44 protein-coding genes and 3 pseudogenes (1 of these 47 cut by a window edge) are annotated in these 57,671 nt (G+C 61.1%); 18 read left to right on the top strand and 29 right to left on the bottom strand.

Features of this window, described 5'->3' with window-relative positions:
• The 14 genes in view from ACOZK9_RS17115 to ACOZK9_RS17050 are tightly spaced (at most 33 nt apart) and all read right to left on the bottom strand, a layout consistent with a single transcriptional unit that may run on beyond the window.
• A protein-coding gene (locus ACOZK9_RS17115; protein WP_058411808.1) for a class I SAM-dependent methyltransferase crosses the window boundary here: on the bottom strand, positions 1-234 show its 5' end (the start). 501 nt of this gene lie to the left of the window's left edge; only the first 234 of its 735 coding nucleotides appear in the window; the start codon lies at positions 232-234; its stop codon lies beyond the left edge, outside the window.
• Positions 231-1,478: an NAD(P)/FAD-dependent oxidoreductase gene (locus tag ACOZK9_RS17110; protein WP_235592386.1), complete on the bottom strand. Its 1,248-nt coding sequence runs from the start codon at positions 1,476-1,478 to the stop codon at positions 231-233. The genes ACOZK9_RS17115 and ACOZK9_RS17110 overlap by 4 nt, the downstream gene beginning before the upstream one ends.
• 33 nt (positions 1,479-1,511) lie before the next feature.
• Positions 1,512-3,830 (bottom strand): MMPL family transporter, encoded by a 2,319-nt coding sequence (locus tag ACOZK9_RS17105; RefSeq protein ID WP_421556246.1) that lies wholly within the window; start codon positions 3,828-3,830, stop codon positions 1,512-1,514.
• Positions 3,814-4,464, bottom strand: a complete 651-nt coding sequence (locus ACOZK9_RS17100) for an outer membrane lipoprotein carrier protein LolA (protein WP_421556261.1) — start codon at positions 4,462-4,464, stop codon at positions 3,814-3,816. The genes ACOZK9_RS17105 and ACOZK9_RS17100 overlap by 17 nt, the downstream gene beginning before the upstream one ends.
• 29 nt (positions 4,465-4,493) lie before the next feature.
• The gene (locus ACOZK9_RS17095; protein WP_421556245.1) at positions 4,494-4,919 is read right to left on the bottom strand and encodes an acyl-CoA thioesterase; all 426 of its coding nucleotides are present in this window, start codon (positions 4,917-4,919) and stop codon (positions 4,494-4,496) included.
• On the bottom strand, positions 4,912-6,453 hold the full coding sequence (locus ACOZK9_RS17090) for an HAL/PAL/TAL family ammonia-lyase (protein WP_421556244.1): 1,542 nt from the start codon (positions 6,451-6,453) through the stop codon (positions 4,912-4,914). The genes ACOZK9_RS17095 and ACOZK9_RS17090 overlap by 8 nt, the downstream gene beginning before the upstream one ends.
• Positions 6,437-7,372: an LpxL/LpxP family acyltransferase gene (locus tag ACOZK9_RS17085; protein ID WP_058411802.1), complete on the bottom strand. Its 936-nt coding sequence runs from the start codon at positions 7,370-7,372 to the stop codon at positions 6,437-6,439. Before ACOZK9_RS17085 ends, ACOZK9_RS17090 begins: the two co-directional genes overlap by 17 nt.
• The gene (locus tag ACOZK9_RS17080) at positions 7,369-8,103 is read right to left on the bottom strand and encodes a glycosyltransferase family 2 protein (RefSeq protein ID WP_122251944.1); all 735 of its coding nucleotides are present in this window, start codon (positions 8,101-8,103) and stop codon (positions 7,369-7,371) included. The genes ACOZK9_RS17085 and ACOZK9_RS17080 overlap by 4 nt, the downstream gene beginning before the upstream one ends.
• A complete protein-coding gene (locus tag ACOZK9_RS17075; RefSeq protein ID WP_152747492.1) occupies positions 8,096-9,766 on the bottom strand; it encodes an acyl-CoA synthetase family protein in 1,671 nt (556 codons plus the stop codon). Before ACOZK9_RS17075 ends, ACOZK9_RS17080 begins: the two co-directional genes overlap by 8 nt.
• Positions 9,754-10,308, bottom strand: a complete 555-nt coding sequence (locus ACOZK9_RS17070; protein ID WP_122251942.1) for a COG4648 family protein — start codon at positions 10,306-10,308, stop codon at positions 9,754-9,756. Before ACOZK9_RS17070 ends, ACOZK9_RS17075 begins: the two co-directional genes overlap by 13 nt.
• Positions 10,305-10,559 carry an acyl carrier protein gene (locus tag ACOZK9_RS17065; protein WP_058411798.1) on the bottom strand — a complete coding sequence of 85 codons (255 nt, stop codon included), beginning with the start codon at positions 10,557-10,559 and terminating at the stop codon, positions 10,305-10,307. The genes ACOZK9_RS17070 and ACOZK9_RS17065 overlap by 4 nt, the downstream gene beginning before the upstream one ends.
• A gap of 9 nt (positions 10,560-10,568) precedes the next feature.
• On the bottom strand, positions 10,569-10,838 hold the full coding sequence (locus ACOZK9_RS17060) for a phosphopantetheine-binding protein (RefSeq protein ID WP_058411797.1): 270 nt from the start codon (positions 10,836-10,838) through the stop codon (positions 10,569-10,571).
• A complete protein-coding gene (locus ACOZK9_RS17055) occupies positions 10,816-11,628 on the bottom strand; it encodes a lysophospholipid acyltransferase family protein (RefSeq protein WP_058411796.1) in 813 nt (270 codons plus the stop codon). Before ACOZK9_RS17055 ends, ACOZK9_RS17060 begins: the two co-directional genes overlap by 23 nt.
• Positions 11,604-12,323: a beta-ketoacyl synthase chain length factor gene (locus ACOZK9_RS17050; protein ID WP_058411795.1), complete on the bottom strand. Its 720-nt coding sequence runs from the start codon at positions 12,321-12,323 to the stop codon at positions 11,604-11,606. The genes ACOZK9_RS17055 and ACOZK9_RS17050 overlap by 25 nt, the downstream gene beginning before the upstream one ends.
• Before the next feature lie 349 nt (positions 12,324-12,672).
• On the opposite strand from ACOZK9_RS17050, the gene ACOZK9_RS17045 reads away from it, so the two are divergent.
• Both ACOZK9_RS17045 and ACOZK9_RS17040 read left to right on the top strand, forming a co-directional pair.
• Positions 12,673-13,443, top strand: a complete 771-nt coding sequence (locus ACOZK9_RS17045) for a ParA family protein (RefSeq protein WP_058411794.1) — start codon at positions 12,673-12,675, stop codon at positions 13,441-13,443.
• A gap of 485 nt (positions 13,444-13,928) precedes the next feature.
• Positions 13,929-14,150, top strand: a complete 222-nt coding sequence (locus ACOZK9_RS17040; RefSeq protein ID WP_122251940.1) for a DUF6124 family protein — start codon at positions 13,929-13,931, stop codon at positions 14,148-14,150.
• 41 nt (positions 14,151-14,191) lie between these two features.
• On the opposite strand, the pseudogene ACOZK9_RS17035 reads toward ACOZK9_RS17040, so the two are convergent.
• A pseudogene (locus tag ACOZK9_RS17035) lies at positions 14,192-14,281 on the bottom strand (thioredoxin TrxC); the annotation flags it as partial.
• A 351-nt stretch (positions 14,282-14,632) separates the two neighbouring features.
• On the opposite strand from ACOZK9_RS17035, the gene ACOZK9_RS17030 reads away from it, so the two are divergent.
• A complete protein-coding gene (locus ACOZK9_RS17030) occupies positions 14,633-14,863 on the top strand; it encodes a DUF6124 family protein (RefSeq protein WP_152749153.1) in 231 nt (76 codons plus the stop codon).
• 41 nt (positions 14,864-14,904) lie between these two features.
• On the opposite strand, the gene trxC is transcribed toward ACOZK9_RS17030, so the two are convergent.
• Positions 14,905-15,339, bottom strand: a complete 435-nt coding sequence (trxC, locus tag ACOZK9_RS17025) for a thioredoxin TrxC (protein ID WP_058411792.1) — start codon at positions 15,337-15,339, stop codon at positions 14,905-14,907.
• 293 nt (positions 15,340-15,632) lie between these two features.
• Between trxC and ACOZK9_RS17020 the strand changes: the two genes are divergently transcribed.
• Complete coding sequence (locus ACOZK9_RS17020; RefSeq protein ID WP_421556243.1) at positions 15,633-16,034, top strand: helix-turn-helix domain-containing protein; 402 nt, start codon at positions 15,633-15,635, stop codon at positions 16,032-16,034.
• Here ACOZK9_RS17020 and ACOZK9_RS17015 read toward each other — a convergent pair.
• From ACOZK9_RS17015 to ACOZK9_RS16990, 6 genes and pseudogenes are all read right to left on the bottom strand, one after another.
• Entirely contained in the window at positions 16,027-16,596 is a 570-nt protein-coding gene (locus tag ACOZK9_RS17015) for a GNAT family N-acetyltransferase (RefSeq protein ID WP_082648986.1), read from the bottom strand. The genes ACOZK9_RS17020 and ACOZK9_RS17015 overlap by 8 nt on opposite strands.
• An 11-nt stretch (positions 16,597-16,607) precedes the next feature.
• Complete coding sequence (gene selO, locus ACOZK9_RS17010) at positions 16,608-18,071, bottom strand: protein adenylyltransferase SelO (protein ID WP_421556242.1); 1,464 nt, start codon at positions 18,069-18,071, stop codon at positions 16,608-16,610.
• A gap of 48 nt (positions 18,072-18,119) precedes the next feature.
• Positions 18,120-21,503 (bottom strand): mechanosensitive channel MscK, encoded by a 3,384-nt coding sequence (mscK, locus tag ACOZK9_RS17005; protein WP_058411789.1) that lies wholly within the window; start codon positions 21,501-21,503, stop codon positions 18,120-18,122.
• A 57-nt stretch (positions 21,504-21,560) separates the two neighbouring features.
• The gene (locus tag ACOZK9_RS17000) at positions 21,561-23,303 is read right to left on the bottom strand and encodes a potassium/proton antiporter (RefSeq protein ID WP_058411788.1); all 1,743 of its coding nucleotides are present in this window, start codon (positions 23,301-23,303) and stop codon (positions 21,561-21,563) included.
• Between the two features lie 232 nt (positions 23,304-23,535).
• Positions 23,536-24,399: a methyl-accepting chemotaxis protein gene (locus tag ACOZK9_RS16995; protein WP_421556260.1), complete on the bottom strand. Its 864-nt coding sequence runs from the start codon at positions 24,397-24,399 to the stop codon at positions 23,536-23,538.
• A pseudogene (locus ACOZK9_RS16990) lies at positions 24,391-25,146 on the bottom strand (MCP four helix bundle domain-containing protein); the annotation flags it as partial. The gene ACOZK9_RS16995 and the pseudogene ACOZK9_RS16990, both read right to left, overlap by 9 nt.
• Before the next feature lie 293 nt (positions 25,147-25,439).
• Between ACOZK9_RS16990 and ACOZK9_RS16985 the strand changes: the two are divergent.
• Together ACOZK9_RS16985 and ACOZK9_RS16980 are read left to right on the top strand one after the other, a co-directional pair.
• Complete coding sequence (locus tag ACOZK9_RS16985; protein ID WP_421556241.1) at positions 25,440-25,670, top strand: hypothetical protein; 231 nt, start codon at positions 25,440-25,442, stop codon at positions 25,668-25,670.
• Positions 25,667-25,960 (top strand): cell division protein ZapA, encoded by a 294-nt coding sequence (locus ACOZK9_RS16980; RefSeq protein WP_058411785.1) that lies wholly within the window; start codon positions 25,667-25,669, stop codon positions 25,958-25,960. The genes ACOZK9_RS16985 and ACOZK9_RS16980 overlap by 4 nt, the downstream gene beginning before the upstream one ends.
• 11 nt (positions 25,961-25,971) lie before the next feature.
• Here the strand turns inward: ACOZK9_RS16980 and ACOZK9_RS16975 are convergent, their stop codons facing one another.
• Positions 25,972-27,774 carry an acyl-CoA dehydrogenase gene (locus tag ACOZK9_RS16975; RefSeq protein ID WP_421556240.1) on the bottom strand — a complete coding sequence of 601 codons (1,803 nt, stop codon included), beginning with the start codon at positions 27,772-27,774 and terminating at the stop codon, positions 25,972-25,974.
• A 693-nt stretch (positions 27,775-28,467) separates the two neighbouring features.
• The gene (gene putA / locus ACOZK9_RS16970) at positions 28,468-32,421 is read right to left on the bottom strand and encodes a trifunctional transcriptional regulator/proline dehydrogenase/L-glutamate gamma-semialdehyde dehydrogenase (protein WP_421556239.1); all 3,954 of its coding nucleotides are present in this window, start codon (positions 32,419-32,421) and stop codon (positions 28,468-28,470) included.
• Positions 32,422-32,882: 461 nt separating this feature from the next.
• Between putA and putP the strand changes: the two genes are divergently transcribed.
• Entirely contained in the window at positions 32,883-34,367 is a 1,485-nt protein-coding gene (gene putP, locus ACOZK9_RS16965; protein ID WP_152748712.1) for a sodium/proline symporter PutP, read from the top strand.
• 76 nt (positions 34,368-34,443) lie between these two features.
• On the opposite strand, the pseudogene ACOZK9_RS16960 reads toward putP, so the two are convergent.
• A pseudogene (locus tag ACOZK9_RS16960) lies at positions 34,444-34,546 on the bottom strand (DUF2165 family protein); the annotation flags it as partial.
• Between the two features lie 176 nt (positions 34,547-34,722).
• Between ACOZK9_RS16960 and ACOZK9_RS16955 the strand changes: the two are divergent.
• From ACOZK9_RS16955 to ACOZK9_RS16945, 3 genes are all read left to right on the top strand, one after another.
• Positions 34,723-36,744 carry a type VI secretion system Vgr family protein gene (locus ACOZK9_RS16955; protein WP_421556238.1) on the top strand — a complete coding sequence of 674 codons (2,022 nt, stop codon included), beginning with the start codon at positions 34,723-34,725 and terminating at the stop codon, positions 36,742-36,744.
• Between the two features lie 15 nt (positions 36,745-36,759).
• A complete protein-coding gene (locus ACOZK9_RS16950) occupies positions 36,760-37,485 on the top strand; it encodes a DUF4123 domain-containing protein (protein ID WP_421556237.1) in 726 nt (241 codons plus the stop codon).
• Positions 37,486-37,579: 94 nt separating this feature from the next.
• The gene (locus ACOZK9_RS16945) at positions 37,580-38,416 is read left to right on the top strand and encodes a 23S rRNA (adenine(2030)-N(6))-methyltransferase RlmJ (RefSeq protein ID WP_421556236.1); all 837 of its coding nucleotides are present in this window, start codon (positions 37,580-37,582) and stop codon (positions 38,414-38,416) included.
• Positions 38,417-38,513: 97 nt separating this feature from the next.
• On the opposite strand, the gene msrA is transcribed toward ACOZK9_RS16945, so the two are convergent.
• The 4 genes from msrA to aceE form a co-directional block, all read right to left on the bottom strand.
• A complete protein-coding gene (gene msrA, locus ACOZK9_RS16940) occupies positions 38,514-39,161 on the bottom strand; it encodes a peptide-methionine (S)-S-oxide reductase MsrA (protein ID WP_058415601.1) in 648 nt (215 codons plus the stop codon).
• 71 nt (positions 39,162-39,232) lie between these two features.
• Positions 39,233-41,926, bottom strand: a complete 2,694-nt coding sequence (locus ACOZK9_RS16935) for a putative bifunctional diguanylate cyclase/phosphodiesterase (RefSeq protein ID WP_058415600.1) — start codon at positions 41,924-41,926, stop codon at positions 39,233-39,235.
• Positions 41,927-42,724: 798 nt separating this feature from the next.
• Complete coding sequence (aceF, locus tag ACOZK9_RS16930; RefSeq protein WP_421556235.1) at positions 42,725-44,398, bottom strand: dihydrolipoyllysine-residue acetyltransferase; 1,674 nt, start codon at positions 44,396-44,398, stop codon at positions 42,725-42,727.
• A gap of 11 nt (positions 44,399-44,409) precedes the next feature.
• Positions 44,410-47,055 (bottom strand): pyruvate dehydrogenase (acetyl-transferring), homodimeric type, encoded by a 2,646-nt coding sequence (gene aceE / locus ACOZK9_RS16925; RefSeq protein WP_058415426.1) that lies wholly within the window; start codon positions 47,053-47,055, stop codon positions 44,410-44,412.
• 382 nt (positions 47,056-47,437) lie between these two features.
• Between aceE and glnE the strand changes: the two genes are divergently transcribed.
• The 8 genes from glnE (at position 47,438) to ACOZK9_RS16885 (ending at position 57,528) form a co-directional block, all read left to right on the top strand.
• Positions 47,438-50,377 (top strand): bifunctional [glutamate--ammonia ligase]-adenylyl-L-tyrosine phosphorylase/[glutamate--ammonia-ligase] adenylyltransferase, encoded by a 2,940-nt coding sequence (glnE, locus tag ACOZK9_RS16920; RefSeq protein ID WP_421556234.1) that lies wholly within the window; start codon positions 47,438-47,440, stop codon positions 50,375-50,377.
• A 204-nt stretch (positions 50,378-50,581) separates the two neighbouring features.
• Positions 50,582-51,616 (top strand): lipopolysaccharide heptosyltransferase II, encoded by a 1,035-nt coding sequence (waaF, locus tag ACOZK9_RS16915; protein WP_058415424.1) that lies wholly within the window; start codon positions 50,582-50,584, stop codon positions 51,614-51,616.
• A gap of 1 nt (position 51,617) precedes the next feature.
• Complete coding sequence (waaC, locus tag ACOZK9_RS16910; protein WP_058415423.1) at positions 51,618-52,679, top strand: lipopolysaccharide heptosyltransferase I; 1,062 nt, start codon at positions 51,618-51,620, stop codon at positions 52,677-52,679.
• Positions 52,679-53,803 (top strand): glycosyltransferase family 4 protein, encoded by a 1,125-nt coding sequence (locus ACOZK9_RS16905; protein ID WP_421556233.1) that lies wholly within the window; start codon positions 52,679-52,681, stop codon positions 53,801-53,803. The genes waaC and ACOZK9_RS16905 overlap by 1 nt, the downstream gene beginning before the upstream one ends.
• Positions 53,800-54,606: a lipopolysaccharide core heptose(I) kinase RfaP gene (gene rfaP / locus ACOZK9_RS16900; RefSeq protein WP_058415421.1), complete on the top strand. Its 807-nt coding sequence runs from the start codon at positions 53,800-53,802 to the stop codon at positions 54,604-54,606. The genes ACOZK9_RS16905 and rfaP overlap by 4 nt, the downstream gene beginning before the upstream one ends.
• Complete coding sequence (locus tag ACOZK9_RS16895) at positions 54,606-55,340, top strand: lipopolysaccharide kinase InaA family protein (RefSeq protein ID WP_058415420.1); 735 nt, start codon at positions 54,606-54,608, stop codon at positions 55,338-55,340. The genes rfaP and ACOZK9_RS16895 overlap by 1 nt, the downstream gene beginning before the upstream one ends.
• Positions 55,337-56,089, top strand: a complete 753-nt coding sequence (locus ACOZK9_RS16890) for a lipopolysaccharide kinase InaA family protein (protein WP_058415419.1) — start codon at positions 55,337-55,339, stop codon at positions 56,087-56,089. Before ACOZK9_RS16895 ends, ACOZK9_RS16890 begins: the two co-directional genes overlap by 4 nt.
• Positions 56,089-57,528, top strand: a complete 1,440-nt coding sequence (locus ACOZK9_RS16885; protein ID WP_421556232.1) for a lipopolysaccharide kinase InaA family protein — start codon at positions 56,089-56,091, stop codon at positions 57,526-57,528. Before ACOZK9_RS16890 ends, ACOZK9_RS16885 begins: the two co-directional genes overlap by 1 nt.
• The last annotated feature ends 143 nt before the right edge of the window (positions 57,529-57,671 follow it).

The following is a 57,671-nucleotide window of genomic DNA, read 5'->3' as shown; positions in this document are numbered from 1 at the left end:
CAGGCCAATCAGGCGCTGCGGGGCGAACACTTGCTGCAACAGCTTGAACGATTTGCCCTGACCGCAACCGGCGTCGAGCAACACCGGCGCCACGGGCAACGGCTCGCTGAACAAACCCTGCAGGTCATTGATCGCCACGCGCAACACACGGTGCTGCCAGGTGTGGCTACGCAGGAACCACAGGCCGAAGCGGGTTTCTTCCACGTAGTTTTTGCTCAGGTATTGGCTGCTCACGCGGCATCCCCTGCACAAATCTCCGACAACACCCGCAAGCGCCGCTTGGGTTCGCTGACAAACGGGTTGCGCTCATCCCACGCATAGCCTGCGAGAATTGCGCTGATCATCCGGCGAATGTCGTTGGAGCTGCCAGGGTGAAAAATCACATCCTGAAACGTCCCCGCGTACCAGCCTTCGACGTAGCAGCGGAAGGTGTCGACACCGCGCTTCAACGGCTCGGCGAACTCGCGCTGCCAGTCCACCGTGTCGCCCGTGAGTTGTCGATGCAGCAGGCCTGCGGCCATGCTCGCCGAACGCATGGCGATGGTCACGCCGGAGGAAAATACCGGGTCGAGAAATTCCGCCGCATTGCCCAGCAGCGCAAAGCCTGGGCCGTGCAAGGTTTTGACGTTGGCCGAGTAGCCGCTGAGCGTGCGCGCCGGCGTATCCCACACGGCGTGTTGCAACACGCGCGCAAGGCTTGGGGTTTCGGCGATAAAACCGCGCAGGCAGGCGTCGAGGTCACCGTCGCGGCCTTCGAAATGCTGCTTGGCGGCGACCACGCCCACCGAGCAACGGCCGTTGCTGAACGGGATGGTCCAAAACCAGATGTCGCGATGGGTCGGGTGCGTGGTGATGAGGATCTTGCTGCGGTCGAAGCCTGGGTGTTCGATACGGTCTTCAACGTGGGTAAACACCGCTTGGCGCACCGGGAAATTCGACGGTGCTTCCAGGTCCAGCAAGCGCGGGAGCACGCGGCCGTAGCCGCTGGCGTCGAGCACGAACGTCGCTTTGAGGTGGTACTCGCTGCCGTTTTCGCGGCGCACGTGCAAGTAGCGGCACTTGCCTGCCATGTCGACGCCGACAACGCTTTCACCGTAGCGAATGTCCACGCCTTGCAGCGCCGCCTGATCGGCCAGCAACTTGTCGAACGCGCCGCGCTCTACCTGGTAGGTGATGGGCTTGCCGTTGCTGAACGTGTCACCAAAATCAAACGCGCTGTAACGCTCGCCCCACGCGAACGCGGCGCCGGTTTTTACCTGAAAACCCGCCGCCTGCACGGCGTCGAGCATGCCGGCTTCTTCGATAAAGTCGATGCAGTGCGACAGCAGGCTCTCGCCAATCGAGAAGCGAGGGAAATGCTCACGCTCGATGATCAATACATCATGCCCGTTGCGCTTTAGCAGCGCGGCGGCGATAGCGCCGGATGGCCCTGCACCGATCACCACCACCTGGCGACGTTCCATTTCAACTGTGGGCACGAAGGCTCCTTGCCACTTTGGCGATATTCACATTCATAAGGCGTGCTTCTGATGGCCGGCCCAAGGCGCCAGCATAAAGCTGAACGCCAGGCCCAGGCTGACCGACAGGCCGAAATTGCTCACGGCCGGTGTACTCGACACCGCCAGCAGCCCAAACGACAACCAGGTCGTCAGCGCCGCCAACAGCGTACCTAAAAGACTCACGGCAGGGCCGCCGATTTGCTCGCGCATCAAAATCGCGTAGTCGACACTGATCGCCGTGACCAACAGCAGGCCGAACAAGCTGAACAGGGTCAGCGGCTGGTCCAGCCAACCCAGGCTGGCCAAGCTGCAGAGTGCCGCGAGCAGCGGCAGGGCGACGATGCGCAAGGCACCGCCAACGCCAAACGGCAGTATCAGCAACAGCACGATCAGCACGCACGACATCAACTTCAATTCAGCCGCGCTGATCTGCGTGTCGGCGAACACCCGGTTCAAATCGCCGAGGCGATCCACCAACTGCACGCCGGGTAAATCCAGCGCCTGCACCCGCAGCAACGCCGGGCTGTTCAAGCCTTGCAGGCTGACCATCGCCGCCACGCCGCCGTCCACTTGGCCCAGCCACAGCGTGCGCCAGGGTTCGGCCAATGGGCCGACCAGCGCGGCGTCGATGTCTTCGGTGGGCAGCGCTTGCAGTTGCGCGACTTCGGCCTGCAAGGCGCTGGCGGGCACGCCGAGGTCGACCAGCGGCTGCCAGAATGGCGCCAGCCTGCTCAATGCATCGCGCAGTTGTTGTTGCTCGGCGGGCAAACCGACCAGTTGGTTCAGCGCCAAATAGCCCTGCAGCTTGTTCATGTTGACCAGTTGGTCCAGGCGCTGGCCCAGCGCAGCCTGGCGTTCCAGCAACTGTTGTTGATTGTCCGCGCGCACCAAAAAGAATTGGCTGGTGGGCTGGAAGCCGGTAATGCGCGCCACGGCTTGCGCCTCTTGCAGTAACTGCGGCGGCGCGCCGATCCATTGGCGAATGTCGTTTTTGCTGTTCAACTGCCACAGGCCACCGGCGCAAAACAGCAGCACCCACACCAGCAGCACCGCGCTTGGCACGCGTTTGATCAACCCGGCACGCAGCTGCCACAGGCATTCGGCGATGCGCAGCGGCCATTGCGCGGGGCGCAGTTCCACGCCCTTGAGCAGCGCGGGCAACAGGCACACGGCAGACAAGTAAGCGCCGAGCAGACCTGCGGCGGAGAACACCGCGATTTGCGTCAAGGCCGGAAAAGGCGTCCAGGCCAGCGCCAGGTAGCCGATGCAACTGGTCGCCAGGCTCAGGCTCAGGCCCGGCAGCGTGAGGCGCAACGCCGGCCAACTGCGCCATGGCTGCAGGCTCCAGCTTTTCGACAGGTAGTGCAGCGGGTAATCCACCGCCACGCCGATCAGGCTGGAACCCAGCACCAGGGTCATCACGTGCATATGGCCGAACAGCGCCACACACGCCACCGCGCCAAACAGCATGCCCACCAGCACCGGCACAAAGGCCAGCAGCACGCGCCAGCGACGAAACGCCAGCAACAGCAGTAACAGAATGCCCAACGTTGCGCCGCCGCCGACCCAAGTGATCTCGCGGCTGGCCTGTTGCTGCCCATTGGCCGCGTAGAGCAAACCGCTGGCGGCGAGCAATTGCGCGCCGTGTTCGCTGGCTTGCGCACGGCAGGCCTGAAGCAAGTCGGCCACTTGCACCGGCAGTTTCATGTCGAAGGCATTGCCAGTGGTGCGCGCACGCAGCATCACCCAGCTCTTGCCGTCGGCCTCGGCTATCAGTGCGCCGCTGCCGATGTCCAACTGCACCGAGCCATGCTGCGGCTGGCTGTTCTGGATGCGCCCGGTAAGGCCCAGCCAGTCGTCCTGGCTTGGCACCAGGCTGAACCCGGTAAAGGGGTCGAACAGCGCCTGCACACGCTGTTGAATAAACGCCTCGGGCTGCTCGATCAGTTGCTCGCGGTCCTTGGCTGAAAGCATCGCCAACCGCCCGCGCAGCAGTTGCTCACGCAGCGCCGGCAAGTCGGCTTGCAGGTTCCACTGGACCTTTTCAAACAACCCGCTGGCCTGCCAGCGTTCGCCCAATTGTTGCGCCACCGCCACGGCTTGCTGGCGCTCGGCATGCCCCACGAGTACCAGCATCTCGCGGTTCAACGGCTCCTGCATGCGCTGTTCGGCTTGCTGCTCCAGCGCATCCGGCGTGTTGCCTGGCACCAGTTCCATCAGGTTGGCCGACAACGGCGCGCCATGGCGCCACTGCCAACCAGCTAGGGCCAGCACGGCCACCAGCAGCATCAGGAACAGGCGCGGCAGCAGGCGCTCACTGAGCAAAGTCATGGTGCTCCGCGTCGCTTAACGGTTGGTCGGCGGTGCTGTCCTGCATGCGCAGCACGGTGCTGTCGCCCTGGGTTTCCAGCAGTTCGACTTTTTGCACCAGCGCGCCGCCGTCGATGTTGATTTGGCTGAACACTTGTTTTAGCAGCAACGAGCGCGGAATCAGCGTGAGCGTCCATTGGTTGGCTTCGCCTTGCAGCTGCAATTCGAAATCGCGCTGCAAGCCACTGCTGTCGCCCTGCAGCACAGCGAGGAACAAGCGATTTTGCTCGGCGCCGGCGCTCTTGTTCGGCAGCAATTGCCAGCCATTGGCGTCACGCCGGGCGATGCCTTGGGCGCTGATGCGGTAGTCCTGTTGCAACGGCGTTTTCAGCCGCCACAGCAAACCGTGGTCTTTGGCGAGTACGAAGGTGCCTTTGCTGACCAAGGGTTGGGGCAGGGCACGCAGGTGTTTTTCCTGGATGAAACTGCCGTGAATCACCGACGGTTTTGCCAACTGATCACTCAACTGCTGCACGTCAAAAGCATGCGCGCTGAAGCTCAGCAACAACCCGATCAAGGTGGGAGCGGGCTTGCTCGCGAAGAACCTGAGGGCGCCGCGTAGTGTCAGCGGACCAGCGTTATCGTTAACGACCATCGCGAGCAAGCCCGCTCCCACAGTGGATCTCATTTCAAAGCCCTTTCGACGGCGTTCGTGAATACTGTGGGCGATGCCATTTGCATCTCGTGGCTGGCAATTTTCACCGCTACTTGCACCGTGCTGGCGCGGGTCAAACGCTCGCCGCTGGCGAGGTCGGTAATCAGGTAATTGACCTTCAAACGATTCTCCCACTCGACCAGGCTGGCGCGCACGTTAATGGTCTGGCCGAACACCGCGCCACGCACATAACGCAGCTGCATATCGATCACCGGCCAGGCGTAGCCCGACGCCAGCATCGCCGTGTAGTTATGCCCGATCTTGTCCAGCAGCGCGCAACGCGCCACTTCAAGGTACTTCACGTAATGCCCGTGCCACACCACATTCATGCTGTCGACGTCGAAAAACGGCACGAGGATTTCAGTGTCGCAATGCAACACACCGGGGCTACGCATGCAGCCTCCAGTGTTGCTCGGCAATGCGTTTCAGGCACAGGCGCAGTTCGCCTTCCAGCGCGCGGTCTTCGATGACCGGCGCAAAGTCTTTGGCCAATTCCTCGTGCATGGCGGCCAACGCCGGTGGCAGGGCGCGCGCGTCGTCGGCCTGGGCGCGCAGCCAAACGCCCTGGTTGGCGGCGAGCAAGGTGGCGGCGGCGACCTGTTCGGTCAGCTCCAGCACGCGGATCGCATCGCGCGCGGCGATGGTGCCCATGCTCACTTTGTCCTGGTTATGGCACTCGGTGGAGCGCGAGAACACGCTGGCCGGCATGGTGTTTTTCAGCGCTTCGGCGGTCCATGCGCTGGTGCCGATCTGCACCGCCTTGAAGCCGTGGTTGATCATCGCGCGGTCAGCCGGGGCGCCCGACAGGTTGCTCGGCAGGCCGTGGTTGTAACGCACGTCTACCAACAGCGCGAGCTGCCGGTCGAGCAGGTCGGCCACGTTGGCCACCAGGGTCTTGAGGCTGTCCATGGCGAAGGCGATGTGCCCGCCGTAAAAGTGCCCGCCGTGCAGCACGCGTTCTTCCTCGGCGTCGATGATCGGGTTGTCATTCGCGCTGTTCAGCTCGATTTCGATAAACGAACGCAGCCAGTTCAGGCTGTCGGCCAGCACGCCCAGCACATGCGGCGCGCAGCGCAGCGAATAACGGTCTTGCAGGCGATGCAGCGGCGCGGTCGGTGCATCAATCGCCAGGTCTTTGCGCAGCCACGCGGCAACTTGCATCTGCCCAGGGTGCGGCTTGGCGGCGAACAGGCGTTCGTCGAAGTGTTCCGGGTTGCCTTGCAACGCCACCACGTTCAACGCGGTGATGCGCGTGGCCAGTTGCAGCAGGTAGTCGGCGCGGGCAAAGGCCAGGCACGCAAGCCCGGTCATCACGGCGGTGCCGTTCATCAATGCCAATGCTTCTTTGGGGCGCAGCACCAGCGGCTCCCAGCCCAGCTCGCGGTGCACGTCGGCGGCGTTGCGGCGTTCGCCGCCGAACAGCACGTCGCGTTCACCGGACAAGGTGGCGGCCACGTAAGACAGCGGCGTCAAATCACCGCTGGCGCCCACCGAGCCTTCTTCCGGGATCAACGGCAGCACGTCGTGTTCGAGGAACGCGTGCAGGCGCTCAAGCAGTTCCACACGCACCCCGGAAACGCCGTGGCACAGCGACTGCAAACGCGCCGCCAGCACCGCGCGCGTGGCTTGGGCGTCGAGTAACTTGCCCAGCCCGCAGCCGTGGAAGGTGTACAGATGACGCGGCAACGCCTCGACGTGCTGCAACGGCACCGCCACCACGCACGAGTCGCCGTAGCCGGTGGTTACGCCGTAGATCACGCCTTCCTTGTTCAGCAACGAGTCGAGGAACTGCGCGCCTTTGGCGATGCGCTGGCGATACGCCGCATCGCCCTGCAATTGCGTGGGCGCCTGACGGTTGGCCAGGGCCAGCACGTCTTCAATGCGCAACGCGCGTTCGCCAAAGGTTACCGGCTCAAGATGCGGGGTCATCGGTTTTCCAGAAAGGGTAAAAGTTGAACCATTGTTGGGGGGCTTGCAGGCAAAACTCGCCCAGGCGTGCGGCGTAGCGCGCGGTCCACTCGGCAATCACCTGCTCGCGGGTGCTGCGCTTCCACTCGATCAAGTCGGCAAACGGCTCGATGCTCAGGCGGTAGCGCTTATCGTGTTTGAGGCACATCAGCAGGTTCACCCGGCATTTGAGCAGGCCGGCCAGCAGCCATGGGCCTTGCGGGAAGGCGGCGGCCTGCCCGAGGAAGTCCACGCGCACCGTGCGTGCGCCGTGCAACGGCACGCGGTCGCCGGCAATCGCCAGCCACTCGCCCTCGTCCAGGCGCTGGCTGAGCAGCAGCATGGTGGCCGGGTCCAGTTCGCTGACCTGAATCAGGCGCAAATGCGTGGCGCCGGCTTCGCCCAGCAGGCGGTTGAAGTGTTCGGCGTGCTTGGTGTGCACCAGCACGTTCATGGTGACTTGCTCGCCGATTTCGGCGAGCGCGCGGCACACTTCGAGGTTGCCCAGGTGCGCGCCCACCAGCATCTGCCCGCGCCCGCCGCGCAGTTGCCCGCGCAGCTGCGCCGGGTCGTGGATTTCGATGTGTTCGATGCGCAGCTTGCCGTTCCACACGTCGAGCTTGTCGAGCAAGGACTCGGCGAAGGCCATGAACTGGCCGAAGACTTTTTTATGCGTGGGGCGCAGTTCATCGCGCCCGCTCCAGTCGGCCAGGCGCTGTTGGTACTGCCAGGCGCTTTGGCGCGCGCTGCGGCCGAAGACAAAGAAGTACAGCACGATGGCGTACAGCAACGGGCTCAACAGGCGGCGGCCGAGTACTTTGGCGGCGACCGCCGTGAATTTCATCAGCCAGAAGCTGCCACGCTCCTTGCGGTCGGCCCAATGCCTGGTGCTGTCGCTCATGCCTGCCACCGTCGCCACAGGATCATCGGCGCGCGCAGCAACATGCCGAAAAACAGCCGGGTGTGCATGGCTGAAATACGCACGTTGTCGTGGAATAAACGGAAGTGCGAGAGCCCGTCAGCGGGGTAGTGCACCTGCGTCGGCAGCCAGCGCATCGGCTGGTTGCGCCAGGCCAGGCGCACCAGAATGTCGGAGTCAAAATCCATCCGCGTGCCGATGTAGGCCGAGTCCATCAGTGCCAGCGTGGGCGCCAGCGGGTACACGCGAAAGCCGCACATCGAGTCGCGAATTTGCAACGACAAGGTGTTGATCCACACCCACACGTGGGTCAGGTAGCGCGCGTACAAGCGGCCTTTGGGCACGCTGTCGTCGTACTCGGGGTAGCCGCAGATCAGCGCGTCGGGGTGAGTGCGCGAGGCATCCAGGAAGCTCTCGACTTCGCGCAGGTCGTGCTGGCCGTCGGCGTCCACTTGCAGCGCGTGGCTGAACCCCAGTCGCGCGGCCTCGCGGAAACCGGCCATCACCGCGCCGCCCTTGCCTTGGTTGCGCGGCAAGGTCAGCAAGGTGACGTTTTGCAGGCTCGCCAGTTGCGCCAGCACCGCCGCGCAGGTTGGGCTGCTGCCGTCGTCGACCAGCAAGCAGGGCAGGCCGCTGTTTAACAGGCTGTGGATGACGGCCGGCACGGCGGCTTCATGGTTGTAGACCGGGATCAGGGCGCAGGGGTTATGCATGCGCGTCCACCAGTTGGATGCGGCCGCTGGAGCAGGCGGCGACGCCGTTGCGGTAGGCGAAATACAGTTTGCTGCGTTCCTGATCAAAGCGCAGGTGCAGTTCGATGTGGTCGCCGGGGCGCACCAGTTGCTGGAACTTGAGCACCTCCATGCCGGCAAAGGTGCCGGGCAGGTCGAGCAGTTGCTGGCCGAGGTTGAAGGCCCATTCCACCTGTACCACGCCTGGCAGCACCGGCGTTACCGGGAAGTGCCCGCTGAAATAGGCCAGGTCCGGCGGGACGGCCAGTTGCAAGGTCCATTCACCGTTGGCTTCGACTTGCTCCAGCACGTGTGGCGTTTTCGGCCGTGGGGCGATCAGCAGCGCGGCGACATCTGCCTGCGGCAGTTTGCCTTGTGCATTCAGCGGTAACTGGCGCAGCAAACGCCAGCGGCGTGGCAGCGCCAGGGCTTCGCAATGTTGGCTCAGGTGCTGGCGCAATGCCTGGGTGACGGCGCGGCGGCCTTGATTGCGCAGCGCATGCAAACCTTCGGCGCTGAGCACCACCAGTGCGCCGAGGGAGGCGCGGTTTTCCTGCACCACGCCCAAGCGGGTTTCGGCGACCCAGGCGTGGGCCATCAGCGCCTGTTCGAGCATGGGCAGCGAGATGCGTTTTTCTTCCAGTTTGACGATGCGGTCCAAGCGGCCCAGCAGTTCGAAACGGCCATCGGCATGCAGGCGTGCCGCATCGGCGGTCTGTTCGGTATGCCCGGCGGGCAAGTAAGGTGAGGCAACGCGCAGCGCACCCTCGGCATCCTGGCTCAGTTGCACGTCGGCAAATGGCTGCCACGGCTGCGCGCCCTGGCGCCAGGCGATGCCACCGGTTTCCGAACTGCCGAGAATTTCCGTCGGCCATTGCTGTAAACGCTCGTAGAGGCTGGCGGCGGCCTCAATCGGCAAGGCGCCGCCGGACGAAAACACCCGGCACACCTGGCTCAGCGCGGGCCAGTCAAGGTTATCGCCCATGCGCTTGAGCAGCGCCGGGCTGGCGACCCAGGCAAATTGCGCATGCTCGCGGCTGGCGCGCTGCAGGTCTTCGGGGAAGGCCAGCTGTTTGCGCACAAAAGTGCGCCCTGAACACAGCGGCCACAACACGCGAAACAGCAAGCCGTAGATATGTTGCGTGGCGACGCTGCCGATGATGCACGCGCCTTTGAGGTCCGCGCCCCACAGGCTTTCCAGCGCCGCAACTTCGTTGGCCAGTTGGCGCAGGGTTTTGTCGATACGCTTGGGCTCGCCACTGGAGCCGGACGTGCACAGGCTGAGTTGGCAGGTGTCCAGGTCGAGCGCGGCGGCGCTCAACGGCGCTTGATACAGCGCGTCGAGGTCGCCCTCTGCAACCAGCCAAGCGTCAACGTCAGCGCTCCAGCGTTGGCGGGTTTGCGCTTGCAGGTCGGCCGGCAGCAACACGCAGGCACCCGCACGCCAGGCGCCCAACAGGGCAATCGCCAGCAAGCCGGCGTCTTCCAGGTGCACCGCCAAACGCTGAATGCCACGCGCTTGCAGGCCTGCCGCCAGGCTCAGGGCGTGCGCCCACAGCTGGGCGTGGTTCATCGCAGGTTCGGTGGTGACCGAACGCTGTTGCAGCGGCTCAAGCAACAGGTGCTCAAGTTTTAAACCTTCCATACGCGGCCTCGAACCCTTTGTCGTACCAGCCATTCCACGGCAAACAAAAGCCCCATCAGCCCGTAGGCGATAAAGCCTGTGTACAACGTCCACCAGCTCAACGGCGCCCACAGGGTGAGGGCGGCGGCGAGCAGGCCATTACACAAAAAAAATACACTCCACACCACCGTGACCTGGCGCGTATACACCAGCGCTCTGGGCGGCAACTGCGGTTCGCTGATGCGCGCCATGCGCTCGACCATCGGCGGGCCGTATTTCAGGCTCAAGCCAAACAGCCCCAGCATGAACGCGCTGACCAGGCTTGGGTACCAGCGCAGCAAGTGCGGGCTGTCGAACCAGGCCAGCGCCAGGCAAAACACAATCGCCGCCACGGCCATCCAGCGGTTGCCGGGTTGTTGCGCGCCCATCAGCGCGCGCAACAACCACAGGCTGCCCAGCAGCAGGCCGAATTGCCACGGCGCAAAGTGTTCGGTGCCGTAATACACCGCAAAGGGGTACAGCAGCCCCGCCAGCAACAGGCCAAGGCCGATCAGCCGGCTCATGCGGCAGGTTGCACCAGGCGGTACACCGCCTCAACCACGTCGCTTACCGTGCGCACCGCTTTGAACTCTTCGGCGGCGATTTTCTTGCCGGTCTGGCGCTTGATATGGTCGATCAGGTCGACGGCATCGATGCTGTCGATTTCCAAGTCCTGGTACAGGTTGGCGTCGAGTGTGACGCGCGCAGGTTCCAGTTCAAACAGTTCCACCAAGGCGTCGCGCAGGGTGTTGAAAATATCGTCACGAGTTTGCATGGTCCGCTCTCAAGCTGCCTGTCTGGCTGTGACGAACGCCGCAAGGCTGGCCACATTGGTGAAGTGATTGCGCGTGTCCTTGGCGTCGGCGTCGATCTTGATGCCGTACGTTTTCTGAATCGCCAGGCCCAATTCCAGGGCGTCGACCGAATCCAGGCCCAGGCCTTCGCCGAACAGGGTTTGCTCGCTGCCAATGTCGTCGGCGCTGATGTCTTCCAGGCCCAGGGCCTCGATGATCAGCATTTTTATGTCGTGCTCAAGGCGGTGTTGGTCGCTCATCTTCGGCGAGCTCCTTAATAAAATAGTGGTGCAGGTAATCGTTGAGCTTGCGTGAAGCTTGAGGCGCTGGGCCGAGTGTTGCGAACGCCTGCGGTTCTATATCGGCCCCCACGCGCAAACTGAAGTGAAAGCGGCGTTTGGGGATGCGATACCAGGGTTCGGCCTTGGTCAGGGTGGTGGGGCTGACCTTGATCACCACCGGCGTGATGACCGTTGCACCGCGCAGCGCAATGGCCGCGCCACCGCGATGAAACGCCGGCATTTGCCCCGGCGAGGTGCGCGTGCCCTCCGGGAAAATGATCAGCGTCTGGCCTTCACGCAGCGCGTCGGCGGCGGCATCGAGCATGTCGGCGCTGCCGTCATTGCTGATGTAGCCCGCGTCGCGCACCGGCCCACGGGTGAACGGGTTTTGAAACAGGCTCTGCTTGATCACGCAGTTGGTTTGGCGCATCAGGCCGATCAGGAACACCACGTCGATCAGCGACGGGTGGTTGGCGATAATCATCTGGCCTGGGCGACCAAGGTTTTCGGCGCCTTCGACGCTGTAGGTCAGCACGCCTGCGCGCTGCATCAAACGGATAAAAAACCAGAACAGTGTGCTGATGGTGTGGCGGGCGCGGCGCTGGTGTTTTTGCGCACTCCCCGGCAAGCAACTGAGCAACGGCAACACCAGTAAGCGCAGGCACAGGCCGCCGACGCCGAACATGAAGAAGCTCGCGGCGGTGGCGAACAGGCGCCAGTAATAGGCGTCCCGTGGCTTGTTGTTCAGGGCTTGCGTTGCCAGTTCCATACGCGGTTCTTCCAGGCATGTTGGCAGGCGCCCTGTTCGGTCAGCAGGGTGCGTAGCAGGTTCAGGGCGTGGGGCCACTGGGTTTGAGTGGGTTGGACAGTGCCGGTGGTGAGTTCCAGCTGCCACTCGTCGCCGGGTGTCAGCAGCAGGCCGAGCGCGTAGGGGAAGGGCACGTCAACGATCCAGTTGGCATAGGCTTCGGGCGCTTGTTCTTCGGTGATCACCAGCAACACTGCCGGCGCGCCTTCGTTAAGCAGCGCGGCGGCCTCAAGCAGGCCGTGTTCCAGGCCATCGCCAGCGGCGGCAAGCGCGGTCATTTCGCTGGTTTCGTTACGCAGGATCGACCACAGGCCAATCACCGCGTTGTGCACCGACAGGCTGAACTGGGTGGGTGACAACGGCTCGTCGTTGGCCAGATCGCTCAGAATATCGAGGGTGCGCGGGGTTTCGCCGTGCCGGGAAATAAACACCAGCGGCAGGTTTTGCAGGCCTTCAGCCAACGGCCAGCCCACGCTGAAAGCCATGCGCGCCAAGCGGCTCAGGCGCCGACGCTGCATGGCCGGCAGGAACGACACGTCGGGGGCGGCAACGCTGGCGGGCAGCAACACGGGTGCTTGGCACCAGGCACGCCAGTCCTGCGCACTCTCCAGGCCAGGAGCCCAGGCGCGCCATTGGGCGATGTTGAAGTTGATCACTGAGACGTTATCCCGCCCCTGCGGGCTTCCATATGCGGCCGTTGGCCCCGAAAACCGGGACAGCGAGCAATGGCCGAATGGCGCGCATTATCCCGGTGCTGCGGGGTTCTAGCAAACTTTGGTAAAGAATTATTCACAGCTGATTACAATTTTTAGCGAACGATTTATAGATTATCCGCTACTGCATGCCTGATGGGGTTATAGGACTATTCCTTTTGATCTGTCAGAGCCGTAGCACAGTGACTGCGAATCTGGCCGCACACTGCAGCAGTGCATGCATAAACGAGGTAGCTAGCAGGCGCTTTTGCCCTCTACACTCGAACATTCATTGAAACGCGGAGGTTTTTCCATGCGGCGCGTGGTGTTCAATCAAAAAGGCGGCGTTGGCAAGTCCAGCATTGCCTGCAACCTGGCGGCGGTCAGCGCCAGTGAAGGCTACAGAACCCTGTTGGTGGACCTCGATGCACAAGCCAACTCAACCCAGTACCTCACCGGTCTTACCGGCAACGATATACCGATGGGCATTGCGGAATTCTTCAAGCAAACCCTGTCCAGCGGTCCGTTTTCGAAGAAGAACCGGGTAGATATTTACGAAACCCCGTTCGACAACCTGCACGTGATCACCGCCACGGCGGAGCTTGCCGACTTGCAGCCCAAGCTTGAGGCCAAGCACAAGATCAACAAGCTGCGAAAGCTGCTGGATGAGTTGAGCGAAGATTACGACCGGATCTACCTGGATACGCCGCCGGCATTGAATTTTTACGCGGTTTCGGCGCTGATTGCCGCTGATCGTGTGCTGATCCCCTTCGATTGCGACAGCTTCTCGCGTCAGGCGCTGTACGGCCTGCTGGCTGAGATCGAAGAATTGAAGGAAGACCACAACGAAGGCCTCGAAGTGGAAGGCATTGTGGTCAACCAGTTCCAGGCCCGCGCGAGCCTGCCGCAGCAGATGCTCGACGAGTTGATTGCCGAAGGGTTGCCGGTGCTGCCGGTGTACCTGGCCAGCTCGGTGCGCATGCGCGAGTCGCACCAGCAGAACAAGCCGCTGATTCACCTGGATCCGCGGCATAAGCTGACGCAGCAGTTTGTGGAGTTGCATAACCTGCTCGAAAACGCCTGATCCAAAGCGCAACACCCAACCAACGGTGGGAACGGGCTTGTGTGGGAGCCGGGCTTGCTCGCGATGCAGGCACCTCGGTATTTCGGTGAGACCGAGGTGATGCCATCGCAGGCAAGCCAGCTCCCACATGTTGACCGCATTCCTGCGAGCGCTTTGGCGTTATCCCACGCGAGGTGTAGGAAGGGTCTGGCAAGCAGGGGTGTGCCTTGTCTCATTGCCTACAGATAAGCCAGAATCGCCCGGCTTGTGCGTCTGGATGGGCGTCTCTAAGGTTCTCCGGTCACTGAATGTTCAGTGATCGGGTTTAGTAGCCCGTGGTGAGGCGTACAGCAACTCTTCGGTCAGGACTTTCCTGAACGTGATGGTGGCTGTACGAAGGGCGCTTTCGAGCGCGCCGGTTGCGTCTCCCCGGTCTACTAACCTGCGTACAGCTGCCACCCTCCGTTTAGTAGCGGCTGGTTGCGGCTCCCGCTCGGAGACGATCCATGGTTAACCTTTATACCGTTGCACCCAACCTCCCCACCGAAACCCTAGTGCTCAACAGTTACGAAACGTTCTCTTCCGTCCGCACGCTGTTACTCAACCTGTCCAACGACCTAACCGGCGAACACCGCGACGTGGCCCTGGCGATTCATCAATTGAGCGAACTCGGCGTCATGCTGGTAGGCCAGATAATGGACCGTGAAACCCCCGCAGCCTCAAGGTAAAACGCGCTTGAAATGTGGGAGGCAGCAAACCGCCTCCCACACTAGACACCTTGGCTACGCAGCCAGCTCATCAACTGCGCCAGCGCAAATGCCCCGCTCTGGTGCGCCACTTCGCGGCCGTTCTCCCACATGTTGACCGCATTCCTGCGGGCGCTTTGGCGTTATCCCACGCGAGGTGTAGGAAGGGTCTGGCAAACAGGGGTGTGCCTTGTCTCATTGCCTACAGATAAGCCAGAATCGCCCGGCTTGTGCGTCTGGATGGGCGTCTCTAAGGTTCTCCGGTCACTGAATGTTCAGTGATCGGGTTTAGTAGCCTGCAGAACATCTTAAAGAGTACAAGCTCCATCTTTGAAGGTGGCTGTGCGCAGGGCACTTTCGGGTGCGCCGGTCTTTTCGATGTTCCCCGGTCTACTAACCTGCGTACAGCTGCCACCCTTCGTTTAGTAGCGAAGTATTCGCAGCCCTAAGCGGGAACATCGAATATGTCCAAAGCTACCAATCTTTTCAGCATCACCCCCAACCTACCCACCGAAACCCTCGTGCTCAACAGTTACGAAACCTTTTCGTCCGTCTGCACGCTGTTACTCAACCTGTCCAACGACCTCACCGGCGAACACCGCGACGTGGCACTGGCGATTCATCAATTGAGCGAGCTCGGCGTCATGCTGGTAGGCCAGATAATGGACCGCGAAACCCCCGCAGCCTCAAGGTAAAACGCGCTTGAAATGTGGGAGGCAGCAAACCGCCTCCCACACTAGACACCTTGGCTACGCAGCCAGCTCATCAACTGCGCCAGTGGAAACGCCCCGCTCTGGCGCGCCACTTCGCGGCCGTTCTTGAATAGAATCAAACTGGGGATCGAACGAATCCCTAACTGCGCCGACAGTTGCTGATTAGCCTCGCTGTCGAGCTTGGCCAACCGGCACCTGCCCGCCAGTTGCCCAGCCGCCTGTTCAAACACCGGCGCAAACGACTTGCATGGCCCACACCACTCGGCCCACACATCCACCAGCAACGGCAGGTCGCCCTTGATCTGGCTGGCATAGTCGCCCTGTTTCAGCTCAAAAGGTTTGCTCAACAACACCGGCTGCTTGCACCGCCCGCACTTGGGCGCATCGCTCAGGCGTTCGCCGGGGATGCGGTTGAGGCCGTTGCAATGCGGGCAGGGGATGACAAGAGGTTCGGACATCGGGGGCTCCTTGGAATTGGCCATGGAGTGAACTTGGAGTCGGCGAGCGGGTTTATCAAGGTGTGGAGCAAACGACTCATCCACTCACAGTTTACCCAAGCTGATGTGAGATCGCCTATCTAGGCTGTTGGAGCTTGTCCTGTTTTGCGCCATCCGTCTGTTTGCGAATATAGCAAATTGCGATAGTTCGAATTCAGGTTTAACCTTCATAGCAAGATGCGATAAGGATGTTGCATGCGAGTGATCAGCGAGAAAAGAATCTGGTAACAACACAATTGGAAGGAGAAAATCAGATGAGCGCACTCATCCGGCTCGCTGCTGAACATTGGCATTTTGTTTCACCTTTGCTGCGCAAGCCAAAAAACGAGGCGGATTACGACCTACTGGTAATTGCTCTCGACGAACTGCTGGACCTGGTCGGTGAGGAGGAATCAAATCCGCTGATGAGCTTGGTGGACATCCTCAGCGACTGGATCGAAGCTTACGATCTTGAGCATCGCCCGATGCCTGTTGCCAGTGGTGTCGACGTGCTGCGCGCAATGATGCGCGAGCACGGTTTGAACCAGAGCGACCTGCCAGGGGTTGGCGCCCAATCGGTCGTCTCCGAGGTGTTGAGCGGCAAGCGCCAGCTGAACGTGCGGCAAATTCGCTGGCTGGCCGAGCGGTTTGGCGTGTCGGTGGAGACCTTTATTTAGCCGAGGCACCTTTGAACACATACACACAGGTGTCATCAACCACGCCGGCTTTATCGATCCGCGCATTCGAAAGCACTGCCTCACGTTCAAACCCGCAACGTTCTGCCACTCTAATGCTGCGAGTGTTTCGCGCGGCCGTGGTGAGTGCGATTCGCTTGGCGTTGAAGAACTCCACAGCGATGTTTCGCACCAAGGCGCACGCTTCGCTGGCGTAGCCTTTACCCATGCTGGCGCTGCCAATCCAGTAGCCTATTTCCAGGTAAGGAATGCGCAGGTCGTGAATAAACAGGCTGATGCAGCCGACCAGCGCGTCGGAGCTGTTTTCGATAATCAAAAACGTGTATTCGGTCTTATCGGCGCTGAAGTTATCCACAGCCGTTTGCATAGTGGTGCGGGCATCTTCCAGGCTGGCGGTGCCATTCGCCCACATCAAAAACTCAGCGTGGGGTTGGCTGAAATCGCTGATCAGGCGATGCATTGCCGGCACTCTGTCGAGTGCCGGTGCCGCAAGGTGCAGGCGCGTACCGCGTAATAGCCCTGCCGGGATGTCCGAAAGCTTCATCGAGCGTCTCCTTATGACGAACAGCTAATTTCCAAATGCTTGCCCCAATCCGGCGGCCGCTGGGCGTATTGCTCCATCCCCGGTTGCTCTTCAAACGGCTTGCTCAGCACCTCATGCAGCCGGCGTACTTCGCTGTAATCGCCTGACTCGGCGGCAGCAATCGCGTTTTGCGCCAGGTAATTGCGCAGGATATACAGCGGGTTCACCGCGTGCATGCGCGCACGGCGTTTTGCCTCGTCGCTGTCGCCGTCGCGGGCTACGCGGGCGGTGTACAACTCGGCCCAGGCATCAAAACCGGCGAGGTCGACGAAGTCATCGCGCAGCTTCGTCACGGCCAGCGCTGCCGGTGCATCGCCCAGGCGGCGGAAGAACAGCGTGTAGTCGACGCCGCTGTTCTGCATCAGTTTGAGCAAGCGCTCCAGCAGTGCCTGGTCATCGTCTTCAGCGGTGGTGAGGCCGAGCCGGCGACGCATCAAATCCAGGTAGTGCGCCTGGTACAGCGGCAGGTACAGGCCAAGCGCCTCCTTCAAAGCATCGACGCTGATAAACGGCGTCAGCGCCTGGGCCAATGCGCTGAGGTTCCACTGCCCGATGGGCACCTGATTGCTGAATGAGTAGCGCCCTTCATGATCGGAGTGGTTGCAGATGAAGTGCGCGTCAAAGTCATCCAGAAACGCAAACGGCCCGAAGTCGAAAGTGATGCCGAGGATCGACATATTGTCGGTGTTCATCACGCCGTGGCAGAAGCCATAGGCCTGCCATTTTGCGATCATTTCGGCGTTGCGCTCGACGATCTCGCGGAACATCGCCAGGTAGGGTTCTGGCTGTTCGCGGCACTCGGGGTAGTGCAGGTTCAACACGTGTTCGGCCAACTCGGCCTGCTGCTCGGGCTTTTTGGTGTAGTAGAAATATTCGAAATGGCCGAAGCGGATATGGCTGGGCGCCAAGCGCAGCACCATCGCGCCGCGTTCCTGTTTCTCGCGCCACACCGGGGTGCTGGAGCCGATCACGCAGGCCGCGCGGCTGCTGGGAATACCCAGCGCATGCAGCGCTTCAGAGGCCAAAAACTCGCGAATCGAAGAGCGCAGCACCGCGCGGCCATCGCCCATGCGCGAGTAAGGCGTCATGCCGGCGCCTTTGAGGTGCAGGTCCCAGTGTTCGCCAGCTGCGTTATAGACCTCGCCGAGCAACAACCCACGGCCATCGCCCAATTGCGGGCTGTAGCCGCCGAACTGATGCCCGGAATAGACCATCGCACGCGGCTCGGCGTCGGCCCACAGTGTGTGCCCGCTGAACAGTTCGGCGAACACCGGCGTTTCGGCCACGGCCGGGTCGAGGTCGAGCAGGGCCAGGGCGGCGCTGCTCGCCGCTACAAGGTGCGGCTCGTCGAGGGGCTCAGGCAGTACGTGGGTTGAGAACGCGTCGCCGAGGCGTGCGAAGCGGTTGTCGAAGGTCAGTTCGTCGAGGGCTTTCACCGGCCATCTCCAGCAGAATGTTTGAGCATTCTGCTGGGGATAGGGCGTTTAGTCGAGTTTGCTCGGCGGCGGTTCCGGTGCATCTTCGACTTTGCCGGCGGGCGGCTCGGGCGCGTCCTGCACAACCGCAGGGCCGACGATGGTTTTGCGCTCGTCCTCGGCCGGCACCAGTTTGTATTCCTGACCGTGCATGTTCTTGAGGTACACCTCCATCTGCCGGAACGAGATGTTGATGTGCTGTTTCTTGAACTCACGGTTGATGTAGCGGTTGACCTCATCCAGTACCGGGTTGCGGTCGCCGAGGTCACGCACGTGCATGCGCAGCTCGTGGTCGAGGGTGCTTTCGCCGAAGTTGAGGAAGTAAACGTGGGGTTCCGGGTCTTTCAACACCCGTGGGTTTTCCCTCGCGGCCTTGAGCAACAGCTCCTTCACCAGGTCGAGGTCAGAGCCGTAGTCCACGCCGAGTTTCAGGGTGACGCGGGTGATGGTGTCGGTCAGCGACCAGTTGATCAGTTGCCCGGTGATGAACGTCTTGTTCGGGACAATGATGTCTTTGCGGTCGAAGTCGGTGATGGTGGTGGCGCGGATACGGATTTTGCTCACCGTGCCCGACAGGTTGCCGATGGTGATGGTGTCACCGATGCGCACCGGGCGTTCGAACAGGATCATGATGCCGGAGATGAAGTTGGCAAAGATCTCCTGCATCCCGAAGCCCAACCCCACCGAAAGCGCCGCCACCAGCCATTGCAACTTGTCCCAGCTCACGCCGAGGGTCGACAGGGTTGAGACGAAGCCGACACCGGCAATCACATACGACAGCAAGGTGGTGGTCGCGTAGGCGCTGCCTTGGGCCAGATCCAGTTTGGACAGCACCAACACTTCCAGCAAGCCGGGCAGGTTGCGCGCCAGGGCAAAGGTGATGCCGACGATGATCGAGGCGCCGAGCAAGTCGCCGATGCTGATCGGCACCATGCTGATATTGGCGCCGGTGCCGCTGGTGTATTCGTAGAGGGTCACGTTGTCGAGGTAGGAGAACACCGTGATCAGGTCTTTCCACACCCAGTACAGCGCCGCGATAAAGCCGCCGAGCAAGGCCAGGCGGATCAGGCGCATGGACTGTTCGTTGACCTGTTCGATGTCCAGCGTCGGCTCCTCGATCACGGCTTCACCGTCACCGGCTTCCTTGGCGGCCTGGCGTTTGGCCAAGGCGCGCGCATAGGCCAGGCGCCGTGCGGCAACCCCGAGGCCGCGCACAAAGGTAGCTTCGATCACCAGCCAGAACATCAGCAGGTACAGGGTGTTGATCAAGCGGTCGCTGAGTTTGAGTGCGGTGTAGTAATAGCCAAAACACACGGCGATAAACAGCGCGACGGGCAGGGCGGTAAACATCAGGCCCACGGCTTTACGAAACAGCGAGGCCTTTTCGTGGGCCGGGCTGTGCAGCAGCAGGCGGCCCAGCAGCCAGGCCATCAACGCGTAGCAGGTAAGTACCACGCCGATACCCAGCACATCGTCGGCCAGCGCCGCCGGTTGGTGTTCGGCGATTGCCACCACGGCCACCAGGGCCAAGACCACCAGCCCGAGTTTGCGTACCCAGCCTTGCAGGAACTCGACCTGGGGTTTTTCCCAACGGAAGTGCAGTTCCGCCACGCCACCCGGCGCCAGAATGCGATAAGCGGTGTAGAACACCAGCCACGCCTGGGCGATTTGCAGCAGCGCCGCGCCGAGGTTGGCGTTTTGCCCACGGGCGTCGATCTGCAATGCGTAGCCGCACAGCGCGAGGCCCAGCGACACCGGCATCGCCAGCAAAATATTGATCAGGATGGCCTGCGGTGTATGCCACTGGCTGTCGCGCTTGAAGTGGCCGATGTCGAGGTGGACTTTGTTGAGGCGCTGGTACAACGCTTTGCGCCGCCACAACAACACGCCGATCAACAGCAGCAGCGGCAAAAACAGCAGCGGGCGCTGGGTCAGGCCGTCGTACAGTTCGCTGACGCTGGAGGCCCATGGCAGCGTGGTGACTTGCTTGCTCAGGTGTGCCGGTACGGTTTCCAGCCACTCGGTGTCCAGCGGCTTGTTGCTGGGGATCCAGAACATTTGCTCGTCGAGGGTCGCGCGCAGCGTACTGGCGGTGCTCAGCAGTTGTTTCTGGTTGAGTTGCAGGGTGATCGATTCGTTAAGCAGTGCGCTCAGTTCACGGCTCAGGCGCTCGAGCAGGTCGCTGCGGGTGATTGCCAGCTCCAGCAGAGTACGGCGCAGTTGCGGGGTGACGTCTTCCGGCGGCTGGTTGGCCAGCAAGTTATCCACATAGGCGCTCGGCGAGCTGATCAACTCGCGCTGTTGGTTAACCTCGAACTGGTACAGGCGAATGTTGGCGATGTCGTCGGCCAGGTCGCGGTCGACAGTAAGGCGCGGCAGCGCTTGTTTCTGTTTATAGAGGATCTTGGAGAGCAGCAGGCTGCCCTTAAGCACGTTGATCTGTTCGTCCAGCGCCGAGTCGCTTTGGGTCACGGTGTCCAGTTGCTGCTTGGTCTGCAGGTTTTTCTGGGTCAGGTCGTTAAGCCGGTCGGTGCTTCTGAGCAGGTAGTCGGAGAGTTTCAGGTTTGCCGCGCTTTCCGCAGCCAGAATGCTGCTGCCGCCGGACTTTTGCGCTTCGATGGACTGCTGGGTAACGGTCTGCTGAGACTGCGCCAGGCGCTTCTGGTTGATCAGGGTTTGCAGGTCTTGAATCTCTTGCTCCAGGCGCGAGGTGCGTTCCTGGATCAGATCGTGCCGGCTGTTACCGAGGTCTTGCAGTTGGCTGTTGCCGGCCAGCTCCTGGCGGCGCAGGGGGATCAGCGCATTCAGCGCGGCGAGTTCTGCATTCAGCTGGTTGCGCTGGTCGCCACTGATGGCTTTGCCGTTGTCTTTACCCGCCTTGAGGATCGAATTGATCTGCTGGATGCGCGTTTGGCTGCTGCTGATTTCGGTTTGCGCGCGCTCGGGGCGGGTTTGCGCCGCGATGGTCAGGCTGTTGGCGTCGGCCAACTCTTTTTGCAGATCGCCTTGCTGGGTGGTGCGCTGCACCAATAGTTGCTCAAGCTGCGGCACCGCGAGCGTTGCGTAGCGCTGTGCGACCGGGGTGATCTTGGTGGCTTTTAGCCGCACCAGATCACGCTGGTTTTCGGTGGCCTCGCGCGGTGCATCGGCCAACTGGTGCTTGAGGTCGGTGAGGCGTTGCTCGTAATCCTGCTTGTTGCCCAAGAAGGTCAGGGTTTGCTGCAGAATGGATTGCAACGCCTTCATGTCGGCGTCGGGCAGCTTGCGGTCAGGCAGCTTGTCCAAAGATTGCTGGATAGCCTCGGCGCTGGGCGGGTCGGCGGCGTAAACGCTGCCGACACAAAGCGTCAGGCCGAGCAGGGCAGTGGCTAAAAAAGTGCGCAAAGTCGTCATGGTTACCGGTCGAGCAAGGTAAAGAAGGTGGGGGGCGTGACGCCGTAGCCCCGCAGTTTAGAGGAAGAGCCCAGGCCCTGGACGACTTCCTTCGGGGAATTTGACGCCGACTTTTCCGATCTTGTTCCCGTCCATGACCGCGACGGTCCACAGGGTGTTGTTCCACTCTACCTGATCGCCCACCACGGGCGCGCCGCCGACTTTTTGCGTGATGAAGCGGCTCAGTGGCATGTCCGGGTCGATCCCTTCGAGCTTGAGGCCATACAGGGCGGAAACCGCGCCCAATTGCGCGTCGCCTTCGAGTACAAAGTCGCCAAAAAAACGCAGGTCGAGGCCGCGTTGCGGTGCCTGGCTGAACAGTTTGCCCAACGCCGGCAGGTTGTGTTCGTGCCCGATGACGCAGAGCAAATCATCCACTTCCAACACCGTACTACCCGACGGATGGAGCAGTTGCTGGCCACGAAACAGCGCGGCGATGCGCGTACCTTCGGGCATTTTCAGCTCCCGCAGGGCCGCGCCGATGCACCATTTTTCCGCGCCAAGGCGGTACACGAACAGCTCCCACTCGCTGGTGACGTGCACTTCCAGGGCCGCGCGGGAAATCGGCGCAGGGTCTGGCGGTACGGTTACTTTCAGCAGCTTGGCCACCCACGGCAGGCTGGTGCCTTGTACCAGCAGCGAGACCAGCACGATAAAAAAGGCCAGGTTGAAGTACAACTGCGCATGGGGCAGGCCGGCCATCAGCGGGAACACCGCCAGAATGATCGGTACCGCGCCGCGCAGCCCGACCCAGGCGATAAAGGCTTTTTCGCGACCGTGGAACGCCTTGAACGGCAGCAGGCCGATCATCACCGACAGCGGCCGCGCGAACAGAATCATCCACAGCGCCAGGCCCAATGCCGGCAGCGCGATGGGCAGCAAGTCATGCGGCGTGACCAGCAAGCCCAGCACCAGGAACATGCCGATTTGCGCCAGCCAGGCCATGCCGTCGAGCATGTGCAAAATGCCATGACGGCTGCGCACCGGCCGGTTACCGATCACCAGGCCGCACAGGTACACGGCGAGGAAGCCGCTGCCGTGCAGGGCGTTGGTCAGGGCGAACACGAACAGGCCGCCGGCGATCACCAGGATCGGATAAAGGCCGTTGGCCAGGTTGATGCGGTTGACCATCTGCAGCATCAGCCAGCCGCCGCCGAGGCCCACGACGCCGCCGATGCCGAATTCGCGCACCAAGTGCGTCAGCAGGCTCCAGTGCAAGCCGGTCTGGCCGCTGGCGAGCATGTCGATCAGGGTGACGGTGAGGAACACCGCCATCGGGTCGTTGCTGCCGGATTCGATTTCCAGGCTGGCGGTGACCCGCTCGTTCAGGCCTTTGCCGCCGAGCAGCGAGAACACCGCGGCGGCGTCCGTGGAGCCGACGATGGCGCCGATCAGCAAGCCTTGAATGATATTGAGGTTGAACAGCCAGGCGGCCGCCATGCCGGTGAGGCCGGTGGTGATCAATACGCCCACCGTGGCCAGCGACAACGCCGGCCACAGTGCCACGCGGAAACTGGCAACGCGTGTGCGCAGGCCGCCGTCGAGCAAAATCACGGCCAGGGCGAGGTTGCCCACCAGGTAGGCGGTTGGGTAATTATCAAAGATGATGCCGCCGCCATCGACGCCGGCGATCATGCCCACGGCCAGGATGATCACCAGGATCGGGATGCCCAGGCGGGACGATAAAGAACTGACCAGAATGCTCGCACTCACCAGCAACGCGCCGATCAAGAACAGGCTGTTGATGGTTGTCGCATTCAAAGGGCAGTACTCCATGAGCAGGAAAGACGGGCACAAACTGACCATGCAGTCTGCGTGCCAGCGATTCTAACCTGTTGAATTGCTGTGCTGTCAAAAAGGTTTTTCTGAATCGCACAGATCCAAATGTGCGAGCGGGCTTGCTCGCGATTGCGCTGTGTCAGTTGAAAAATACTTATCTGACACGCCGCTATCGCGAGCAAGCCCGCTCGCACATTTTTTGCCGAGGCGTCAGTTATAGGCGAAAGCGGCCGACCATCCCGTTCAAATCCACCGCCAAGCGCGACAACTCATTGCTCGCTGCACTGGTTTGGCTGGCGCCGGTCGCCGATTGCACCGACAGATCCCGAATATTCACCAGGTTGCGGTCCACTTCCCGCGCCACTTGCGCTTGTTCTTCGGCTGCGCTGGCGATCATCAAGTTGCGCTCGTTGATCTCCGTAATCGCCGTGTTAATGGTATCCAGCGATAAACCTGCACCTTTGGCGATGCTCAGCGTCGACTCAGCGCGCTCGGTGCTGTTACGCATCGAGTCCACGGCGTGTTCGGTGCCGGATTGAATGCTGCCGATCATCCGCTCGATTTCGCTGGTCGATTGCTGGGTGCGATGGGCCAACGCCCGCACTTCATCTGCAACCACGGCGAAACCACGGCCCGCTTCGCCCGCGCGCGCTGCCTCAATCGCTGCGTTGAGCGCCAGCAGGTTGGTCTGGTCGGCCAGGCCGCGAATCACGTCGAGCACTTTGCCAATATCACGCGACTCATTCGCCAGGTCGCTGATCAAGGTGGCGGTGGCTTGCACTTCGCCGCTCATACGTTCGATCGCGCTGACGGTTTCTTGCACCAGGTCGCGGCCGTCACCGGCAGAAGTGGTGGCTTCGCGCGAGGCTTGGGAGGTGCTGACGGCATTGCGCGCGACTTCTTCGACGGCGCTGGTCATCTGGTTGACGGCGGTGGCGGCTTGTTCGATTTCATTGTTTTGCTGCGTCAGGCCACGCGCGCTTTCGTCGGTGACGGCGTTCAGTTCTTCGGCGGCAGAGGCCAACTGAGTGGCGGAGCCTGCGATGCGTTGCAGGGTGTCGCGCAGCTTGTCCTGCATTTTGGCCATGGCGGCGAGCAGGCGGCCGGCCTCGTCGTTGCCGTCGACCTTGATCGGGCGCGTCAGGTTGCCTTCGGCCACCGCTTCAGCCGCTTCCAGCGCCTGCGCGATTGGCAGGGTGATGCTGCGGGTCAGCAGCCACGCGAACAGTATCGTCAATGCCGTGGCGATGATCAGCAGGCCGACCACCATCGAAAACGCCGACGTGTATTGGTCTTCGGCGTCGCGGTTGGTGGCCAGGACCATCTTGTTATTGAGGTCCAACAAGCGCGTCAGCACGCTGTTGACTTGCTCGGAGTTGCTCAGCAACTCGGTATTCAGCAGGCCGCGCAGCGCATCCACTTGGCCTGCGCGAGACAGGCTTTTCATGCGCTCTTCGATCTGATGGTATTGGGCAAGCAGCCGAACGTATTCGTCGTAGGCGGCGCGCTCCTCGTTGCCTTCGATCAGTTTTTCGTAGACGCCTTGGGCGGCGCGAATTTGCTGGTTGCGCAGCTCAAAAGACTCGAGGGTCTTTTGCTGCACTTCCGGCTCGCGGTTAGTCAGCAACCGGTACGACAACACCCGCAGGCGCAGCGTCAGTTGGGTGAACTCATCGAGGGCGCGAATGCTCGGCACACTGCTCAGGGTGATGTCTTGGGTCGCACTGCGCATCTTGCCCAGTTGACTCAGGGCGAACACACCGAGAAACAACATGAGTGCACCAATAAAAGCGAAGCCGAGAAAGGCTCTTGGAGCAATATTCATATGACGAAGTGACATGCTGGAATCCTGGGGGAGAAGCGCGATCCATGCGGCCATCAGACGGGGTGTGAATGGCCTATCGGCAATGCGACTAAAGTCTTAAGGGGGCGCGCGCTTTTGTCGCATCTGACCGGGGGTTGGGTGGATTCAGGAACCAGATGGGGTAATTGCAGTCACTAAGGCTCGAAAGCGCGGCCCGGCGGCTAAAAATCGGGCTGCGCGCCGGGGATAACCCTGGCATCCGAGGTGAATTTTCTTTATCGTCACCGCCCTTTAAAAATGCCCGAGAAATCAAAATGTTAGAAGCATCCCTCAGCCAGTTGGAACAACTGGTCAGCGACTTGGTACAACAGAATCAGGACCTGTTGGGCAGCAATGAATCGCTCAAGGCCGAACTGGCCCGCGCCAAGGACGACAACGACAGCCTGCAACTGAACTTGATGGAGCAGGAAGAAAAAAACGGCTCCACGGCCGCGCGCATCCAGGCATTGGTTGAGCGTGTGAGCGCAGGTCCTGTCGGCGCATGAACGAAGGAATAAAGGTCGTTTCGATTCTCGGAGAGGATTACTCGATCAAGGCGCCGCAAGGGGAAGATCAAACCCTGATGCACGCTGTGACCATGCTCAAGGCCTCCTTGGCCACCACCAAGAAAAAGTACCCGACGCTGATCGGTGACAAATTATTGGTACTGGCCGCGCTGAACCTGTGTGCCGAGCAGATCGAAATGCAAAAGCATCACCAGCAGGAACTCGACCGTTACCAAGAGCAAGTCAGCGCCACGGTCGATGTGATCTCCAAGGCTATCGGCCAGCCGTGAGCGTCTAGGGGTTAGAACCACTCATCCTGCATCCCCAGGCACGTGTCATCGCGTGCCTCCAGAATCGCCAGTTCATGATGGCAGCTCGGCACTTCCCAGGTCAGGAAGTACCGGGCGGCCTGGAGCTTGCCTTTATAGAAGGCGACATCGGCCGCATTGCCCTTGGCCAAGCCTTCTTCGGCGCGAATCGCCTGCTCCAGCCAGCGCCAGCCAATCACCGTGTGCCCGAACACCTTCAAGTACAGCGCCGAATTCGCCAGGCTACTGTTGACCTTGCCTTGCGCAAGATCAGTCAGCAGGCCAAGCGTTACGCTTTGCAGGCGCGCCACCAACTGTTCCAGCGGCGCTCGCAGCGCCGTCAGCTGCGCGTATTGCTGGGCGCGTGCGCCGGTTTCGGCGATCAGGCGGATCAGTTGCTTCAAGCCGGCACCGCCGTTCTGCGCCAGCTTGCGCCCCAGCAAATCCAGCGACTGAATGCCGTGCGTGCCTTCATGGATCGGGTTCAGGCGGTTGTCGCGGTAGTACTGTTCCACCGGGTATTCACGGGTGTAGCCGTGGCCGCCAAGAATCTGGATCGCCAGTTCGTTGGCCTTGAGGCAGAACTCCGACGGCCAGGATTTGACGATGGGCGTGAGCAGGTCGAGCAATTCGTGGGCGTGCGTGCGCTCGGCGTCGGTTTCCAGCGTGGTGGTGTCATCGAACAACCGCGCGGCGTACAGGCCGAGGTCAAAGGCGCCTTCCACGTAAGCCTTTTGGGTCAGCAGCATGCGCTTTATATCGGCGTGCTGGATGATCGAAACCGGTGCAGTGGCCGGGTCTTTGCTGTCGGGCAGGCGACCTTGCGGGCGTTCGCGGGCGTACGCCAGGGAATACAGGTAGCCAGCGTAACCGAGCATCACTGCGCCCATGCCGACGCCAATGCGCGCCTCGTTCATCATCTGAAACATGCAGCTCAGGCCCTGGTGCGGTTTACCCACCAGGTAGCCGACACAGTTGCCGTTATCGCCGAAGTTAAGCGCGGTGGATGTGGTGCCGCGCCAACCCATCTTGTGGAACAGGCCGGCCAGCAGCACATCGTTGCGCGCGCCCAGGCTGCCATCGTCGTTGACCAGGAATTTGGGCACGATAAACAGCGAAATGCCCTTAACCCCGGCCGGTGCGTCCGGCAACTTGGCCAGCACCATGTGCACGATGTTCTCTGACAGCGAATGGTCGCCGCCGGAGATGAAGATCTTGTTGCCCTTGAGGCGATAAGTACCGTCAGATGCAGGCTCTGCGCGCGTACGAATATCCGACAAGGATGAACCGGCGTGCGGCTCGGTCAGGGCCATGGTGCCGAAGAATCGGCCGTCGATCATCGGTTGCAGGAAGCGCTGTTTCTGCGCCTCGGTGCCGAAGCTTTCGATCAGGTTGGCGGCGCCCATGGTCAGGAACGGGTAGGACGTTGACGCCGCGTTGGCCGACTGGAAGTGCGCAAAGCAGGCTTGGGAGAGCAAGGTCGGCAACTGCATGCCGCCAGCCTCGAAACTGCGTGCGGCGTTGAGGAAGCCGGCCGCGAGGAACGCGTCGACCGCTGGCTTGACCTCGGGAATCAGAATCGCCTTGCCGTCTTCAAAGCGCGGTTCGTTTTCGTCGTTTTTGCGGTTGTGCGGCGCAAAGTACTTCTCGGCAATGCTGCGGGCAGTGCTGATGGCGGCGTCGAAGGTTTCGCGGTTGTGCTCGGCAAACCGCTCGCGCTGGGTCAGGCCCTCGGCATCGAGGACTTCGTACAGCTCGAAAGCCAGATTGCGGGAACTGAGCAGCGTCTCGGACATGGCGGTTTACCTTTAAAGGGAATCGCCTGAGTCTAAGTGTGCGAATAGATGCTGGATAGCAAGATTGATCTGGGTGATGCAGAGGCAAAACATGGGCGAGGAATTGACATGCCATCAACTGTGGGAGGCTCCACTGCATCTTTGATATAGCGCTGTCGCGCAGCAAGCCAGCGTGCGGCCATCGTGGTTTAACGGGGCGCTTCTCAGATCAAGATCACAAAGATCAAGAGCAAGAGCACGGCGGCCTGAAAGCCGACCTGAGTGGTTGAAGCAGATCAAGGGCGGGTTTTGCATACACGGCAGATCTGCTTTTTTTGCTTTCTGTGGGAGGGGGCTTGCTCCCGATAGCAGTTATACAGTTGATACATGAGTTGACTGACCCACCGCCATCGGGAGCAAGCCCCCTCCCACAGTTTGACCACATTCGGCTTGGGAGATTGGGTCGGCTTTCAGGCCGCCTGCTTTTGATTGTGATCTTGATCTGAGAAGCGCCCCGTCGCGGCGGCCCGCTCCGTAATATCGGAGTGAGCAACCGTGTCGAAATTCAAGCCATAACCTCAATAACGGATATGCACTCAAAGCCAAAGCCAAAGCCACAAACCTGGATAAATTTCAACAGCAAAAACAATAGGTTATTTGTAGTTTGATAGGAGGGAGCAAGCCCCCTCCCACAGTTTTATTGCATTTAGTCAGTTAGCCGATGGTCATCAGGCTGGCATTACCGCCCGCTGCAGCGGTGTTAACGCTCAATGCACGCTCGATCACCAAGCGCTCCAGCGCAATCGCAGTCTCGCCTTGCGACAAGCCCTGCACGCCCACGATGGCCCCGCCACGCTGGGCCACTTGCTGGCACACCGCGCGCAGTTGGTCGGAGTCGCCGTGGTGCAAGACCGCGTCGAACAGCACATCGTCTTTGGTCCAGTCAGCCACGCGCTTGATCTTCGCCTGAATGTCTTTGGGCAGGCGTGGCAATACGGCTTTGGTCAGCTCGGTTTCCGGCCATACCGCCGAACCGCCTACCGCCAGTACCGCCGCCAGTTGCGTCAGCAGGTCGCCTTCAACGTCTGCGAGGCACAACACATGCTCGCGCGGCAGGATGGCGTAGCTGTTGCGCTCGCCGGTCGGGCCAGCCAGTTGGCGGGTGATACCGCTTTGCGATTGCGCGGCGAACTGGCTGCACAGGGCGCTTAGTTCGCTGAACTTATGGCTGTCGGCCCAGGCTCTAAGGGCGCTCAACGGTTGGCTCATGGCATCACGCAAACGCACGTCCGGTGCGGCCAACTTGTCGGCACGTACGAAGGACTGTTCGATTGCATCTGTAGGGCGCGTCGACAGCAGACGGTAAAGGTATAACGGGCCACCGGCTTTCGGGCCAGTGCCCGACAGGCCTTCGCCTCCGAATGGCTGCACGCCGACCACGGCGCCGACAATGTTGCGGTTAACGTAGACGTTACCGGCATTGACGTTGTCGATCACCTTGGCGATGGTCTCGTCGATACGCGTGTGCACGCCCAGGGTCAGGCCGTAGCCGGACGCATTGATCTGCGCGATCAACTGGTCGATCTCTTTGCGTTTGTAGCGCACCACGTGCAGCACTGGGCCGAAGATCTCCCGTTGCAGTTCGTCGAAGCTTTCCAGTTCGATCAAGGTAGGCGTTACAAAGGTGCCGCGCTTGATCTCGTCGCTGTCGGCAATCGCCACCTGGTACACCGTGCGGCCTTTGTCGCGCATGGCCTGAATGTGTTTCTCGATGCCGGCCTTGGCGTCGGCGTCGATCACCGGGCCGATGTCTACCGACAGGCGCTCCGGGTTGCCCAGACGGCATTCGGCCATGGCGCCCTTGAGCATTTCGATTACACGGTCAGCCGAATCTTCCTGCAGGCACAGCACGCGCAGTGCCGAGCAACGTTGACCGGCGCTGTCGAAGGCCGACGACACCACGTCGATGACCACTTGTTCGGTCAGCGCCGAAGAGTCGACGATCATCGCGTTTTGGCCACCGGTTTCGGCGATCAGCGGAATTGGACGGCCCTGAGCATCCAGACGACCGGCGACGCTGCGTTGCAGCAGGCGCGCCACCTCGGTGGAACCGGTGAACATCACGCCTTTGACGCGATCATCGCCGACCAGTCGCGCACCGACAGTTTCGCCCTGGCCTGGCAGCAATTGCAGCACGCCTTCGGGAATACCCGCTTCGAGCAGGATGCGCACGGCTTGCGCGGCCACCAGCGGGGTCTGTTCGGCAGGCTTGGCCAATACCGGGTTACCGGCGGCAAGTGCCGCGGCGACTTGGCCACTGAAAATCGCCAGCGGGAAGTTCCACGGGCTGATACACACCACCGGGCCCAGCGGGCGGTGGGCGTCGTTGGTGAAATCGTTGCGCGCCTGTACGGCGTAATAACGCAGGAAGTCCACCGCTTCACGCACTTCGGCGATGGCGTTGGCGAAGGTCTTGCCGGCTTCGCGCGCCAGCAGGCCCATCAACGGTTGAATCTCGCTTTCCATCAAGTCGGCGGCACGTTCCAGGATCGCGGCGCGCTCGGCGGGCGGGGTGGCCTGCCAGATCGGGCCGGCGTTAATCGCGCACTGTAAAGCGTTGTCGACGTCTTCGACGCTGGCTTCCTGTACATGGCCAACCACATCACGCAGGTCGGACGGGTTCAGCACCGGGGCAGCCGGCTGGGTGCTGGAGGCGCAGCCAAGCATCGGCGCGGCTTTCCAGTCGGTGTGCGCGGTGGCCAGCAAGGCGCACGACAGCGACGCCAAGCGGTGTTCGTTGGCCATGTCGATACCGGCCGAGTTGGCGCGGTCGCTGCCGTACAGATCGCGCGGCAACGGGATGCGCGGGTGCGGCAGACCGAAGCCGCCTTCGAGCGTGGCCATTTGCTCGATGCTGGCCACCGGGTCGGCCACCAGCTCTTGAATCGAGATGGACTGGTCGGCAATCCGGTTGACGAACGAGGTGTTGGCGCCGTTTTCCAGCAGGCGACGCACCAGGTAGGCCAGCAGTGTTTTGTGAGTGCCGACCGGCGCATACACGCGGCACGGACGGTTCAGCTTGCCTTCGGCAACTTTGCCCACTACTTGCTCGTAGAGGGGTTCGCCCATGCCGTGCAGGCACTGGAACTCGTACTGGCCGGGGTAATAATTCTGGCCGGCGATGTGGTAAATAGCCGACAGCGTGTGGGCGTTGTGCGTGGCAAATTGCGGGTAGATGGCTTCCGGCACCGACAGCAGTTTGCGTGCACAGGCGATGTAGGACACATCGGTGTACACCTTGCGGGTGTACACGGGGTAGCCTTCCAGCCCTTCGACTTGGGCGCGCTTGATTTCGCTGTCCCAGTACGCGCCCTTAACCAGGCGGATCATCAGGCGGTGGCGGCTGCGGCGCGCGAGGTCGATGAGGTAGTCGATCACATACGGGCAACGTTTCAGGTACGCCTGGATCACGAAACCGATGCCGTTCCAGCCCGCCAGTTGCGGCTCAAAGCACAGGCGTTCGAGCAGGTCCAGCGACAGCTCCAGGCGGTCGGCTTCTTCGGCGTCAATGTTCAGGCCAATGTCGTATTGCTTGGCCAGCAGGGTCAGCGACAGCAAGCGCGGGTACAGCTCTTCCATCACGCGCTCGTACTGGGCGCGGCTGTAACGCGGGTGCAGTGCCGAGAGCTTGATGGAAATGCCCGGGCCTTCATAAATCCCGCGGCCGTGGGAGGCTTTGCCGATGGAATGAATGGCTTGCTCGTACGAGGCCAGGTACTTCTGGGCATCGTGTTCGGTGAGTGCGGCTTCACCGAGCATGTCGTAGGAGTAGCGGAAGCCCTTGGCTTCGAACTTGCTCGCATTGGCCAGGGCTTCAGCGATGGTTTCGCCGGTCACGAACTGCTCGCCCATCAGGCGCATGGCCATGTCGACGCCCTTGCGGATCATCGGCTCGCCGCTTTTGCCAATGATGCGGCTCAGCGACGAGGTTAAACCGGCCTCGTTGTGCGTGGCCACCAGTTTGCCGGTCAGCAGCAAGCCCCACGTGGCGGCGTTGACGAACAGCGACGGGCTGTTGCCCAAGTGCGGCTGCCAGTTGCCGGTGCTGATCTTGTCGCGGATCAACGCGTCGCGGGTGCCCTTGTCCGGGATGCGCAGCAGCGCTTCGGCCAGGCACATCAGCGCAACGCCTTCCTGCGACGACAGGGAAAACTCTTGCAGCAGGCCTTGAACAATACCGGCACGGCCGCCGGCGCTCTTTTGGTTGCGCAGTTTTTCGGCAATCGAGGCGGCCAGCTTGTTAGTGGCTTCAGCCATGGGCTGCGGCAGGCGCGCCTGCTCGATCAGCATCGGCACCACTTCCGGCTCCGGGCGGCGGTAAGCGGCGGTGATCGAGGCGCGCAGTACCGATTGCGGCAGAATGCTCTCGGCAAATTCGAGGAAGCATTGGTGGGCGTGGTCGGGCTGTGTGTCGCTGGCCTCTTCCGCGTCCTTGCTGCCCGAGCCATTGAGCTCGGTCAGGGTTGCACCACCCTCGAGTTTCTCCAGGTAATTGAAAATCGCCTGTTTGATCAGCCAGTGCGGCGTGCGATCAATCGAGGTCGCGGCCGCCTTCAGGCGTTCGCGGGTTGGGTCGTCAAGTTTGACCCCAAGGGTGGTCGTTGCCATCTTTTTATCCTCATGGGTGCCACTACCGAGTGGCATCTGCTGGCGGCAAGATTAGCTTTGCGCATGCAGAGGTGCAACTGGGTGCAACCCTTTTTATTCATGAAATTTTCGACGGTAAACAGGAAAAATTCCGGCCTTGGATAAAATCCGCCGCCCTTTGGTGCGTTTGCTTCTGAGCGTGGTTGTTCTTGCTCCGAAAAGGAGCAAAAATGCGTCGTTTGGTACAAAACACACTTAGGTGCAACTTATTCTCAAGAAACTGGTTGCACCTTATTTGCTTTGTTGAATAGCATTCGCGGCAAAGGTGCAACCGCTTGAGCAGTTCGGTTCATCGGCTGGCGGCTTTCCTGGGGAAACGCCAGTCATAAATGCACGGCACGCCGCTTCGTCTACCCGGTTAACAATGGGTGGCCGTCGGGTAGACCGCTGCTACATAAAAACAAAGCCAGGGCGTCACTCTTATGAGCGTTAGTAATCCCACCCTGATCACGTTTGTGATCTACATCGCAGCAATGGTGCTGATCGGCTTCATGGCCTATCGCTCCACCAACAACCTTTCTGATTACATCCTCGGCGGTCGCAGCCTCGGCAGCGTAGTCACCGCCTTGTCGGCCGGTGCCTCGGACATGAGCGGCTGGTTGTTGATGGGCCTGCCCGGCGCGATCTACATGTCTGGCCTGTCGGAAAGCTGGATCGCCATCGGCCTGATCGTCGGTGCCTACCTGAACTGGTTGTTCGTGGCCGGCCGTCTGCGTGTACAGACCGAACACAACGGCGACGCCCTGACGCTGCCGGATTACTTCTCCAGCCGTTTCGAAGACAAAAGCGGGCTGCTGCGGATCATCTCTGCGGTGGTGATTCTGGTGTTCTTCACTATTTATTGTGCGTCCGGCATCGTCGCCGGCGCGCGTCTGTTTGAAAGCACGTTCGGCATGTCCTACGAGACTGCGCTGTGGGCCGGCGCGGCAGCGACGATTGCCTACACCTTTGTGGGCGGTTTCCTGGCGGTCAGCTGGACCGACACCGTACAAGCCACGCTGATGATTTTCGCGCTGATTCTGACGCCGATCATTGTGCTGCTGGCCACCGGTGGCATCGACACTGCCTTCCTGGCCATCGAGGCGAAGAACCCCGACAACTTCAACATGCTGAAAAACACCAGCTTCATCGGCATCATCTCGCTGATGGGCTGGGGCCTGGGTTACTTCGGCCAGCCGCATATTCTGGCGCGCTTCATGGCCGCCGATTCGGTGAAGTCGATTGCCAAGGCTCGGCGCATTTCCATGACCTGGATGATCCTGTGCCTGGCTGGCACGGTGGCCGTGGGGTTCTTCGGTATCGCTTATTTCTCCGCGCACCCGGAAGTCGCAGGGCCTGTGAACGAGAACCACGAGCGTGTGTTCATTGAACTGGCCAAGCTGCTGTTCAATCCCTGGATCGCGGGTGTGTTGTTGTCAGCCATCCTGGCTGCCGTGATGAGCACCCTGAGCTGCCAATTGCTGGTGTGCTCCAGCGCCCTGACCGAAGACTTTTACAAGAGCTTCCTGCGCAAAAACGCCTCGCAGCTTGAGCTGGTCTGGGTTGGCCGCCTGATGGTGTTGCTGGTCGCGCTGATCGCCATCGCCATGGCCGCCAACCCGGACAACCGCGTGCTCGGCCTGGTCAGCTACGCCTGGGCCGGTTTCGGTGCCGCGTTTGGTCCTGTGGTGTTGATCTCGGTGATCTGGAAAGGCATGACGCGCGACGGCGCACTGGCCGGTATCCTGATCGGCGCCATCACTGTGATCGTGTGGAAACACTTCGAACTGCTCGGCTTGTACGAAATCATCCCGGGCTTCATCTTCGCCAGCCTGGCGATCTTCTTCGTGAGCAAGCTGGGCGCACCGACTGCGGGTATGGTCGAGCGCTTTGATGCGGCGGAAAAAGACTACAACCTCAACAAGTAATTCGCCGGGCACCGAGTGCCCGCTGAGCAAAAAAGGCCCGCGTCCTACGGATGGCGGGCCTTTTTTTGTGGCCTGTTCAGTCGGTATCCGGCTGATTAAAAAATCAGCACGCCCAGAGTCGCCATGTAGAACTTGAATGCGGTTTCCTGGCCATTCCACTGATGGGATTGCCACATCAGACGGCGAGGCGAGTAGAGGAGCCTTAACGCTAGCACGCGCACGACTGCCGCTCGACTCGGCTGAAACAAGAATTCGGCCATCAAGATGTGGGACTTTACTGATTTGCCAGCTGTGCGCCCAGATCGGCAGGCAGCGGGTGCAGAATCGGCCGCCCAGCCTCGCAGAGAAACACCGGATGTTCGCTCCTGCCAATCGAAGTGCTTTTACCCTGACCCTTGATGGGCAACCCAGTGAACTCAGGGTATTTGAGTTTACTGGCACCGAAGCCATCAGCCAGCCTTACTGTTTTGACCTTGAGTTGGTCTGCGAACAGCCCGATATCGACCTTGAAAACTTGCTGCATCGCCAGGTGTACCTGGGTTTCGATGATCAGGGCCATGGTGTTCATGGTTTGGTTGACCGAGTGGCACAAGGTGATTCCGGGCGACGTCTTACGCGCTATCAGATCAGCCTTGTGCCGCATCTGGCGTATCTGCGGCACAGCAGTCATCAACGTATTTTTCAACATCAGACGGTGCCGCAAATTGTTGCGCGCGTGTTGGTGGGGCAGGGTATCCAGAGCGACCGGTTCGAATTTCGCTTGAGCGGTAATTATGAGCAGCGCGAGTACTGCGTGCAGTTTGCGGAAACCGATTTGGCCTTCATTCACAGGCTGTGCGCCGAGCAGGGCATTCACTATCACTTTCAGCATTCGACCGAGGGGCACTTGCTGGTATTTGGCGATGACCAAACGGTGTTTGCCCAGCCCGACCAAGCCACGCCTTATACCCCGGGCTCCGGGATGGTGGCCGACACGCCGGCGATCAAGCGTTTTAGCGTGCAATTGGACACCCGCCCCACGGCGGTGAGTTTGCGCGATTACGATTTCCGTAAGCCGCGCCTGGTGCTCGAGAGTGAAGTCGCTGGCGAGCAGCTTCCAGCGCTGCAAGAACAACATTCGCCGGGCCATTTTTCTGACCGCGTGCATGGCAAGTTCCTCGCTCAGCGTCGGCTGGAGCGGCATCGCAGCGACTATCGACTGGCTCAAGGCGCGGGGGATGAGCCTGCGTTGGTCTGTGGCCGATTCCTCACGTTGACCGGGCATCCTCGCGCAGAATGGAACGACCTGTGGTTGGTGGCGCACCTCACTCACGAAGGCAAGCAGCCGCAAGTGCTTGAGGAGGCTGTAACCGAGGCTGCAGGCGGCGAGTTTAGCCAGGGTTATCGCAATAAATTTGTCGCCGCGCCGTGGGATGTGATCTTTCGCCCACCCTTGCCCGAACAGTCGCGCCCAACCCTTGCGGGCTATCAAAACGCGGTGGTGACCGGGCCTGCCGACAGCGAAATACACTGCGACGAATACGGCCGAGTCAAAGTGCAAATGGCTTGGGACCGCGCAGGTGAACATAACGAGCACTCCAGTTGCTGGTTACGCGTCGCCAGTGCCTGGGCTCATGACCGCTACGGTTCGGTACTGATTCCGCGAGTCGGCATGGAAGTGCTGGTGGGATTCGTCAATGGCGACCTCGACATGCCGCTCGTGATGGGCTGCCTGCCCAACGCGGCGACACCCTTGCCGCTGGATCTGCCGGCGGACAAGACCCGCAGCATTTTGCGCAGTCACAGCAGCCCGGGTGGTGGTGGCTACAACGAACTGCGGATTGAAGACCGCAAGGGTGCCGAAGAAATCTACCTGCGTGCCCAGCGCGATTGGACCCAGCACGTGTTGCATGACCAGCAGGTGCAGGTGGATAACCTGCGCCGGGTGACGGTGGGCGGCGAGTCGCACCATGAGCTGCAAGGCGAAGAACAGCGCATCACCCACGGCAACCGCCTCACAGAACTCAAGCAGGATGATCACTTGGTGGTCGGCGGCTCGCAACAGATGCGCGCCGGTCGCACGATTCAGATCGGTGCAGGGCAAAGCGTCGTGATTGATGCGGGCGCGACCGTAACGATTCAGGCCGGTGGGCAGTCGATCACGCTGTCGGCGGGTGGAATCTTCAGCAGCGTGCCCATCCAACTGGGCGGTGCGCCAGCGCCCGCCGCAGCGCCGTTGATGCCGGGTGTGAAAGAAAAACTGTTGGCGGTCATTCCCGCACCGTTAAGCCGGGTGCAAGTGGCCAGCCTGAAGCGCGCTGCGCCGTTCTGCGAAGAGTGTGAGCGCTGCAAGAACGGGCAGTGCGATGTCAGCGGCACGTCTGCCAATCCAACCTAAAAGGAATTTGTCCCGATGCAGTCCACCTTGTTTCCCGGCGCCTGGCTCGCACGCTACCCGTTGCAGCCCAATGAGCAGATGTTTGTGCTGCTGAGCAGTGCCAGCGATGCCCAGCCGTTGGCCGTTTGGCAAGCCATGGCCGCTGGAACGCCGCCGCAGCCAATCTGGGCAGGCACGCCCTATGCCGCGTGGAATGAAGTAATGCCCTACGTCGGCGTCATCGAGCCCGGCAGTGCTTTTCTCGACTGGATAGCCACCACCGAGTCGACGGATTGGGGCTGGCTTGCAGTCGCCTCCAGCCCGCAGGCAGCGGTGATTGCGCACCTGCAGGGGTTGACCAAGGTGTATATGCCCGATGACCAAGCGGTGTTTTTGCGTTTTTGGGATGGCGCTCAGTGGCTGCCGATGTTGCAAACGTTGGGTGATGAGGCGGGCAGGGTGTTGCCGGTGTTCCAGCGGTATTTGATCAATGGCCAGCCGCTGACGGTTGCGACTGGCCCGGTAACCGCTGCCAAAGCCAGCCCGTGGTGGCGGGTGCCTACCGCGTTATTAGCGCCTATGGCCGAGCGATCCCCGCAGGTGCTGGTCGGCAACCTGCTGCAATGGCTCGAAGAACAGCGCCCTGACCTTTACACGGCCTTCGCGGCGACGACCTTGCGGCATAAGGTCGGCTACTTCGCACGCGGCGCGGATACCCGCCCTGCCGCACTGGCCGACTACCTGGCCGGCGAGTTGAGTTGAGCTCGGCACCCGCGGCCATCAGCATTGCCCGACACGCAGCCCTGCACCTTTGCTCCGGTAGAAGGTAAACTTCGCCCCCTGCGCAGGAGCAACCATGAATTATCGTCACGCCTTTCACGCCGGCAACCATGCCGATGTCTTCAAACACCTGACTTTGACCCGCCTCATCGCCCTGATGTCGCGCAAGGAGCAGCCGTTCGCCTACCTCGACACTCACGCAGGCATTGGTCTGTATGACCTGCAGGGTGATCAGGCGAACCTCACCGGTGAATACCTCGAAGGCATCGCGCGCCTCTGGGGCGAGAACGACCTGCCGCCGCTGACCGCCGACTACCTGCGCGTGCTGCATGAGATGAACCCGGATGGCCAGTTGCGCTACTACCCCGGTTCGCCGGAACTGGCGCGCCGCCTCACGCGGCCGCAGGACCGTGTATTGCTCAATGAAAAACACCCGGAAGACGGTGTGCTGCTCAAGGACAATATGAAGGGCGACCGTCGCGTCAAAGTGCACTTGGGCGAGGGCTGGCACGTGCCGCGTGCCTTGCTGCCGGTGCCGGAAAAGCGCGCATTGATGCTGATTGATCCACCGTTTGAAAAGCTCGACGAGATGCAGCGTTGCGCGGCGTCGCTCAAGGAAGCCGTCAGCCGTATGCGCCAGACCGTGGCGGCTATCTGGTACCCGGTGAAAGACCAGCGCCTGCTGCGCCGTTTCTACCAGGACCTGGCCGGCACCGGTGCACCGAAGTTACTGCGCGTGGAATTGCTGGTGCATCCATTGGACACGCCCAACACCCTGACCGGTTCGGGCCTGGCGATTGCCAACCCGCCGTGGGGTTTGGAGGAGGAGTTGCGTGAGTTGCTGCCATGGCTGTCCAAAAAACTTGGCCAGACCCAAGGCGGGTGGCAGATGGATTGGCTCATCGCGGAATAGAAGCAGCGGCAAGTTTTAAGCGACAAGCGGCAAGCTAAAAGCCCGGCGCAACACGTGCTGCTTGTAGCTTGTAGCTTGCCGCTTAAACCTCCGATGTTCAGATCGGGCAGGTCACGCCTGTGCCGCCAATCCCGCAGTACCCCTGCGGATTTTTCGCCAGGTATTGCTGGTGGTAGGCCTCGGCGAAGAACACCGTAGGCGCCTCGGCGATTTCCGTGGTGATCTCGCCCAAGCCGGCCTTGCTCAATTGGGCTTGGTAAGTCTCGGCGCTGGCCTGCGCCGCCGCCAGTTGCTCAGGCGTGGTGGCGTAGATCACAGAACGGTATTGGGTGCCGATGTCGTTGCCCTGGCGCATGCCCTGAGTCGGGTTGTGCAGTTCCCAGAACATCTTCAACAAGTCTTCGTATTTCACTTTGGCCTGGTCATACACCACCAGCACCACTTCGCTGTGGCCGGTCAGGCCCGAGCACACTTCTTCGTACGTCGGGTTCGGGGTAAAACCGCCGGCGTAGCCGACCACGGTGCTGACCACGCCGTCGCGCTCCCAGAATTTGCGCTCTGCACCCCAGAAACACCCGAGGCCGAAAATCGCAAACCCGACGTCGTCGAGAAACGGGCCCAGCAGCGGGTTGCCGTTGACGAAATGCGTTTCCGGCAGCGTCATTGGGGTTTCACGGCCAGGCAAAGCTTGTTCTTGAGTAGGCAACACGTTTTTGTTCACCAGAATTTCCGAGCGCAAGACCATGATCAGTCCTCTCAGTCAGATTGAGTAATGTAAGAAGTCGGGCACTAGTGTGCCCCAGTGTTACAGCGCTGTCAGGCGATTGGCCCGCGAGGGTAGCGTTTAAGCTTCTCAAGCAGCTCGGAACCGGGGATCGGCCGGTCGAACAGGTAGCCCTGGCCGACGTCGCAGCGATGCCGCCGCAGGAACGCCAACTGCTCGGCGGTTTCCACACCTTCGGCCACCACTTTAAGCTTGAGATTATGCGCCATGGCAATCACTGCCGAGGTAATTTCCATGTCGTCCTGGTTATCCGGGATTTCGTGGATAAAGCTGCGATCAATCTTAATGATGTCGATGGGGAATTTTTTCAAGTAGCTCAGCGACGAGTAGCCGGTGCCGAAGTCGTCCATGGCCAGGGTCAGGCCAAAGCTCTTCAGTTGGTCAAGCTGCAGGCGCGTGTCTTCCGTGGCTTCCAGCAACAGGCCTTCGGTCAGCTCCAGTTCCAGCAGGTTGGCCGGTAGCTGCTCTTCCTTGAGGATGGTGGCGATCGAGGCCACCAGGTCAGGGTCGGAGAACTGTTTGGGCGACAGGTTGATCGCCACCTGCAAGTTGCCCAGGCCGCCGGCGCTCAACTGCTTGCTCATGCGGCAGGCCTGGCGGGCGATCCATTTGCCGATGGGAATGATCAGCCCGGTCTCTTCGGCCACGCTGATAAATTGGTCGGGGCGGATCATGCCCTTTTCCGGGTGGTTCCAGCGTAACAGCGCTTCCATGCCCAGCAAGCGACCGCTGCGCAGGCACAGCTTGGGCTGGTAGAACACGTCCAGCTCGTTCTGGGTCAGCGCCCGGCGCAGGTTGTTCTCCACGAACAGCTTGTAGCTGGCCTCGGCGTTCAGCGCTTCGGTAAACACCTGCACCTGATGTTTGCCGTTGGCTTTGGCTTTGTGCAGCGCCAAACCTGCGTTACGCATCAGGGTTTGCGGGTCGCGGCCATGCAACGGCGCGCAGGCCAGGCCCACAGAGCCGGTGACGCTGATCAATTGGTTGTCGACGAACATCGGCTTGTCGAGGGTTGCCAGTAGCTCGCTGGCGACGTGTTGGCCGCTCTCCAGGTCGGTATCGTCCAGCAACACCGCGAATTCATTACTCGCAAAGCGCGCCAGGCTGCCACTCGCACTCAAACTGTTGCGCAGGCGTCGGGCCAGGCTGATCAACAGCTTGTCGCCGGTCTGGTGGCCAAGGCTGTCGTTGATTCGCTTGAAGTTGTCGATGTCGACCAACAGCAGGCTGATCGGGCGGTCGCTGTCGCGCGCAAAACGTTCATCGAGGTTGCGGATAAACGCCGGGCGGTTGCCAAGGTTAGTCAGGTTGTCGGTGTAGGCCAGGCGCTCGATGCGTTGCTGGGCCAGCTTGGTCTGGGTGATGTCTTCGTAGATGCCGATGTAATGGGTCAACTCACGGTTGTCGCCATACACCTTGGAAATCGACAACTGGCCCCAGTAGGGTTCGAGGTTTTTACGCCGGCTCTTGAATTCACCCTGCCAACTATTGCTTTTGGCCAGGGCGGAGGGCGCGTCGAAAAGCAACTCGCTGAGGTTTTCCAGGGCCGGCAGTTGCGCCAGGCGGTGGCCATGGACTTCCTCGGCGCTGTACTGGGTGATCGCAGTAAAACTGGGGTTGACGTATTCCACCACACCGTCGCAATTGACCAACAGAAAGGCATTCGCGCTTTGTTCCACGGCGCGCTGGAACAAGTGCAGAGCGCTGGTGGCGGTGCGTCGGTTGTGGTTGTTGATGACTTGCGCGAACTGGTCCGCCAGCTCACCGGCAAAGGCGATTTCGTCGGCCTGCCACGCGCGTGGTCTGCCGCTTTGTTCCAGGCACAACACGCCGATGACCTGACCATCGACGCGGATGCTCGCGTCAAGCATCGCGTGTACATCCTTGGCGCGCAGGCTTTCGGCCATTTCCCGGGTGCGCGGATCGCGCATCGCGTGGGTGGCGTCAATTGCGCGGCTCGAATGCAGGGCTTCCAGGTAGTCCGGGAAACTGCTCGCGTCGATCGCTTCAGGCAACTGGTGCTGTTGGTCGGTGCGGTGGTACGCCGAGATCGGCACCAGGCGCTCGCCTTCGAGGTTCCAGATGCTCGCGCAATCAATCTGGTAGATGTCGCAGGCGCTGCGGGTGATCAGCTCTGCGGCTTCCTGCAGCGAGTTCGGCGTGGTGTAGCGCTGGCGCGCCAGCAGCAGAATCAGCTCCTGTTGGGCACGCACGCGCTCCAGGTGCTGCAACTGTTCCAGTTGCGCGCGCTGGTTGAGTTCCAAAGCGATCTGCAAGCGGCTGTTCTGGTTTTCGAGGTCGGCCGTAGGGGCCGCTGCGGGGATTTCACTGAACAGCCCGTCGACAACCATCAGGTAGCCGCGCAGCAGGTGACGGTTGTGTTGTTTGTAGGCCTCGCCCATTTCCAGCAGGCTCAACGGGCCGTCGCTGGTGTGCAGGGTGTAGCGCACCAGGTAATGCGGGCTCTGGGTCAGTTGTTGCTGGATGGTGTCGTGCAACTGATAGCGCGCTTGGGGCTCCATCAGGCTGGCGTAGGGCGTACCGACCAGGGCGCACAGTTCAACTGCGGACAGGCCAAATTGGCGCTCGCAATTGGGGTCGAGGTACAGCAGCGCCCAGCTTGCCTCATTAAGCCGCTCGAAACGCAGCATACCGAGGCGCGAGGGCACCGGTAACTGCGTCACTACCTCGGCCGCCATTCGGGCGACATCGGGCTGGCTTTTCATGGGGGAAACTCGCTTGGGAAAATGCGCACGGCGCCGGGCTCACGCCCTCTTTACTGTCGCCTGCGGCAAGGTTGCATCATGCAGCACGGACTGACAAGAGAGGATGAAGGCTAAGTGCTATATGGTTGTTATCGGCCGTGAGGGCAGTTTCTGCAATTGAGGTGATGGGTGGCGTATTGACGCAGGTGCAAAATCGTATCGGATTTGGCTTTCTGTGGGAGGGCTTCACTGCATCTTTGATGTGGCGCTGTCGCGCAGCAAAGTGGCTCGGGCGGCCATCGTGGTTAACGGGGCGCTTCTCAGATCAAAAGCGAGAGCACGGCGGCCTGAAAGCCGACCTGAGTGGTTGAAGCAGATCAAAGGCAGTTTTGCATCACAGTAGGTCTGCTTTTTTTGCTTTCTGTGGGAGGGGGCTTGCTCCCGATAGCAGTTTTACAGTTGATACATGAATTGACTGACCCACCGCCATCGGGAGCAAGCCCCCTCCCACAGTTTGGCCGAGTTCGGCTTGGGGATTGGGCCGGCTTTCGGGCCTTTCAAAAGTGACTCGCTGTAAGAGAGGAGCCGATATAGGCCCTAACCTCAAAACGGATATGCACTCAAAACCAAAGCCCCAACCTGGATAAATTTTAATAGCAAAAACAATAGGTTATTTCTAGTTTGATAGGGGCGAGTTCGGCTTGTGAGATTAATTCGGGGCAAAAAAAGCCCCGCCAATTGACGGGGTTGAGGTACGAGCGTGGCGCTCGAAAATCGGTGCAGCCAAGCCTCCCCATTGCGGGGGAGGCCGCTGGCTGATTACAGCAGGATAGTGCGGATATCGTTCAACAGTTGGCTCAGACGCTGCGTAAAGCGAGCCGCAGCGGCGCCGTTGATCACGCGGTGATCGTAAGACAACGACAGCGGCAGCATCAGCTTCGGCTGGAACGCTTTACCGTCCCACACAGGCTGGATAGTGGCCTTGGAAACACCCAGGATCGCCACTTCCGGCGCGTTGACGATTGGCGTAAAGCCAGTGCCGCCAATGTGCCCGAGGCTGGAGATGGTGAAGCACGCGCCTTGCATGTCGTCGGCGGTGAGCTTCTTGTCGCGGGCCTTGGCAGCCAGCGCAGCCGCTTCGGCAGCCAGTTGCAGCAGGCTTTTTTGGTCGACGTTCTTGATCACCGGCACCAGCAGGCCATCCGGCGTATCGACTGCGAAACCTACGTTCACGTATTTCTTGCGGATGATCGCTTTGCCGCTTGGCGCCAGCGAGCTGTTGAAGTCCGGCAGCTCCTTGAGCAGGTGCGCACAGGCCTTGAGCAGCAGTGGCAACACGGTCAGTTTCACACCGGCCTTTTCGGCCACGCCTTTCTGCGCAACGCGGAAAGCTTCCAGGTCGGTAATGTCGGCCTGGTCGAACTGAGTCACGTGCGGGATGTTCAGCCAGCTGCGGTGCAGGCTCGACGCGCCGATTTGCATCAGGCGGGTCATCGGCACTTCTTCGGTTTCGCCGAAGCGGCTGAAGTCCACCACCGGGATCGGCGGAATGCCCGAACCACCGGTGGCAGCGCCGGCAGCCGGAGCTTCCTTGGCCTTCTGCATCATGGATTTGACGTAAACCTGCACGTCTTCCTTCAGCACACGACCGTGAGGGCCAGTGGCCGACACAGCGTTCAGCTCAACCCCGAACTCACGCGCCAGTTGGCGTACGGCAGGGCCAGCGTGAACCTTGGCGCCGCTTGGCGCAGGTGCGGCAGCCGCCGGGGCCGGTGCAGCCTCAGCTTTTGCAGCCGGTGCCGCAGCGGCGGCAGGTGCCGGTGCCGGTGCCGGTGCCGGTGCAGCTTCAGCTTTGGCCGCCGGCGCAGCAGCGGCCGCAGCGGGTGCCGCAGCAGGCGCAGCGCCTTGTACTTTGAGCTTGAGGATGAAGTCGCCAGTGCCGACTTCGTCTTCCAGCTTGACCGCGATGCTTTCCACAACGCCGGCAGCCGGCGACGGGATTTCCATGGAGGCCTTGTCGGACTCCAGGGTGATCAGCGATTGGTCGGCTTCGACGGTGTCGCCGACTTTGACCAGCAGCTCAATGATCTTGGCCTTGCCCGACGAGCCGATGTCCGGAACATGAATGTCCTGAACGCTGGCGGCGGCGGCAGCCGGAGCGGCCGCCTCGGCCGCTGGGGCCTCGGCAGGCTTTTCAGCAGGTTTTTCTGCTGGCGCTGCAGCGCCGGCAGGCGCTGCCGCAGGGGCCGCATCAGCGGCGCCTTCGATTTCCAGCTCAAGCAGTTCGTCGCCTTCTTTCAGGCGGTCGCCCAGCTTGACTTTAAGGCTCTTGACCACGCCGGCCTTGGGAGCAGGGATTTCCATGCTCGCCTTGTCCGATTCCAGGGTCAGGATGCTCTGGTCGGCTTCGACGGTGTCGCCGACCTTCACAAACAGCTCGATTACTTCACCTTCACCGCTGCCGATGTCAGGTACGCGAATGAGTTCGCTCACAAAAAATCTCCTCAGCAGTCCAGTGGGTTGCGTTTTTCCGGGTTGATCCCGAACTTGACGATGGCGTCAGCCACCACCTTGGGTTCGATCTCACCACGGTCAGCCAAGGCTTCCAGGGCTGCCAACACCACGAAGTGACGGTCGACTTCGAAGAAGTGACGCAGCTTCTTGCGGCTGTCACTGCGGCCGAAACCGTCGGTGCCCAGGACTTTGAATTCCTTGGACGGGACCCACTGGCGAATTTGTTCAGCAAACAGCTTCATGTAGTCGGTGGACGCGATAACCGGACCTTTACGGCCGTTCAGGCATTCTTCGACGTAGCTCAGTGCAGGCTTCTGGCCAGGGTGCAGGCGGTTGTTGCGCTCTACGGCCAGGCCATCGCGACGCAGTTCGTTGAAGCTGGTAACGCTCCATACGTCAGCGCCGACGTTGAACTCGTCACGCAGGATCTTCGCCGCTTCACGCACTTCACGCAGGATGGTGCCGGAGCCCATCAGTTGTACGTGGTGCGCCGCTTCCTTGGTGTCTTCTTCGAGCAGGTACATGCCCTTGATGATGCCTTCTTCAACACCGGCCGGCATGGCTGGCTGCTGGTAAGACTCGTTCATCACGGTGATGTAATAGAAAATGTCCTGTTGCTCTTCGGTCATCTTCTTCATGCCGTCCTGAATGATCACCGCCAGCTCGTAGCCGTAGGTTGGATCAAAGGTGCGGCAGTTCGGGATAGTCGCAGCCAGGATGTGGCTGTGACCGTCTTCGTGTTGCAGGCCTTCGCCGTTCAGCGTGGTACGGCCGGCGGTGCCGCCGATCAGGAAGCCACGGGTACGGCTGTCGCCCGCTGCCCACGCCAGGTCACCGATACGCTGGAAACCGAACATCGAGTAGAAGATGTAGAACGGCAGCATCGGCTGGTTGTGGCTGGAGTACGAAGTACCGGCAGCGATGAAGGAGCTCATGGCGCCCGCTTCGTTGATGCCTTCTTCGAGGATCTGGCCCTTCTTGTCTTCCTTGTAGAACATCACCTGGTCTTTATCGACTGGCTCGTAGAGCTGGCCGACGGAGGAGTAGATGCCCAACTGACGGAACATGCCTTCCATACCGAAGGTACGCGCTTCGTCCGGGATGATCGGGACGATACGCGAGCCGATTTCCTTGTCCTTGACCAATTGCGCGAGGATGCGCACGAAGGCCATGGTGGTGGAAATCTCACGGTCGCCCGAGCCGTCCAGGATAGCCTTGAGGGTATCGAGTGGCGGCGTCGGGATGTTGAAGCTTTTAGCGCGGCGCTGTGGCACGAAACCGCCCAGCGCGGTGCGGCGTTCGCTCAGGTAACGCGCTTCGGCGCTGTTTGGCTCTGGCTTGAAGAACGGCAGGTTCTCCAGCTCTTCATCCTTGACCGGGATGTCGAAGCGATCACGGAACAACTTCAGGCTGTCGACATCGACTTTCTTGGTGTTGTGCGCAGTGTTTTTCGCTTCGCCGGCACCGGTGCCATAACCTTTGATGGTTTTGGCCAGGATGACGGTCGGTTGTTCTTTGTGGTTGACCGCTTGGTGGTACGCCGCATACACCTTGTACGGGTCGTGGCCGCCACGGTTGAGTTTCCAGATCTCGTCGTCGGACAAGTCTGCAACCATCGCCTTGAGTTCCGGCGTGTTGAAGAAGTGTTCACGCACGAACGCACCGTCTTTGGCCTTGTAGTTCTGGTACTCGCCGTCGATGACTTCGTCCATCCGACGTTGCAGGATACCGTCGACGTCTTTGGCCAGCAGTGGGTCCCAGAAACGCCCCCAGATAACTTTGGTCACGTTCCAGTGGGCACCACGGAACACGCCTTCGAGTTCCTGGATGATCTTGCCGTTGCCGCGAACCGGGCCGTCGAGGCGCTGCAGGTTGCAGTTGATGACGAAGATCAGGTTGTCGAGCTTCTCGCGGCCGGCCAGGGAGATGGCGCCCAGCGATTCCGGCTCGTCACACTCGCCGTCACCCAGGAAGCACCAAACCTTCTGCTTGCCTTCCGGGATGAAGCCACGCGCTTCCAGGTACTTCATGAAACGTGCCTGGTAGATCGCCTGGATCGGGCCAAGGCCCATCGACACAGTCGGGAACTGCCAGAAGTCCGGCATCAGCCAAGGGTGCGGGTAGGACGACAGGCCGCCACCGTCGACTTCCTGACGGAAGTTGTTCATCTGGTCTTCGCTGATGCGGCCTTCCATGAACGCACGGGCGTAAACGCCTGGCGAGGTGTGGCCCTGGAAGTAGATGAGGTCGCCGCCGTGTTCTTCGGTCGGGGCCTGGAAGAAGTAGTTGAAGCCGATGTCATACAGGGTTGCGCTGGAAGCGAAGCTGGAGATGTGACCGCCCAGGTCCGAATCTTTCAAGTTCGTGCGCATTACCATCGCCATGGCGTTCCAACGTACCAGCGAGCGAATGCGGCGTTCCATGAACAGGTCGCCAGGCATGCGTGCTTCGTGGGTAACGGGGATGGTGTTGCGGTATGGCGTAGTGATGGCGTAAGGCAGTTGCGAGCCGCTGCGGGTCGCGAGTTCGCCCATACGGGTCATCAGGTAGTGAGCACGGTCTTCGCCTTCTTTGTCGAGAACCGATTCCAGGGCGTCCAGCCATTCCTGGGTTTCGACGGGATCGAGGTCTTGCATGGCTTGCTCCAGGGCGGAAAGGCTACCAGAATCGGCTGCCTGAGTTTGCGACTGGCCTTGTGGGCAGACGACATAAATTCTTGGATGGCCGAAGGTTGCTTCGGCGTCCTGTAGTTTTACTACAAATCGTCGGCCATTTCAGCCTTTCGAATGTATATACGAGTAGTAAAACTACACAAGACTGAGCGTATGGCTCGGTCTGGCTGGTGAGCATAATCGTTATTGTTGATCTTTTGCGAACAAGAAAAGGTGAAAGTTTGATGTTGCCTGCCAAGATTAATTTAATTTCAGCTATTTATAACCTTTGTTCGACAGTCCATCACCGCGCGAGGGTCTTGCGCTCACCGCCACAAGCCATTTACGCGCCGATCAAGGATAGACCATGAGCCTTCCAACACTGGCCGAATTACCGGCCATTTTAGTGCCTTTCGCGACGCGAGCCGAGCAGTCATTACGGGAAGCGGTGGCCGCGCTGGACGACGATCATGGCCTTTCTGCGTGGACGCCGCAACGCTGGGCCGATTTTGCGCGTGTGTGCGCCGCCAGTGATTTTGTGATTGAACAGAGCCTGCGTGACCCTGTGATGTTGCTTGAACTGGTGGCCTGGGGCGAGCTGGACCGTGGCTTCGCGCCCGGCGAGCTGTGTGGGCAGATCGCTGGCGCCGTGCAACAAGCTGAAACAGAAGATGAGTTGGGCCGCGTGCTGCGTCGCCAGCGCACGCGCCAACAGGTGCGCATTATCTGGCGCGACCTGACGCGCCAGGCCGACCTGGTGCAAACCTGCCGCGACCTCTCCGACATGGCCGATGCCAGCATCGACCAGGCTTATCAATGGCTGTACCAACGCCATTGCGCGCAATTCGGCACGCCCACCGGTCGGCGCAGCGGTGAAGCGCAGCACATGGTCATCCTCGGCATGGGCAAGCTCGGCGCGGTGGAGCTGAACCTGTCATCGGATATTGACCTGATCTTCGCCTACCCCGAGGGCGGCGACACGGTGGGCGTGAAGCGCGCGCTGGACAACCAGGAATTTTTCATCCGCCTTGGTCAAAAATTGATCAAGGCGCTCGACCCGATGACCGTCGACGGGTTCGTGTTCCGCGTTGACATGCGCCTGCGCCCGTATGGTTCGGCGGGTGCGCTGGTGCTGAGCTTTAACGCGCTGGAGCAGTATTACCAGGACCAGGGCCGTGACTGGGAACGCTACGCGATGATCAAGGCGCGGGTTGTGGCGGGCGACCAAGTGGCGGGCGCGCAACTGCTCGACATGCTGCGCCCGTTTGTGTATCGCCGTTACCTGGACTTTTCCGCCATCGAAGCGCTGCGCACCATGAAGCAGTTGATTCAGCAAGAAGTGCGGCGCAAAGGCATGGCCGAGAACATCAAGTTGGGCTCGGGCGGCATTCGTGAAGTGGAATTTATCGCCCAGGCGTTCCAGCTGATTCACGGCGGGCGCGACCTCAGCCTGCAACAGCGGCCTCTGCTCAAGGTGCTGGGCATGCTCGAAGGCCAAGGGTATTTGCCGCCGGCGGTGATCGCCGAGTTGCGCAATGGCTATGAATTTTTGCGTTACACCGAACACGCGATCCAGGCGATTGCCGACCGGCAGACGCAAATGCTCCCGGATGGCCCCGAAGACCAGGCGCGTATCGCGTTTATGCTGGGTTTCGCCGACTGGGCCGCCTTCCACGAGCGGCTGATGTACTGGCGCGGCCGGGTGGACTGGCACTTCCGTCAGGTGATCGCAGACCCTGATGAAGAAGAGGGCGAAGAAAGCGAAATGGTTGTCGGCGGTGAATGGTTGCCGCTGTGGGAAGAGTCGCAAGACGAAGACGCTGCCTGCCGCCAATTGGCCGAAGGGGGCTTCAGCGATGCCGCCAAAGCGCTCAAAGCCCTGGCCGGCCTGCGCGGTAGCCCGCAATTGCGCGCCATGCAGCGCTTGGGTCGCGAGCGGCTGGATGCGTTTATTCCGCGCCTGCTGGCCCAGGCCGTCGAGCACGCCAACCCGGATCTGGTGTTGGAGCGCGTACTGCCACTGGTCGAAGCCGTGGCCCGCCGTTCCGCCTACTTGGTGCTGCTTACCGAAAACCCCGATGCCCTGCGCCGCTTGCTGACCTTGTGCGCCGCCAGCCCATGGATCGCTGAGCAGATCACGCGTTTCCCGCTGTTGCTTGATGAACTGCTCAACGAAGGCCGCCTGTTCAAGCCGCCGTTGGCGCCGGAACTTGCCGCCGAGCTGCGCGAACGCCTGACGCGCATCCCCGAGGATGACCTTGAGCAGCAAATGGAAGCGCTGCGCCACTTCAAACTGGCCCACCGCCTGCGCGTCGCTGCGTCGGAAATCGCTGGCAGCCTGCCGCTGATGAAGGTCAGCGACTACCTGACCTGGCTCGCCGAGGCCATCCTCGAACAAGTGCTGGCCCTGGCCTGGCGCCAGACGGTGGCCCGCCACGGCTCGCCGCAACGGCTGGACGGTACTGTGTGCAACCCGGGTTTTGTGATTGTCGGGTATGGCAAAGTCGGCGGCATCGAACTGGGGCATGGTTCCGACCTGGACCTGGTGTTTATCCATGACGGTGACCCGCAGGCCGAAACCGACGGCGCCAAGCCGATCGACGGCGCGCAGTTCTTCACGCGCCTCGGCCAGCGCATCATTCACCTGCTGACCACCCAGACCAACTCCGGCCAGTTATATGAAGTGGACATGCGCCTGCGACCTTCCGGCGCCTCGGGCCTGTTGGTGAGTTCGCTGGGTGCATTTGCCCGCTATCAAGAAAATGAAGCCTGGACCTGGGAACATCAGGCCCTGATCCGTGCGCGGGTGCTGGTGGGCAGCCAGGATGTGGGCCATGCGTTCGAGCAGGTGCGCGCCAAAGTGCTTGGGCGCACGCGCGACTTGGCGAAGCTGCGCCAGGAGGTCAGCGAGATGCGCGCCAAGATGCGCGACAACCTCGGCACCAAGAGCACAGCGGCGGGCACCTCGGCGAATGCCTTCGCAGCCACGGCCGTGTTCGACCTCAAGCAGGACGCCGGAGGTATCGTCGATATTGAATTTATGGTGCAATACGCGGCTTTGGCATGGTCTGCGCAACATCCATCGTTGCTGCGCTACACCGACAATATCCGCATTTTGGAAGGTTTGGAGCAGGTCGGGCTGATGCCCGCCGCCGATGCTCATCTGCTGCGCGAAGTGTATAAAGCGTACCGTTCCGCCGCGCACCGCCAGGCCTTGCAAAACGAGGCCGGCACGGTTGCAGGGGACCAGTTCGCCGACGAACGGCGTCAAGTGATGCGAATCTGGAATGAACTGGGTTTAAGCTGAAACCCGATGAATTGAGCGATGCCAATCTAATGTGGAAACCGGCTTTATGTGGGAGCGGGCTTGCCCGCGATGCAGACGCTTCGGTGTATCAGGTATACCGAGGCGATGCTATCGCAGGCAAGCCAGCTCCCACAAAAAGCGCGATCCGCAGTAATTATCGAGGCGGGGAGGCGTAAGCCTCCCCGCATCGTTTGTGGAAACTACATGAATATTTTGATTGTTGGGCCCAGTTGGGTCGGTGACATGGTGATGGCGCAGACACTGTTCCAGTGCCTGAAACAGCGTCATCCCGACTGCCAAATCGACGTGCTCGCCCCCGAGTGGAGCCGGCCGATCCTTGAGCGCATGCCGCAAGTGCGCAAGGCCTTGAGCTTTCCGCTCGGCCACGGCGCGCTTGAGCTGGCGACCCGTCGTCGCATCGGCAAATCCCTGGCTGGCGAATACGATCAGGCTATTCTGCTGCCCAACTCGCTCAAGTCGGCGTTGGTGCCGTTTTTTGCCGGTATCCCCAAACGCACCGGCTGGCGCGGCGAGTTTCGCTACGTGTTGCTCAACGACGTGCGCACGCTCGACAAGGCGCGTTACCCGCTGATGATCGAACGTTTCATGGCGCTGGCCTACGAGCCGGGCGCCGAGTTGCCGACGCCGTACCCACGGCCGAGCCTGCAAATCGACCCGGTAACGCGTGACGCGGCGCTGGCCAAGTTCGGCCTGGTGCTCGACCGGCCGGTGCTGGCGCTGTGCCCCGGTGCGGAGTTTGGCGAGTCCAAGCGCTGGCCGTCGGAGCATTACGCCAAAGTCGCCGAGATGAAGATCCGCGAAGGCTGGCAGGTCTGGTTGTTCGGCTCGAAAAACGATCACTCGGTGGGTGAAGACATCCGCCAGCGCCTGATTCCCGGGCTGCGCGAAGAGGCGGTGAACCTCAGTGGCGACACCTCGCTGGCCGAGGCCATCGACTTGTTGTCCTGCGCCGACTCGGTGGTGTCCAACGACTCCGGCCTGATGCACGTGGCGGCGGCGTTGAATCGCCCGCTGGTGGCGGTGTACGGCTCGACCTCGCCAGGCTTTACGCCACCCTTGGCCGACAAGGTTGAAGTGGTGCGCCTGGGCCTCGATTGCAGCCCGTGTTTTGACCGCACGTGCCGTTTCGGCCACTACAATTGCCTGCGCCAGTTGCTGCCGCAACCGGTCAGCGACGCCTTGCAGCGGTTGCAGGGCTCCGTGGTCGAGGTCCGTTAGTTTGCGCGTACTGGTCGTCAAAACCTCATCCCTGGGCGATGTGATTCACGCCCTGCCTGCACTCACCGACGCGGCGCGCGCGATCCCCGGTATTCGCTTTGATTGGGTGGTGGAAGAAGGCTTTGCCGAAATTCCCACCTGGCACCCGGCGGTAGACAAGGTGATTCCGGTGGCGATTCGCCGCTGGCGCAAAAACCTCTGGCAGACCTTCAAAAGCGGCGAATGGCGACGCTTCAAGCAGCTTATCCAGTCGACCAAATACGACTTGGTGATCGACGCGCAAGGCCTGCTGAAAAGCGCCTGGCTGACACGCTATGTGCGTGCGCCGGTGGCGGGGTTTGATAAAAATTCGGCCCGCGAGCCGATTGCCGCGCGCTTCTACTCGCGGCGCCTGGCGGTTGCGCGTGGGCAGCATGCGGTCGAGCGTTTGCGTCAGCTATTCGCGGTTGCGCTGGGCTATGACTTGCCCAAAGGCCTCGGCGATTACGGCCTGAGCGTCGACAAACTGCTGGGCCTGCCGCCTGAAAAACCGTTTGTGCTGCTGCTGCACGGCACCACGTGGGACACCAAGCACTGGCCCGAAGCCTACTGGCGCGAGTTGGCTGAGCGCATGGGTCGCCTGGGCGTGGAGGTGAAGCTGCCTTGGGGCAACGCCGACGAAAAAGCCCGCGCGCAACGCTTGGCCCACGGCTTGCCGCACGCCGAAGTGCTGCCCAAGCTGAACCTGGCTGGAATGGCGCGTGTGCTGGCCGGCGCGCGTGCCTGCGTGGCGGTCGACACTGGCCTCGGGCACTTGGCCGCCGCGCTGGATGTGCCGACCATTTCGCTGTTCGGCCCCACCAACCCCGGCCTTACCGGCGCCTACGGCAAGGGTCAGATTCACTTGGCCAGCGACTTCCCCTGCGCGCCGTGCCTGCAAAAACACTGTACTTATCAACCCACAGCCGACGATGTGCGTCGGTTCGACATCAAACGCGAGTCGCCCCTGTGCTTCACGCGCCTGAACCCTGAGCGTGTGGCAAGCCGGCTGAGCACGTTGTTACTGGCTGAGGAGCTGCACTGATGCAACTGGCTTTTGTTCTGTACAAATACTTCCCCTTCGGTGGCCTGCAGCGCGACTTCATGCGCATCGCGCTGGAGTGCCAGCAACGCGGCCACACGATTCGTGTCTACACGCTGATTTGGGAAGGCGATATTCCGCCCGGTTTCGAAGTGCTGGTGGCGCCGGTCAAGGCGTTCTTCAATCACCGACGCAACGAGAAACTCAGTGCGTGGATGGCCGCTGACTTGGCCAAGCGCCCGGTGGATCGCCTGATCGGCTTTAACAAAATGCCTGGCCTGGACGTTTACTACGCCGCTGATGGCTGTTTTGAAGACAAGGCGCAGAACCTGCGCCATTCGCTTTACAAAAGCTTTGGCCGCTACAAGCACTTTGCCGAGTACGAGCGTGCGGTGTTCGCCAAAGATGCCAAGACCGAAGTCTTGATGATCTCTGAAGTGCAGCAACCGCTGTTTATCAAGCATTACGACACCCCGCTGGAGCGCTTCCACCTGCTGCCACCGGGCATTGCCCACGACCGTCGCGCGCCGCCGGATGCCGCCGCGATTCGGCAAGGGTTTCGCAAGGAATTCAACCTGGCTGACGACGACCTGCTGCTGGTGCAGATCGGCTCCGGCTTCAAGACCAAGGGCGTCGATCGCAGCCTCAAGGCCGTGGCCGCGTTACCGGCAGAACTTAAAAAACGCACGCGCCTGTTTGTGATTGGCCAGGACGACCCCAAGGTCTTCCAACTGCAAAGCGCCACATTGGGGCTGGGCGATAACGTGCAGTTCCTCAAGGGCCGCAGCGATATTCCGCGTTTCCTGCTGGGCGCCGACCTGTTGATTCACCCGGCGTACAACGAAAACACCGGCACCGTGTTGCTCGAAGCCCTGGTGGCCGGTTTGCCGGTGCTGGTTTCGGCCGTTTGCGGTTACGCGCATTACATCGCCGAAGCGGACAGCGGCCTGGTGCTGGATGAGCCGTTTGAACAAACACAGCTCAATCAGCACCTGACAAACATGCTCACCGACACTGCACAGCGCGCGGCCTGGGGCCGCAATGGGTTGGCCTTCGCCGAGACGGCCGACCTCTACAGCATGCCGCAGCACGCTGCGGATGTGATTCTGGCGGAGCCAAAACGATGAAGTTGATTCTTGCCGAACCGTTCAAGACCTTATGGGCCGGGCGTGATGCCTTCGCCGAAGTCGAAAAACTGCAAGGCCAGGTATTTCGCGAGCTGGCGGCGCGGCGCACGTTGCGCACCGAAGTCGACGGCCGCGCGTATTTCGTCAAAATCCACCGCGGCATCGGTTGGGCGGAAATCCTCAAGAACCTGATCACCGCCAAGTTGCCGGTGCTCGGTGCCGGCCTGGAATGGGATGCCATTCACCGCTTGCAGGAACTCGGCGTGCCGACCATGACTGGCGTGGCCTTTGGCGAAAAAGGCAACAACCCGGCCGACCAGCATTCGTTCATCATCACCGAGGAACTGGCGCCGACCATCAGCCTCGAAGACCTCAGCGTCAATTGGGCCGCGCAGCCGCCTGCACCGGCCTTGCGCCTGGCGCTGACGGCTGAGCTGGCGCGCATGGTCGGCGATATGCACCGTGGCGGTGTGAACCACCGCGACTGCTACCTTTGCCACTTCCTGCTCGACACTGCCAAGCCGATCGACGCGCGCGACATCAAGTTGTCGGTGATTGACCTGCATCGCGCCCAATTGCGTGCCCATCTGCCGCTGCGCTGGCGCGACAAAGACTTGTCTGCGCTGTACTACTCGGCGCTGGACATCGGCCTGACCCAGCGTGACAAGTTGCGCTTTCTCAAAGGTTATTTCCGCCAGCCACTGCGCCAGATTCTCGCCGAGCAATCGGCGTCGCTGAGCCTGATGCAGCGTAAAGCCGACAAGCTGTACGCGCGCAAACAGCGGCTAGGGGATGCGATCTGATGGCGGGTTGGAACCTGGAACCTGCGTATGCCGCGCTGGCGGATGACTTTGGCAGCCTTGATGCGGTGTTTGCGCTGCAAGGCGAGCGCCTGACCCGCGACCCCTTGTCAGAAGTGATTCGGGTGGAGCGCGCGGGCGTCAATTACTACGTCAAACGCTACGTCGGTGCCGGCAAAGGCCTGCGCCGCTACTTGGGCAAGCCGCGGGTCAAGTCCGAGTGGCAGAACCTCAAGCGTTTCGCCAAATGGGGCATTCCCACCGCCGACGTGGTGGCCTGGGGCCTGGAGCGCAAAGGGCTGGCCTACGACCGTGGCGCGATGATCACCCGCGAGCTGCCCAAAACCGAAGACCTGTCGGCGCTGGCCGAGCGTGACGATGCGCGATTGGACGACCCGCAGTGGGTCAATGTGATCAGCCGTCAGCTCGCTGAATACACGCGCACCATGCACGAGAACCACTTCACGCATAACGACTTGAAGTGGCGCAACCTGTTGGTCGACGACCAGCGCACGCTGTATTTGATCGATTGCCCCAACGGTGCTTTTTGGCGCGGCTTCTGGCTCAAATACCGGATCACCAAGGACCTGGCCTGCCTGGACAAGGTGGCCAAGTATCAGTTGACGGCCACCCAGCGCTTGCGCTTTTACCTGCAATACCGCCAACGCTCGCACCTGACGGCGTCGGATAAACAGCGAATTCGCCACGTGGTGAAGTTTTTTGAGGGGCGCGAATGAGTGATTTCCTGGCGGCCGAAGACCGCGCTCTGTTGGAGCGCCATGGCCTCGCAACCTTCGACGCCTTGTGGGCCAGGCAACTGGACGCGGTGGATGAGCCCAATACCAGCGATGGTGGCTGGAGCAGCGTGTTTCGCCTGGTGCTTGAAGGCCAGGGTTACTACCTCAAGCGCCAGAGCAACTACCTGACGCGCACGCTGCACTCGCCCTTTGGCGAGCCGAGTTTTGCCCGCGAGTTTCGCAACATCAGCCGCTACCAAAAGCTTGGTATTCCGGCATTGCAGGCCGCGTTTTTCGGCGAGCGCAAGGTTAAGGGCGAGCGCCGCGCGATGTTGCTGACCCGCGCGCTGGACGGTTGGAACGACCTGGATTCGCTGCTGGAGCGCTGGTCGCAACTGAGCGACGCCCAGCACCGCGCGATCCTTAAAGCTTGCGGCGAGCTGGCTCGTCAGCTGCACAGCGTGGGTCAAGTGCATGGCTGTTTTTACCCCAAGCATATTTTCCTGCAGGCCGCCGGTGACGGTTATGCCGCGCAGTTGATTGACCTGGAAAAAACCCGCCCGCTGTTGTTCGGCTGGCGTGATCGGGTCAAGGACCTGGAGCCACTGTTGCGCCGTGCGCCGCAATGGACACACGCGCACGTGCGCCAGTTGCTGGCAGCCTACCTGCAACAACCCGAGGACAGCGCGCTGGTCGACGCCTGGCTCAAACGCCTGACCGCGCGTCGCAGCCACAAGGAGAGCCGTTGATGCGTTTGTCCGAGCTGAAAACCGCCGGTCGCGCGCCCAGCTTGCCGCTGACCGTCGAACTGGCGGACGCCGCAGGCCCAGGGCAGTTGCAACTGCTCAGCCTGCTGCGCGTGTTGCCGGGCGAGCGCTACGTGGGCGCCGCCATCTGGCGCGGTCGCCCGGTGCTGGCCAAGTTGTTGGTGGGCAGCAAAGCGGCACGGCATTTTCAACGCGAACGCAACGGCGTGCGCCTGCTGGCGGAACAGGGCCTGACCACGCCGCTGCTGCTTGCCGATGGCTTGCAGGAAGGCGAGGGCGGCTGGCTGCTGTTTGAGTTTATTGAGGGCGCTGAAAGTCTGGCCGATGCCTGGAATGCGGTCGAAGGGTTGCCGCCGCTGGCCGACGAACAAACCGCCGTACTCGCCGAGGCGTTGGCGGCGATTGCCCAGATGCACGCCAAAGGGCTGTGGCAGGAAGACCTGCACCTCGACAACCTGCTGCGCCAGGACGGCACGCTGTACCTGATTGACGGTGCCGGCATTCGTGTTGAAGTGGCGGGCAAGCCGCTGTCGCGCAACCGTGTACTGGAAAACCTCGGGGTGTTTTTTGCTCAGTTACCGAAGAACCTCGAGCCGTTTACCGAAGAACTGCTGGTGTATTACCTGCTGAGCAACGGCGAACACGCGTTGCCGCTGCAAGCGCTGGAACAGCAAGTGCGCAAGGTCAGCGCTTGGCGCTTGAAGGACTTTTTGAACAAGGTCGGCCGTGAGTGCACGCTGTTCAGCGTGGTACGCGGCGCCTTTGCATTGCGTGCGATTCGCCGTGAGGAAGAACCCGCAATGCTGCCCGTGCTGGAGCAGGCTGATGCGTTGCTGGATCAGGGCCATCTGTATAAAACCGGTGGCGCGGCGAGTGTCGGCAAGGTCGAGGTGGCCGGTCGGGCGCTGGTGATCAAGCGATACAACATCAAGGGCGTTGCGCATTGGTTCAAGCGTTTCTGGCGGCCTAGCCGTGCCTGGCATTCGTGGCGTGAAGGTAATCGCCTGGCGTTTCTGGGGATTGCGACGCCCAAGCCGCTTGCGGTGTTGGAACAACGCTTTTTCTGGCTGCGGGGTCGGGCTTATCTGGTGACCGAGTTTTTGCCGGGGCCGGATATTATCGAGCGCTTTGCGCCGTATGTTGAGAACGGTGATGCGCCGGAAGACGAGCTGGTAGCGCTGGATCGCTTGTTTGCCGAGCTGATTCGCGAGCGCATCAGCCATGGCGACCTTAAGGGCCATAACGTGTTTTGGGCTGGGGACCGCTGGGCGCTGATCGACCTGGATGCGATGTGTCAGCACGCCTCGGTCGGCAGTTTTGCGCCAGCATTTGCCAAGGATCGTGCGCGGTTTATGCGTAATTGGCCGGAAACCAGCGGGTTGTACCGGTTGATTGATCAGCGCTTGCCTCGGGTGCTTTGACCCGGCGCCTGAACTCGGTCAACGGTGGGAGGGGGGGGGGGGGGGGGGGGGGGGGGGGGGGGGGGGGGGGGGGGGGGGGGGGGAGGATAGTTTAAAAAGAAAAGAAAGGAGAAAAAAACGAGACAACAACAAAGAACAAAAAA

This window comes from Pseudomonas kitaguniensis (assembly GCF_049199985.1).
In the GTDB taxonomy this organism is placed as follows: domain Bacteria; phylum Pseudomonadota; class Gammaproteobacteria; order Pseudomonadales; family Pseudomonadaceae; genus Aquipseudomonas; species Aquipseudomonas kitaguniensis.
This window is presented reverse-complemented; position numbering and strand designations above follow the sequence as displayed.

Coding starts and splice junctions, on each gene's coding strand:
- msrA (WP_058415601.1), bottom strand. CDS start 39,161: ATGGTCTTGCGCTCGGAAATTCTGGTGAACAAAAACGTGTTGCCTACT.
- aceE (WP_058415426.1), bottom strand. CDS start 47,055: ATGCAAGACCTCGATCCCGTCGAAACCCAGGAATGGCTGGACGCCCTG.
- ACOZK9_RS16905 (WP_421556233.1), top strand. CDS start 52,679: ATGCAACTGGCTTTTGTTCTGTACAAATACTTCCCCTTCGGTGGCCTG.
- ACOZK9_RS17075 (WP_152747492.1), bottom strand. CDS start 9,766: ATGGAAGGTTTAAAACTTGAGCACCTGTTGCTTGAGCCGCTGCAACAG.
- ACOZK9_RS17060 (WP_058411797.1), bottom strand. CDS start 10,838: ATGAGCGACCAACACCGCCTTGAGCACGACATAAAAATGCTGATCATC.
- ACOZK9_RS17015 (WP_082648986.1), bottom strand. CDS start 16,596: ATGAAGCTTTCGGACATCCCGGCAGGGCTATTACGCGGTACGCGCCTG.
- ACOZK9_RS17030 (WP_152749153.1), top strand. CDS start 14,633: ATGTCCAAAGCTACCAATCTTTTCAGCATCACCCCCAACCTACCCACC.
- ACOZK9_RS16950 (WP_421556237.1), top strand. CDS start 36,760: ATGCAGTCCACCTTGTTTCCCGGCGCCTGGCTCGCACGCTACCCGTTG.
- ACOZK9_RS16985 (WP_421556241.1), top strand. CDS start 25,440: ATGTTAGAAGCATCCCTCAGCCAGTTGGAACAACTGGTCAGCGACTTG.
- ACOZK9_RS16945 (WP_421556236.1), top strand. CDS start 37,580: ATGAATTATCGTCACGCCTTTCACGCCGGCAACCATGCCGATGTCTTC.
- glnE (WP_421556234.1), top strand. CDS start 47,438: ATGAGCCTTCCAACACTGGCCGAATTACCGGCCATTTTAGTGCCTTTC.
- ACOZK9_RS17095 (WP_421556245.1), bottom strand. CDS start 4,919: ATGCGTAGCCCCGGTGTGTTGCATTGCGACACTGAAATCCTCGTGCCG.
- ACOZK9_RS16975 (WP_421556240.1), bottom strand. CDS start 27,774: ATGTCCGAGACGCTGCTCAGTTCCCGCAATCTGGCTTTCGAGCTGTAC.
- ACOZK9_RS17090 (WP_421556244.1), bottom strand. CDS start 6,453: ATGACCCCGCATCTTGAGCCGGTAACCTTTGGCGAACGCGCGTTGCGC.
- ACOZK9_RS16980 (WP_058411785.1), top strand. CDS start 25,667: ATGAACGAAGGAATAAAGGTCGTTTCGATTCTCGGAGAGGATTACTCG.
- putP (WP_152748712.1), top strand. CDS start 32,883: ATGAGCGTTAGTAATCCCACCCTGATCACGTTTGTGATCTACATCGCA.
- trxC (WP_058411792.1), bottom strand. CDS start 15,339: ATGTCCGAACCTCTTGTCATCCCCTGCCCGCATTGCAACGGCCTCAAC.
- rfaP (WP_058415421.1), top strand. CDS start 53,800: ATGAAGTTGATTCTTGCCGAACCGTTCAAGACCTTATGGGCCGGGCGT.
- ACOZK9_RS17040 (WP_122251940.1), top strand. CDS start 13,929: ATGGTTAACCTTTATACCGTTGCACCCAACCTCCCCACCGAAACCCTA.
- ACOZK9_RS16890 (WP_058415419.1), top strand. CDS start 55,337: ATGAGTGATTTCCTGGCGGCCGAAGACCGCGCTCTGTTGGAGCGCCAT.
- ACOZK9_RS17065 (WP_058411798.1), bottom strand. CDS start 10,559: ATGCAAACTCGTGACGATATTTTCAACACCCTGCGCGACGCCTTGGTG.
- waaF (WP_058415424.1), top strand. CDS start 50,582: ATGAATATTTTGATTGTTGGGCCCAGTTGGGTCGGTGACATGGTGATG.
- mscK (WP_058411789.1), bottom strand. CDS start 21,503: ATGACGACTTTGCGCACTTTTTTAGCCACTGCCCTGCTCGGCCTGACG.
- ACOZK9_RS17085 (WP_058411802.1), bottom strand. CDS start 7,372: ATGAGCGACAGCACCAGGCATTGGGCCGACCGCAAGGAGCGTGGCAGC.
- ACOZK9_RS17055 (WP_058411796.1), bottom strand. CDS start 11,628: ATGGAACTGGCAACGCAAGCCCTGAACAACAAGCCACGGGACGCCTAT.
- ACOZK9_RS17045 (WP_058411794.1), top strand. CDS start 12,673: ATGCGGCGCGTGGTGTTCAATCAAAAAGGCGGCGTTGGCAAGTCCAGC.
- putA (WP_421556239.1), bottom strand. CDS start 32,421: ATGGCAACGACCACCCTTGGGGTCAAACTTGACGACCCAACCCGCGAA.
- ACOZK9_RS16885 (WP_421556232.1), top strand. CDS start 56,089: ATGCGTTTGTCCGAGCTGAAAACCGCCGGTCGCGCGCCCAGCTTGCCG.
- ACOZK9_RS17105 (WP_421556246.1), bottom strand. CDS start 3,830: ATGACTTTGCTCAGTGAGCGCCTGCTGCCGCGCCTGTTCCTGATGCTG.
- ACOZK9_RS16895 (WP_058415420.1), top strand. CDS start 54,606: ATGGCGGGTTGGAACCTGGAACCTGCGTATGCCGCGCTGGCGGATGAC.
- ACOZK9_RS17100 (WP_421556261.1), bottom strand. CDS start 4,464: ATGGTCGTTAACGATAACGCTGGTCCGCTGACACTACGCGGCGCCCTC.
- ACOZK9_RS16935 (WP_058415600.1), bottom strand. CDS start 41,926: ATGAAAAGCCAGCCCGATGTCGCCCGAATGGCGGCCGAGGTAGTGACG.
- ACOZK9_RS17020 (WP_421556243.1), top strand. CDS start 15,633: ATGAGCGCACTCATCCGGCTCGCTGCTGAACATTGGCATTTTGTTTCA.
- ACOZK9_RS16995 (WP_421556260.1), bottom strand. CDS start 24,399: ATGCAGGACAAGCTGCGCGACACCCTGCAACGCATCGCAGGCTCCGCC.
- ACOZK9_RS17070 (WP_122251942.1), bottom strand. CDS start 10,308: ATGAGCCGGCTGATCGGCCTTGGCCTGTTGCTGGCGGGGCTGCTGTAC.
- ACOZK9_RS16955 (WP_421556238.1), top strand. CDS start 34,723: ATGTTCGCTCCTGCCAATCGAAGTGCTTTTACCCTGACCCTTGATGGG.
- ACOZK9_RS17080 (WP_122251944.1), bottom strand. CDS start 8,103: ATGCATAACCCCTGCGCCCTGATCCCGGTCTACAACCATGAAGCCGCC.